Source organism: Halomonas sp. DP8Y7-3, assembly GCF_019801675.1.
GTDB classification, from domain to species: Bacteria; Pseudomonadota; Gammaproteobacteria; order Pseudomonadales; family Halomonadaceae; genus Halomonas; species Halomonas litopenaei_A.
This window is the reverse complement of record NZ_JAHVIO010000018.1, coordinates 168,311-224,978: the sequence shown is the minus strand read 5'-3', so window position 1 is coordinate 224,978 and position 56,668 is coordinate 168,311. Positions and strand designations below refer to the sequence as shown.

Genomic DNA, 56,668 nt, shown 5'->3' with positions numbered 1-56,668 from the left:
TGACGACCATAGCGAGTGGGAACCACCTGATCCCTTGCCGAACTCAGAAGTGAAACCGCTCAGCGCCGATGGTAGTGTGGGGTCTCCCCATGCGAGAGTAGGTCATCGTCAGGCATTTATTCAGAAGAACCCCGATTATCGAGAGATGGTCGGGGTTTTTCGTACGCATGGGTCGACCCCGCTTTTTATGTGTGGGGCCGCGCCGATAACCCCCTCGGCGCGGTCAGGCCTGGCTCTTCTCAAGGGCAAGCTCGCGTCGTTCGCCACCCCTTGCAGCTTCGCTGCAAAAGCTCGGGGTGGCTCACCCCCATGCGAGAGGCAAGCTGCCTGGTTGCGAGTACCACTGCGGCTATCGGGATTTTCCACAAGGTCAAGATCGTTTCCCATAGACGAGTGCGGGTCGATGGCTCCCTCGACGCGGTCCCGCCTGATCCTTCTCAAGGGCGGGCTCGTGGCGTTCGCCACCCCTTGCAAAAAGCTCCAGGGTGACTCATCTCCGTGCAAGGGCGCTGTTGTTTATGTGACGCCCGGAGTTCGTATCCCCCGCCAGTGGCATGCTGGCATGACCGGAGAAAGACTCAAGCGTTGAACCATCGCGCTTTTCAGAGGGTGGTCATGCGACGTCGACATTGTCATGCTTTTTACGACACGCTTGGAACCTCGTTACAGGTGTGTCGCCGGATGTGATCCGCGCATGAGGCGCGGTGAATCCTTTCCCTTCAGCCACAGAGCTGCCATGAAATCGCGGAATCCTCCGTGCTTCCTTCATGCCCATCAGGGCGCCATTCATCTTTCCCGAAAGGAGAGTCCGACAGCCCGACGCCTCGTCGTCTGTCGCTACCTACGACATGAGTCATTCCACCGCTAGCACCGATACGCGGAAGTCTTCAAGCGCCCGGCTGGGCGACCCCATCGTTCTCATCCTAAGTGTGGGATTTATCCTGGGCTTCGTTGCCTTGTCGCTGTACGACATTGAGATGGTCGCCAATGGCATCTCGACGGGCTTTGCCTGGACAGCCAAGACCCTGGGCAGTTACTTCCAGCTGCTCCTGCTGGCGACATTCTTCATTGCCATCGGCATTGCGGTCAGTCCGAGCGCAAAGGCGCGGATCGGCAACCTGGATGCACCTGAGATCAGCACCTTCAAGTGGCTGTCGATGATCATGTGCACGTTGCTGGCTGGGGGCGGTGTGTTTTTTGCTGCCGGCGAGCCGGTCTATCACTTTGTTGTGACACCGCCGGCCTTCGATACTGAAGCAGGAACTGTCGACGCTATTGCAGGGGCGCTCGCCCAGTCTTTCATGCACTGGGGGCTGCTGGCGTGGGCAGTGCTGGGCACGCTGGCATCCGTCGTGCTGGCCCATGCCCACTACGTCAAGGGACTACCCCTTCAGCCACGAACGCTGTTGACGCCAGTCCTGGGCGAACGAGCCATGCAGGGGCCCCTGGGTGGTCTGGTTGACGCACTCTGTGTGATTGCGGTGGTTGCCGGCACGGTAGGCCCCATCGGCTTCCTCGCGACTCAGGTCAGCTTCGGCCTGCACGAGCTGTTCGGCTTCAGTGAAGGTTATGGCCCCCAGCTGATGGTGCTGGCAGGCCTGGGGGCAGTCTATGTGACATCGGCGGTTACCGGGATTCACAAGGGTATCCAGGTGCTGAGCCGGTTCAACGTCTTCCTGGCGCTGGCGATAGCAGTGGCGATCTTCCTGTTCGGGCCGACGCTGTTCCTGACCGATGCTTTCACTCAGGGGTTGGGTCGCTATCTGGGATCCTTCTTCGAGATGGCCACCATGACCACCCAAACCGCTCCTGACTGGTGGATGCAGTGGTGGACGGTGTTCTTTTTTGCCTGGTTTATCGGCTACGGGCCCTTGATGGCGATCTTCGTCGCACGGATCTCCCGCGGTAGGACGATTCGGCAGATGATTCTGGCCGTGGCGGTCATGGCTCCGGTGGCTACCATGGTGTGGTTCACCCTGCTGGGCGGCTCCGGGATCTACTACCAGCTGTCTGGAGCGATTGACCTGACCGAGGCGCTGAACAACTTTCAGTTCGATGTCGCGACGCTGACCGTGGCTCAGGCACTGCCGGGTGGCACGCTAATGGCGCTGGCGATCCTGCTGTTGACCACTATCTTCGTTGCGACCACTGGTGACTCTATGAGTTACGCCATCTCGGTCGTGGGAGCCGGTCATGACGAGCCAAACCCCATGGTCCGTGCCTTCTGGGGTATCGCCATGGCGCTGATGGCAGCGATTCTTCTGCGCATGGGAGCCGGTCAGATCAGTGCCCTGCAGCAGTTTATCGTGATCACTGCCATTCCCGTCTCGCTGGTACTCCTGCCGACCCTGTGGACGGCGCCGCGTGCTGCGCTGGAAATGGCCCGAGAGCAAGGTATTCGGTAAGTCGCCTGACGCTACTTGTGGTATCCGGAAACGGCCCTCGACGTGAGTCGGGGGCCGTTTCGTTTGGCCATGTATCAGGGGGCGTGGAACGTGCAAGATGGCTCGTCGTTGGGCGTGCCGACTGCTACCATAATCGACTTTCGTCGACGCTCTGGAGCTCACCGTGAACCTGACCACGCCGGCCTTGTTGTTTCCTGCGATATCTCTCTTGCTGCTGGCGTATACCAACCGCTTTTTGACCCTGGCGGGATTGATACGCAAGCTGGCGGAACAGGTGAAGGACGGTGAAGATGATCACATCACGCAGATTCGCCTGTTGCGCCGGCGCATCTCGTTGACCAAGCGCATGCAGATAGCTGGTGTGTTCAGCTTTCTGCTGTGCACCCTGTCCATGTTTGCCTTGTTTCTCAGCTGGACACCGCTGGGAATGCTGCTGTTCGGCATTAGCCTTGTGTCGCTATCGATTTCGCTGGTGTTTTCCCTGTGGGAAGTCGTGATTTCCACCAATGCGCTGAATGTGCAGCTCAAGGATATCGAGCTGTCCGCCAAGGGGCGGGCGGATCTTGCCTGGAGAAAGAGAACCTTTACTCATGACGCCTGACCAAATACTGCTTTTCTGCCGTCCAGGCTTTGAACCTGACCTGTGTGCCGAACTGACTGACCGACTCGGGCGCGATGCCACGGTGGCAAGCGTCGAGCCATTGATGGAGGAGGGGCTTGTCAGGGTCGTCATGGCGGACGGATACCCGGCCAATGACCTGCATCGGTCGCTGCGGTTTGATGAGCTGGTGTTTGCCAGGCAGTCGCTGTTGGCGTTGCCGGAGCTGAGATTGTCCAGGGATGACCGGCTGACGGCCATCCTCGAGCAGTTGAAAGCCTGTGGTTGGAGTTTCGAGTCCATCTGGCAGGAGACGCCTGATACCAATGAAGCCAAGGCACTGAGTAGCCTGCTCAAGGCGCTTGAGCGGCCCCTGACGATGCGCTTGAAGAAGCGTGGTGCTCTGAGGCGCAAGGCGGGGGGGCGGCGCCTCCACCTGGTCTGGAGAGACGGTGACCGCGTGCAGCTGGCCATGAGTTTTCCGGGTAATCGAAGCGAGTTCCCTGGAGGCATTCGAAGGCTACGTTTTCCTCATGCTGCTCCGAGCCGCTCGACCTTGAAGCTCGAGGAAGCGTGGCACGAATTTGTCCCAAGAGATGAGTGGGATGAGCGTCTGGGGGAGGGGATGCAGGCTGCTGATCTCGGTGCGGCGCCCGGTGGCTGGACCTGGCAACTCGTACAGCGTGGGATGCAGGTGTATGCCATCGACAATGGCCCGATGGATAGCACACTGATGGCGTCTGGGATGGTCGAGCATCTACGAGAGGACGGCTTCGTGTGGCAGCCGCCGATGCGCCTGGATTGGCTGGTATGCGACATCGTCGACAAGCCGACCCGCGTCATTGCCATGGTGCAACGCTGGCTTGTAAACCGCTGGTGTCGAGAAGCTGTCTTCAACCTCAAGCTGCCAATGAAAAAACGTTGGGAGGAGGTATCGCTGTGCCTGGCGACCCTGGCCGATCAGCTTGACGAGACCGGTGTGAAGGCCGAGATACGTTGCCGCCACCTCTACCATGACAGGGAAGAAGTCACGGTCTACGTTCGTATCGCTTAGAACAGTACGGCTGAGATACCTGCGTAGACGTAGCTCTTGGTGGCGCGCCGCTTGAATGCCTCGTCGATACCGCGGCGACGCCGGTCGTCCATGCAGGCCAGTGCTGTGAAGGCTTGGAACAGGAAGGCCTGGTCTTTTCAGGCCTGGTCTGTGAAGGTCAACTCGATAAAGATTAGTAGGCAGGCTCGAAGATTCTGACGGTCTCGGCCTCGGTGAGCAGGGGGTGTACCTGTTGCATGACGCGTTCTCTGGCTTCGCTGGTGTACCATGCTTTCCAGGCGCGCAGGTCGCGCCACTTGGTAATCATCAGTCGGCGGTCCGAGCGTCCTTGTTCGACGAGGCTTTCGCCCCCAAAGAAACCATCGGCGCCAAGTGACTGGCGCATGGCTTCTCGGGCGGCTTGTTCGTACTCTTCTTCCAACCCCGGCATGACACGTCGCTCGATGATGATCTTGATCATGCTTTTACTCCAACCCAGAGGTAGTGATGGTGGATTCTGTAGATGCCCTGCCCGCCAGCGACAAGGAGCTGGACACTAGTGGTCTGTTTTGCCCCGAACCCATCATGATGATGCACAATGCGGTGCGTGACATGACGACCGGCGAGGTGCTCAAGGTGATTGCGACGGATCCTGCCACCACGCGTGATGTGCCCAAGTTTTGCCAGTTTCTCGGTCACGATCTGCAGCAGCATCACACGCTGGAAGATGGCACTCACTGGTACTTTATTCGCCTTGGGTGACAGCTCCGCCGGCCTGTGACATCGCGCTTGTTTGAAGGGGGCGTCGACGGTGACGCCCCGTGCTGGGCATGGGGCCTTTATTCGACGTCATCCTCGTCGTCCGGCATGACCATCATGGCCAGAGCCTCGAGCGTTGCCGGGTCTTCCTGACGGATGCGGTTGGCAATCTGGCGCTGGAAGAAGTAGACCACCTTGTGGCGGCTATGGCCGGGATACAGGCAGGCGTCGCCCGGCAGAACGGGTACGGATTCAATCAGTTCTTCGTCAGCCAGCAAGGCTTCAATGGTGCCGTCACTGTACAGGCGCCAGCCAAAGACCTGCTTGAGCTGCCAAGGCTCGCCCTCATCGTCCATGCACAGCGCATGGGTTCCCTGGTGGTCAGGTAGCGTTTGGATGAGCGTGGTGTCGCTGGTGTCTTCGTATTCGAAGTAGGCAGCCGCGTGAGCAAGCTCCATCTCCTTGTGTTCCGGTGGCTGATCGAACAGCTCTTCCGTTTCGGGATCCCGGTAACCGACGAAGTGTCCATGGTCTGGATCATCAAGCTGTTCGCAGGGAGTCAGTGACTCCATCCAGGGTACCAGGCCCACAATGTCGCCGTTCTCTCGCATTCCCCAAGCGAGGATAGGCATGCCATAGAGGGTGTCAGGATGTGCATCGAGCCGATACACCATTTCCAGACCGTCTAGCTCCGGCGCCAGCCTGACCAGGCGTCGACGCGCCTGTTGGCGTTGGCGCATGCTTTCCAGGTCGATGACCCGAGCGGGGCGGGGTGATAGTGGAATGCCCATGATCTCCCTCCAGCGGCTGCTTGCTAACGGCTGTGCATCTCGGCGAAGGCCGGACGCTGCGCTCTACGTCCCTGTTCTCATCAATAGCACAGACTGATCGACTAGCGTAAGTCCCTGTCGCCCACACAGCGTTGATCCCATTGCTGGCGCAGTAGCCTGTGGTGGTCCAAGACCTCGCGGAAACGCACCAGCGGAGTGTCAGCGCCGCTGGGCGAGAGCCACTGGCTGCGGTAGCGCTGGAGTTCGGCTGCGCCCTCTAGGTGGGCATCCAGGAGCTGGTCCATGGCGCTAAACCAGCGTCGCGATTGACGTAGCAGACGCTCCATCTGTCGAAGCAGGAGATCCGCCGAGGGCGTTTTCTCAGCCAGCGGACAGCTCGCCTGGGGCGGCAGACTGGTGTTGCCCAGCGCGCTTTCCAGCAGGCCGTTGGCCTCTTTCAGCCGCAGCGTGGCGAGCTGGAGTGTGCGCATGAGTTCGGCGCTGAGTGGACGATCACGGAGCACTTTCAGCGCCTGCTCGAGTTTGCCTGAGTCTGGCTGCCACTGATGGTCGAACTGTCGATCTACGGCCTGGGTCAGGTAGGTCAAGGCGGGTAGCTGAGCATCCACGGCGGTCAGTTCGTCAATGTCCAGTACAGCACTGGCGCGTGAAAAACTGCCTGCCCACTCTGAAGAGGCGACCAAGGCGTTGTAGCTGGCCAAGGGAAGCTGGCGGGTCTTGGTCTCGGTCAGCCTGGCCAGGCGCTCGCGATCTTCCGGGCTGAGCGAGTCGACGGCAGGGTTATTCATGCAATGGTCAAGCCGTCGCCACAGCTGCAATTCGTAGAGCCAGTGCTGGCTCGGTGCTGCGGTCTTGCCAAGCTGGTTGTTGCGCTGGGCCACCAGGTTGGCGATGTGACAGCTACGCAAGGCGAAAACGTCAAGCAGGCCTTCGCGGATCTCAGGAATCTCCAGCGTCAGTGACCGGCGCTCGGGGAAATCACCGATATTCGGCACATCGCTGGTTTCTGGCGGTGATAACCCAGTGGCGTCGGCAAGCTCGTGCTGATAGGCGATGAGCTCACGCTCCAGGGACGACGGCCCGCACCCACAGAGCAACACAGCGAGCCCCGCCAGCAGGGCGAACAGGCGGCATGCCTTCATGGGGCGATGTCGATATTGGCGCGGGCCACCTGTCTGGCCTTAACGCGAAAACGTTCCCCTAGCAGCAACGCCGCCACGGTCAATCCGGCAATCAATCCGATCCAGTAGCCATGGACGCCCAGGGGGGGCAGCCAGGTTCCTAGACCGTAGCGGCCGAGCAGGTGGCCACCGCCCAGCCCGACCAGCCAGTATGCCAGCAAGGTGATGAACATGATGACTCTGGTGTCCTTGTAGCCTCGCAAGGCACCGGCCAGGGCAACCTGCAGCGAGTCGGATACCTGGTACAGCATGGCCAGGCCCACCAGTGACAGCGTCAGGGCCTGTACTTGGGTGTTGTGGGTATACAGGCCGACCACCAGATCGGCGGACAGCCACAGGACGGCACTGTTGAACAGCGCCACCAGCAAGGCGATCAGGATGCCATTCCAGGCGACCAGTCGGGCCAGGCGGGCATCGCCGCTTCCCAGGGCATTGCCGACACGAACGGTCAGCGCCATTCCCAGCGAAAGCGGCAGCATGAACAGCAGTGAAGTGAAGTTGAGCGCCACCTGGTGGGCCGCCACCACGATTTCTCCAAGGCTTGCGACGAACAAGGCAATCAGCGTGAAAAGCGTCACCTCGACAAAGATCGCGACCCCAATGGGCACCCCAACATAAAGCAGCTCAGCCATCGACTTCAGGTCCGGCCGGCTTGGCTGGCGCCACAGCTCAACACTGCCATAGGCCCGGCTTTTCTGGGTATAGCGAACCATGGCCAGCGTCATGACCCACATGGCAATGGCAGTGGCAATGCCGCAACCATGAGCACCGAGAGCAGGCAAGGTCGCTAGCCAGTCCGGAGTTGCCGGACCCAACAGCTGCACCAGGCCTTCTCCGCCGTAGATCAACACATAGTTGCTGGGAATATTGACGGCCAATCCAATCAGACTGATCCACAGTGCGGGTCGGGTATGGTTCATTCCGTCTGAAAAGGCCCGGAGGGCCAGAAAGATGGCCACGGCGGGCATACCGTATGCCACGGCTCCGACGTAGTCAGCGGCGCGTTCGGCAACCGCAGGAGGCACTGCCATCCAATGGAACACGGGCGCCACTGCCAGGTTCAGCAGCAACGCCGAGATCAGTCCAAGGCCCAGCCCTACCCACATGGCCTGATGAACGTTGGCCCGGATACCGCCCTGACGTCCTCCTCCCATCAGCTGCGCGACGATCGGCGTCAGCCCCATCAGGGTGCCTGTCATGAACAGCATCAGTGGCATCCACAGGCTGGCGCCCACCGACACCGCCGCCAGGTCGGTAGCACTCTGGCGGCCGGTCATCATGATATCGACCACGCTCATTCCGGCCTGGGCCAGCTGAGCACCGCAGATGGGAAGGGCAAGACGAATAAGCGGCCAGCTTTCTCGCCGGCTCGTGGCGCCAAGGCCAGTGGGGAAAGGGCGCACGATCTAAGGCTCCATGCAAAAGGTAACGGGCGTCATGCCCTGGCTATCCGCATCCTGCGCTGTCGGCCGATGGGAGATGGTGTGAGTGTATCAGCGATGCACCAGTCTGGCGCCTGTCAGCGGCGTTGGCTGTGAACATCAATGGAAAAGACGGTATGCCTCTGCACCATTTCTCAGCGCAGCCTTACGTGGCAGGTGCTCGTTCATTTAGCAGGTATCAAATATCGGCCATTATCCGCTGGCCAAACCTCGGTGCGAGCCGAAGGCGGCGTACAGGCAGCCGCACGCCAGCCGTCCAGGTCCTCGACAGTGTCGACTAGATGACAGATAGCCGCACGGGTATCCGCCTCTAGCGGAGCCTCTCTGAACGGCCAGCTATCGCGGCGATTGAAGGCTGAGGTGGCAACGCAGCCTTCAATTGCCAGCGCTCCGGCTGGGGGCCACGCCCTGATGACGCTTTTCCGCGGGCTCGGTGTAGTGTGCCATCCGCAGACAGATAGAGCAGGATCTACCCAGCTGGCCGGTGCGAGGAGCTTTTCGCACTCCGTCCCTGTGATCGATAGGATGTTCCTGCTGAGACCTGCTCGAAAAAATGTGACAGCCATTCTCTGCCAAATGTGTCGTTCATGTGCCGATCATCGTGATCTGGATGTACCTGATCATCACGATTGTCCCCCACAGACAGCCTTTTACTTCCCTTCAAAAATTCTGACTTGGTAAAGATGCCGTTGACGATGGTCGCAGAGGGCTGAGCGATCAATGTCGCGCAGTACGAGGAAAGTACTCCATCATTCATTAATCGTACCCCGGAAAGATAGTCCTCTGAAGAATAAGTACAATCTTCATCGCTATTCATCGTGAGTAAAGGACTATGCCCTATATATATACTCTTGTCCGTTACGCTTCTTATCATTTTCAAGATGTTAAAGGAAAGAGTGCTGTCGACACTGTCAAGCAAAGACTGTCTGATCACGGCCGCCGAGAAAAAAGAATCCGGCTCAATGAAAAAAGCCTCCATTTGAAGTCCGTAGATTAAGAAGGTGTCATAGTCGGAAACGTTAATAGAGTCTAGCCCACCCGATGTAAATCTGATGGACTCCTTAAGCATCCTTGAACGAGGAGTAAGGGTATGCCCCTTAAGGTGAAGGTGCCTCATCCCGTTGGCTCGCGCAGCAAAAAAGGTGAGTTCGTTAGCGCTATGCCATTCAGGCATCAGGTCCCAAGCTCTTTTCAAGGCGCCGGCGTGGCTGTTACCTATAATGCAGACCTTCCTTTTCATCCTTCGCCTCCAAAGGCTTCGAGTATTTCTTCCTCACAAACCAGTTCACTGCGTTCCATGTCATCGCTTTGCTGGCTTCTGTCTGTCACGGACAGTTCACTACCAAATTTTTTCTGCTGGCATTGAAAGAATTGATTCATGACGAATTGCACCCCTGCCGGGTTTACACTTCGCTGGTTGGGTTCGAAAAAGACGCCTCTGAACACAGGGCTATTGATGATTTCATAAGAAGGGAAGTAATCGACATAGGGACGTTGTCGGGCCAGCTGTCCTGCCACGGCACGAAGTATCGATTTGGACTCCATCGTTGCAACCAGCACATTGTTACTCGAGTTTGTTGCTACCAGTGGAACAGGAGAAACGGTTAATATGAATTTTAGTGATGGATTGACCTGACGCATCATTTCCATCGACTTGGTCATGCTTTTGATTCCTTCATGGAATATTTGATTGCTAAAGGCGTGGACATCTTCTTGATACATTCCTGCAGAGGTACCTGGACACATCGGATACTCGTAGCCATGCTTTGAATTGAGCCATCTTTCGGTCAATCCCAGTGTAAAAACAAAAAAATCCGACGTCTTAATGCATTCCCTGAATGAACTTATGGTCTGATTCCGGGATTGCCTTAACTCTTCTTCACTACAGAATCCCTGCGGCTCGATGGCTGGTCGAAAGGGATCATAGAAGCGGCCGTCTTTCTCCCAGATTTCTTCTGGCACGCCTTTTTTTTCTAACGCCCACTCGACCCATTGCTTGAGTAGTGAGGTGGTGTAAATATTTCCGGTTCTCGCTGAAAAGATGTTGTAGTTGTACTTTCTTGCACTTTCATCCGAAAGACTTTTCGGTGGGGTCTCAGCCGAAACCCAATGGTAACCTCGGCTCTTCAGAGCTCTCCCGATATGTTGTGCAAAGCAGGAGCCAAAGGTCACTACCCTGTGTTGTCGAGAAACTTTGAATTTTGGTGACCATAAATCAGATAAGTCAAACATTGACCTCTCGGCTACCATTTTCTTCCAGAAGGCTTTGTCTGGTAAATTTTCGTATGGATTCATCACACTACTCCAGTAGCGATAGAGGATTTGTTATGGGACAGGATGGATGTTAAGGTGAATTTAAATTTCATATCCCTTCTCAATACGTTGTTAGGATGGTTTTTATTGTTGTCCTGTAACTATTAAAGCTATGACTCAAATATGAGTCTCCCACGCTATCATTCAGAGGTGTCAATACGTGTCTAGCGTGAGGACCTCCGCCATGTCACGAACTCATTTGGGTGTTTCTGTCAATATCCGTGTTAGATAAGCTATTAAAAACATCCATTCATGAAAATGAAAGCGACGGTGAAATCACTATCGTTGCCTTTATCAAGAACCCCAGGTGGCGAGGTATATCAGAGATCGATCTCAGTGATTGCGAGTTTAGTGACTGGGCGCTTTGAGATAGATGATACATGGACTATCTCTTAGATCATGCTAACAGAGTGTTTAGATGTGCGCTAAGTCAATCCGGAGAGAGTTGTAGGAGAAGAGACAGTATCATCAAGAACTGTAGTTAATAACGACATGGAGTTGTAAGATTCTTCCTGCTTACTGCGTCTCGAATGTTCGGTTGAGCAGATAGTGGCTGAGTTGAGCGTCTGATGAGTGTTACGCCGGTGTGTTCAGTGGTCTTGTTGCTGGTTTCAGACATGGTAATAAGGGGCAGCGTAGCCAGAAGTCCGTACTCAGATCCGGGCGGCTCCCGGCCATGGTGACAGAAACGGCGATGGCGGGGGGAGGGTGTCGGTGGCATGGCAATTTGACGTTGCTGTCAAAGTGAATGCGCGCCTCTTAGTTGCAATTTGTACAACCTAAATAGGCATACAACAGCTGGTACAACGTGAAGGTTTTCGTCGCCTTAGTGAACTCGATCATAGTGCTGGCCGAGAGGACGTCAGCATGGCGTGAAAGGTCTGCACCGCGCTCCACGGTTGAGCTGGGTGGAAGCGAGCTGCTGGAGTGGCACAGCATCGCCGTAGCCTGCGGGTTTGGCGTTCTCCCGGGTCTTGTTATTCTTGCACGCCTGGCGGCATTGCCGTCACCCGGTGCAGCGCCGGACGTTCATGACGAGCCTTCTATCACCGCCTTTGCAAGGAGCCCCAGTGGAGCACCGCCTTGAAGATGTCATCGCTCTGTTCGATGGCCTGTTTTCAGAGTCTTTCCAGACCCGCCTTGAACGCGGTGGAGATGAGCCCCTGTATCTGCCTGCCGATGAGCAGACCCCTTGGCACAGAGTGATCTTTGCCCGCGGCTTTTTTGCCAGCGTACTGCATGAAGTCAGCCACTGGTGCATCGCCGGGGCCCGGCGGCGACAGCTCGAGGATTATGGCTACTGGTATGAGCCAGATGGGCGCGACCAGCACCAGCAACAGGCCTTTGAACAGGTCGAGGTGGCGCCTCAGGCCCTTGAAAGCTTGTTCTGCCGTGCGGCAGGACTGAGCTTCCATGTCAGCGTCGACAACCTGGGAGAGGTCGAGGTTGATCGGGAAGCCTTTTCTCGGCGGGTGGCTGCCCGCGCCGAGGGCTATTGCCGTGACGGGTTGCCGCTCAGAGCCGCGGCATTTGAAGCGGCTCTGAAGGCGTTCTATCTCGAGGGCAGGGGGCTGGCAGAGGCGATTCGCTGTGGCCGCAAGCGGCTTGTACCTGAGCCAGTGATCAGCTGAGTCGCCTTATTCGTCGTCGACGCTGCCGCTGAGACGGCGATGCAGGTGCAGCATGACTTCGACCTCTTGCTCCGGGCGCATGGGCTCCAGGCCAAGTTCACCGAACAGCTCATTGCGCGCTCTCGCCCACTCACCGGGGTCCAGGTCAGGATACAGGGTCTCCGCCGGAGCCAGCTCCACGAAGGGGTCCAGCCCGTAGGTGTCGAACAGGCGAGAAATGGCCGCCTCGTCATCAAATACGCCCGCCGTAAGCAAGGTCGCGTTGAAGTGATCGGTCTCGAGTTCCCGGATGACGTCGAGGGGGCTGACGCCGATGCTGGCCAGCTCCTCACGACTGTAGTCGCCCAGCGAGACGGTCTCCGCATCCAGCCAGTCCTCGTCGGGCTGAATCAGGGTGTGCTTGATGCGTCCGTCATCCAGGCTCCAGGCGATCGCCAGGGGCAGGTCACCGTCGCCGCCGGTTTCTACGGCGATAAAGGCAGGCATGTCGCCCATGTCAGGACTCCTTGAGGTCAAAGAACGTTCTCGCCGTAGCGGTGCTGCTGGCTGCCAGGGTGGCCTCATCTTCGCCACGCCAATGAGCGATTTCACGGACGATCCATGGCAGCAGCGCCGGCTCATGGCGGCGTCCCTTGAGCTTGGCTGGCAGGTTACGGGGCAGCAGGTAGGGGCAGTCTGTCTCTACCATCAGCCGATTGGCGGGAATGTCGCCTACCATGTCGCGCAAGTGGTGGCCACGGCGCTCATCGCACAGCCATCCGGTCAGGCCGATATGCAGATCAAGATCGAGGTAGCCGTGCAGCGTGTCCCGATCGGCCGTAAAGCAGTGCACCACGGCCCGTGGAATATCATCTCGCCATGCCCGCAGGATGTCACGCATCCGCTCACCCGCGTCTCGCTCATGGATAAAGAGTGGGAGGCCTGATTCCACCGACAATGCTAGCTGCGCCTCGAAGGCAGCCTCCTGCTGTGCAGGCGTGGAGAAGTTGCGATGGAAGTCGAGCCCGCACTCACCTACGGCGACGACCTCGGGTAGGCGGTGAAGAGCGCGCATGGCGGCTTCCAACTCAGTAGACCACTCGCTCGCGTGGTGGGGGTGCACCCCTGCCGTCGCATATAGGCCCGGATGGTGCTTTGCCAGCTCCGCAGCCTGGTGTGCGTGAGCCAGGTCGGTACCTGTCAGCACCATCGTCTCGACGCCGGCACGGCGGGCTCTTGTCAGGGTCGCGTCGAGGTCCTTGGCGAAGCTCTCATGAGTGAGGTTGGCGCCAATGTCGACCAGTGGCGTTGGAGAACGAAAGCGCAGGGCTTCAGGTAGCAGATCATCCTGAGTGTCATCGCAGGCTGACAAGGCGGGCTCCTTGGCGGGGAATGAAGCAGGGGGCGCATTGTACCTGCCACGAGGCGTGACCACCATTGGCGCCCAGTGGCTCGGACCTCGGCCTGGTCGAGAGTGCTTGGCAGACGCTGCCCATGCCAGAGAGCCAGGGGCTTGAGGTACACTATGACGATGATCAAGCGATGAGGTGAAGCGTGACCCTGCTACGACTGGAGCAATTGCAACTGGCCTATGGCCACCATGTGTTGCTTGATGGTGCGGACCTGACCCTGGAGCGGGGTGAACGGCTGGCGCTGGTAGGCCGCAATGGTACTGGCAAGTCGACCTTGCTGCGCCTGGTGTCGGGGGAAAACCAGGCCGACGGCGGTGTGGTGTGGCGTGCGCCGGGCTTGAAGATTGGTGTCCTCGAGCAGGACCTTCCCGAGGCCAGCGGAGAGACGATTTTTGACGTTGTGGCACAAGGTCTGCCGGAGGCAGGCGGGCTGTTGTCGGAATACCACCACCTGGTGCAGTCGGAAGACCCGGACATGCGCCGCATGGCGCAGCTGCAGACCCGTCTGGAAGCCATCGATGGCTGGTCGTTTCACCAGCGCATCGACGTCGTGCTGACACGTCTTGGCCTGCCCGAAGATGCTGCCATGTCGTCGCTGTCTGGCGGTTGGCGGCGGCGGGTAGCGCTGGCGCGAGCCCTGGTGGCGGAGCCCGACCTGCTGCTGCTGGATGAGCCGACCAACCACCTGGATCTGGATACGATTGCCTGGCTGGAAGAGCAGCTGGCGGCGTTTGCCGGGGCGGTGCTGTTTATCACCCACGACCGGGCTTTCCTGTCGCGGCTTGCCACCGGCATTCTTGAGCTGGACCGTGGCAAGCTGGGCCGCTACCCCGGCGACTACGCTACCTACCAGGCACAGAAGCAGCACGAGCTCGAGATCGAGGCGCGCGAGAATGCCGAGTTCGACAAGAAGCTGGCCCAGGAAGAGGCCTGGATTCGTCAGGGTATCAAGGCTCGTCGTACCCGCAACGAAGGGCGCGTGCGGGCCCTTGAGCAGCTGCGCCGTGAACGTAGTCAGCGACGGGAGCGTCAAGGCAATGCCAACCTGACCGTCGACTCCGGTGAGCGCAGCGGAAAGCGCGTGGTCGAACTGGAGAACGTCACCCAGCACTTCGAGGAAGCGACGGTCATCCGTGATCTCAGCATCGAGATTCAACGGGGTGACCGCATCGGCTTGATCGGCCGTAATGGCGCGGGAAAGACCACGCTACTGAAGATCCTGCTGGGCGAGCTGACCCCCAGCGAGGGCAATGTGCGGGTTGGCACCAAGCTTCAAGTTGCCTATTTCGACCAACTGCGAGCCGGGCTCGAGCCGGAGCGTACCGTCTACGATAACGTGGCCCAGGGAAGTGATCGTGTCACGGTGGGTGGCCGCGATCGCCATGTGATGAGCTACCTTCAGGATTTCCTGTTTTCGCCTGAGCGCGCCCGCCAGCCGGTCAAGGCCTTGTCGGGTGGCGAGTCGAATCGACTGCTGTTAGCCAAGCTGTTCACTCAGCCAGCCAATGTGTTGGTACTGGACGAGCCGACCAACGACCTGGATGTCGAGACCCTGGAGCTGTTGGAAGAACTGCTGCTGGGCTTCGATGGGACCTTGTTGCTGGTGTCCCATGACCGCGCCTTCATGGACAATGTGGTGACCAGCGTACTGGCCTTCGAGGGGCGTGGTCAGGTGCGTGAATATGTGGGTGGCTACACCGACTGGGTGCGTCAGGGCGGTAAACTGCCGCCTGCACCTTGGGAGGGGGCCGCGCGTCAGCGGGTGGAGCCGTCAGCGGATACGGAGCCTTCAGCCGGTAAAGAGCCTTCAGCGGATAAAGAGCCTTCAGCTGATAAAGAGCCTTCAGCGGGGGGAACGCCCTCAGCGGGTAGCTCCAGGCCGACCGGGCAAGGCAAGGCCAAGCCGGTCAAGTTGTCCTACAAGCTGCAGCGTGAGCTGGATGGCCTGCCCGCCGAGATTGAGCGGCTGGAAGACCAGGTGGCCGAGTTGGAAAGCGAGGCAGGGCGCCCAGACTTCTACCAGCAGCCCTCCGGCGTGGTGGCCGAGCGACTGGCGTTGCTGCAGCAGACCCAGGATGCTTTGGACGCGACCATGGAACGCTGGATGGAACTCGAGGCCATGGCGTCCGGGGAGTAACCCAGCTGCGGCCAAGGCAGGCGCTGGCGCCGGCATGAAGCCGGCGCCAACGTTGGAGATGCATGACACCCGAGAGGGTGGTGTGCTTACTCTTCGCTTTCCTTGCCGACTCGCACGGCCAGCACATCGCACTGGGCTCCATGGAGTACCCCGGTAGAGGTGGAGCCGAGCAACAGAGCGAAACCATGGCGACCGTGTGAGCCAACCACGATAAGGTCTACGCCGTTTTCGTCGGCAAAACGGTGAATTTCGGTATCTGGCATGCCCACCACTACATGCTGATCTTCCCGGGCAACCGTGGCATCGGCGATCTCCGCCAGACGTTGCTTGGCATGGTCATCCAGCTGATCCTGAATGCTGGTGAGATCCATGGGAATGTCGCCGCCATAGGCAAAGCCCAGTGGCTCCAGAGTGTGCATGATCGATAGCTTGGCGTGGTTGCGGTCAGCGACCTGCAAGGCTCGTTCGAGGATCTTGTGAGAGTCCTTGGTGAGGTCCACTGCCACCAGCACATGACGATATTCATTGCTCACGGGACTACGCCTCCTCGGCGGTCAAGTAAAAGAGGTATCGTAATGTCACTCTAGGACGCCGTGGCAGTCAAAACAATGCCGACGATCAACGTTTTTGCAAAGGAAACCGTATGTTGTGGCTACTGATACTGGGTGTCGTAGGGATGGTCTTCGCACCAGCGATGTGGCTCAGGCCCACCGCCAGGGAGCGTCGGCAGGGCCAGCTGCGTCAGGTTGCCATTGAAGCAGGTGCCAGCGTCAAGCTGGATACACCCCCGTTGCATGGTGAGGTCGACAAGATGGCGGCCTATCGTTGGGCCTATCCTGCTCAGCGCCCGGGACCGCATTTTGTGCTGGTGCGCAAGGCTCGGGCCAGCGAGTCGTTGAAGCACTTTAAATACGATGAAGGCTGGCGCTGGAGGGTACAGCCGCTGGAGCCATTGCCCTCTGTCATCAGCGCACGCCTGTCGAGGCTGCTGTCACAACTGCCGGACGACGCCTGGGTGGTGGAATCCAGTGACAAGGCCTTGACGCTGTGGTGGGAGGAGTCTCTCGAGGCGCCGGAGTTTGGCGCTATCTCGGCGCCAGCAGCGGCACTCCGAGATGCGCTGCAGGGGCGTCCTGATCGTCCGGCCGGCAGCGTCCCGGGCTCGCCGCCTTAGGCTCCGCGGGACGGGAGAAAGTAGTACGCTCTGCTTTGGAGGGCGCGCTTTTGCGATACTGCGGATGCGCGCCGCCGATGCTGAGTCAGACTAGGCCAGACCAGACCAGACCAGACCAGATCAAGCCAAGCCAAGCCAAGCCAAGCCAAGCCAGCGCCACTTAGCCTTGGCAGTCTTCCGGGCTTAACAGTGCCTGGCCATTGGCTTCGATACGATTGAGCATGTCACTCAAGCGTTCCTGCTCATCATCATCCAGGCCCTTCAGCATTTCCTCCCTGGCTTCACGCACGATGGCGTCGATCTTCTCCAGCAGTGGGGTTGCCTGCTCCGTGAGATGGACGCGCTTGGTGCGGCGGTCCTGATCGCAGGGGCAGCGCTCCACCAGGCCCTGCTCGCAGAGTTGGTCAAGGGTTCGTACCAGTGAAGGCGCCTCGACACCGATAGCGCGAGCCAGGTCGCATTGTGGCTGGCCTTCTGGCATGCGCCAGAGATGATAGAGCGTCACCCAACGGGTCTGGGTGAGCCCCAGCGGAGCCAGACGTTGATCAAGCACCGCCCGCCATATGCGCGGTGCACGGGAGAGTTGGAATCCAATGTTCTCGTTCATATCGACCTAGAATCGCAAGGCTGCAAATGATTCGATTGTCCGAACGCTGGCGCGGGAATGCAAGCCACCACCCTGGTTTGCCCTCTGATGCACCTTCTCGATCGTCCGATTGAGGTATCCACCGATCCTGTTATTGCGCTGTTGACTGTGGCACGGCCTCGTTAGGGGCTTGCGCACTGGTTGCGGTGTTTTCACTATCCTCGCTGCTTTCGCTGCTTTCGCTGCTTTCGCTGCTTTCGCTGCTTTCGCTGCTTTCGCTGCTTTCGCTGCTTTCGCTGCTTTCGCTGCTTTCGCTGCTTTCGCTGCGGCCTGAGTGGTCTTCCGTCAATCCGGGAGCTGTACCAGCGTCTTCTTTTTCCTCTTCCCGGTCTGCCTCTTGGCCCTCAGGGCCGGCCGTCAGCCACCGCAAGCGCAGCCCTGGCATGCCGACCTGAGTGTCGATAGTAGCGTCTGCCCTGGTGGCCTGGTCAGGATCATCCGCGACCTCGAACCTGAGGACGCCGATGCGCTGTCCCCCGGCAGTCATGACGTCGATCCGCCAGCTGCCGGTCACGTTGTCAGGGAAGTTCTGCTTGCGGGTCCAGGCGCGATATCCCTCTGCACGGCCGCCGTATATTTCCAGCGCGATGCGGTCGACCAGCTGCCCCTCATGACGCCACTCGTGCACGACCTCTTCCTTGAGTCCTCGCGGCGCGTGAATCGCGGTATAGGCATACAGACCGCGAGACGTCAGTGCCTCCGGGGTCAGCGCCATGTTGCCCTGAGGTGTGCGGCTGGCCTCGTCGAAGGCGGGGGAAAGCGCGCTTCCAGACAGCCAAAGCGTGGCGGGCGGGACCCACACACGCCCGAGCCAGGCCGCCCCCGCCAACACCGGCAGCAAGGCGAACATGGCCAGCCACCGGCTTGGGCTGAGTGGCCGCAGGAGATGCAACAGACTTGGCAGGCTGAACAGCAGCATGGCGACCACTGCCGCCAGCATGCTTTGTCCGGTACTCAGGTGCAGCACCAGCGGCAGCGTGACCAGCACGACTAGAAACACGCACTGGGCATGGAAGACGAAATACAGCCAGCGCTTGCGGGAGGCCAGGCGGTAATACAGGGGATCGACAATCGACAGGATAGCCATGGCCAGCATGAACAAGGTGAACAGTGCCTGACCGCTGGCCCAGACGGTGGTGGCGACCAGGAAGGGAAGCGTGAAGAACAAGGTTTCCTGGTGAATCATCTGGGCAATAAAGGTGGTCACGCCGCGGGGCAGGGACGGGTAGCCCCGCCGCACCATGATTCTCCCGATCAGGCTCTCTGACAGCAGCAGAATCCAGGCCAGCAGCATGCCAGTGGCGAGCAGGACACCCAACCATTGCTGTCGCTCCACCAGAAAGAAACTGGCAACGCCCGCGGCAAAGGCCAGCGGTGGCCAGACCCAGTGCCAGGGACGCAGGCGGGCAACCCAGGTTTCGATGGTGCGCTGGAGGGCATTCAGCGTGGTGCGCTGGGCGGGCGGCGTAGACATAGGAGAATCCGTAACGATGAAAGACAGTCGGCACTGCGACAAAGCGCTGAACGCAGGGTCGTGGTCAAGGTCATGCGCAGCCGCTCAAGCGACAGCGGGTGTAGCGCAGGGCCGCCATTTAACCATAGGCAAGCTGCGCTCCCGACCTGGCCTTCGCAAGGGGATAGCGGCGGTGGCCCTGCCAGCTCCCACGACACCTCTCCAGCGCTCTGTTAACAGTATGCTTAAACGCTGCCAGGGTGCCTTTACCTGCTTCAACGTCGTGTAATCCCTCTAAGGTAATGGTAGGGGTTGACGGAAGTGAATCTTTGCACCAAGCTGGCAAAATCAAACGGCCGTATGAATACCGCTCACCTGGACAGGGACACAGGCCACTGTCCGGGTAACACGGGATGACTTCAGTGGAGATGCGTGGATGATCTATCAAGGCAACGCCATTTCGGTGGCTCGCAATGGCGACGATATCGCCATCCTTACCTTCGACTTGAAGGATGAATCGGTCAACAAGCTCTCCGGCGCCGTGATCAAGGAGCTCGGTGAAGCCCTCGAGGCGGTGCGCGGTGATCAGGGGCTCAAGGGGCTGCTGCTGAAGAGCGCCAAGGAAGCCTTCATTGTGGGCGCCGACATTACTGAGTTTCACGCCATGTTCGACAAGGACGAGGCGGAGATTCAAGCCATGCTCGAGCAGGTTCACGGCATCTTCAATGGCCTGGAGGACATGCCGTTCCCGACGGTCAGCGCGATCAACGGCCTGGCCCTGGGGGGCGGCTGTGAGGTGGTGCTCTCAACGGATTTCCGTGTGATGAGTCAGGAGGCCAAGATTGGCCTGCCGGAGACCAAGCTGGGCATTGTGCCGGGCTGGGGCGGCTGTGTTCGCCTGCCGCGGGTCATCGGCGCCGATAACGCCATCGAATGGATTGCCGGAGGCACCGAGAACCGCGCCGATGCATGCCTCAAGGTGGGAGCGGTTGACGCCGTGGTGCCCCGAGAAGACCTCGAGGCGGCGGCGCTGGATATCCTGGCCCGGGCCAACGCCGGAGAGCTTGACGTCAAGGCACGTCGAGAAGAGAAGAACAGCCCGCTCAACCTGAACCCCATCGAGCAGATGATGGTGTTTGAAACGTCGAAGGGCTATGTGGCTGGCAAGGCGGGTCCACATTATCCGGCGCCAGTGGAAGCCATCAAGGTGATCCAGAAGGGCGCCGGCGAGACGCGGGCACGCGCGCAGGCCATCGAGGCCAAGGCATTCTGCAAGATGGCCAAGACCGATGTCTGCTACAACCTGGTCGGCCTGTTCATGAACGATCAGGTCGTCAAGAAAAAGGGCGGACAGTATGCCAAGCAGGCTCAGCCCGTGCGTCAGGCTGCCGTCTTGGGGGCCGGGATCATGGGCGGTGGAATCGCCTATCAGAGCGCCTCGAAGGGCACTCCGATCTTGATGAAGGACATCAAGGAGGATGCCATCGAGCTGGGGCTGAAGGAGGCACGCAAGCTGTTTGGCAAGCAGGCGGCTCGGGGCAAGCTGTCACCTGAGGCAGCAGCGGAGAAGCTCACCAATATTCGTCCTACCTTGTCCTATGGTGACTTCGGCACGGTCGATCTGGTCGTCGAAGCCGTGGTCGAGAACCCGAAGGTCAAGGATGCGGTGCTGACCGAGGTCGAAGCACAGGTCAGCGAGAACACCGTCCTGGCATCGAACACCTCGACAATCTCCATCACCCGGTTGGCGCAGAACCTCAAGCGCCCGGAAAACTTCTGCGGCATGCACTTCTTCAACCCGGTGCACCGCATGCCCTTGGTCGAGGTCATTCGCGGCGAGAAGACCGGCGATGCCGCCGTGGCGGCGACGGTGGCCTATGCCAAGGCAATGGGCAAGACCCCGATCGTGGTCAACGACTGCCCCGGCTTCCTGGTCAACCGGGTGCTCTTCCCCTACTTCGGCGGCTTCAGCCTGCTGGTGGAGAAAGGCGCCGACTTCCAGCGAGTCGACAAGGTCATGGAGAAGTTCGGTTGGCCCATGGGACCTGCCTACCTGCTGGATGTGGTGGGAATGGATACGGCCGTCCATGCCAATGAGGTGATGGCGGAAGGCTTCCCTGATCGGATGGCCCGCGAAGGCAAGACGGCGATTCAGGTCATGTTCGACAACGATCGTCTCGGCCAGAAGAACGCCAAGGGCTTTTACGCCTATGAAGAGGATCGCAAGGGCAAGCCGAAGAAGGTGCGCGACGAAAGCGCGGTCGAGCTGGTGAGTCAGGTCGTGACCGAAAGCCGCGAATTCTCTGATGAGGACATTGTCGCGCGAATGATGGTGCCGCTGTGCATGGAAACCGTGCGCTGCCTTGAGGACAACATCGTTGGCACGCCCGCAGAGGCCGATATGGCGTTGATCTATGGCATTGGCTTCCCTCCCTTCCGTGGCGGTGCGCTGCGCTACATCGACGCCATGGGAGTGGCAGAGTTTGTCGCCCTGGCGGATAGCCTGGCGGCTGAGCTCGGCCCGCTGTATGCCCCCACGGATGGCCTGCGCGAGATGGCCAACGCGGGCAAGACCTTTTACACCAAGTGACCCCACGAGACAGGAGAAGACAGATGAGCTTGAACCCGAGAGACGTCGTGGTGGTCGATGGTGCCCGTACCGCCATGGCCAAGGCCAAGAACGGTGGCTTTCGCCACGTGCGTGCCGAGGATCTGTCGGCGGCAGTGATGAACGCTCTGCTGCAGCGAGTGCCGCAGCTTGATCCGGCCGAGGTGGATGATGTCATCTGGGGCTGCGTCAACCAGACCCTGGAGCAAGGCTTCAACGTCGCCCGTAACGCCCAGATCATGACCGCCATGCCGCGCAGTGTGCCGGCTCAGACGGTTAATCGGCTGTGCGGTTCCTCCATGAGCGCCCTGCATATCGCGACCGCCAATATCAAGGCCGGAATGGGCGACGTCTACCTGGTGGGTGGGGTAGAGCACATGGAGCATATCCCGCTGACCTACGGTGTCGACGTCAACCCCAGTGCCAGCAAGCATGCCGCCAAGGCGGCGATGATGATGGGCATGACCGCCGAACTGCTTGGCAAGCTGCATAGCATTTCCCGTGAGCAGCAGGACAACTTTGGCGTGCGCTCTCACCAGCGCGCCTATGAGGCGCAGCAGAGCGGCGCCTTTGATAGCGAGATCATCGGTGTCGAGGGGCATGACGCCGACGGGCGTCGGATCCTGGTCCAGCGCGACGAGGTCATTCGCCCGGAAGCCAACCTGGAGAGCATGGCAGGACTCAGGCCGGTGTTTGATCCTCGTGGCGGTACCGTCACGGCGGGCACATCCTCGGCGCTTTCCGTTGGGGCGAGTGGGATGGTCGTGATGAGCTACGAGCGCGCCCAGGCCCTCGGCCTCACGCCGATCGCTCGCGTGCTGTCTACCGGGGTGTCCGGCTGTGATGCCTCCATCATGGGCTATGGACCGGTTCCTGCCTCTCAGAAAGCCTTGAAGGCGGCGGGTCTTACGATCGATGACATTGAGACCGTGGAGCTCAACGAGGCTTTCGCTGCCCAGGCGCTGCCGGTGCTCAAGGATCTGGGGCTGCTCGACGTGATGGACGAGAAGGTCAACCTGCACGGAGGGGCCATCGCCCTGGGGCACCCGCTGGGCTGCTCCGGGACCCGAATCAGCAACAGCCTGCTCACGGTCATGCGGCGCCAGGACACGCGCCTTGGCCTTGCGACCATGTGCATCGGCATGGGCCAGGGCGTTGCTACCGTGTTCGAACGCCTGAATTGATCCCTTGAAGTAATTCGCCAAGTCGGCCTTGAGCCGTTGTTCTGATCTCGCCGGCGCTGCCTAGCAGCGCCGGCGTTTTTTGTGCACCCAACACCAGGCCGAACGATGTTGCTGCCGGGAGCTGTCGCGCTGTCGCCGAGTGCTCCTGGGCGAAGGCTGTGCTGTCCGTGCTGAGGTGCTATCGCTCCTGCCCACGCCGGTATTCGTCCGGTGTCTGTCCTGTCAGCCGCCGGAACATGGCAATAAAGGCAGACGCGCTGGCATAGCCAAGGTCCATGGCGATGGCTTCGACCTTGGCACCGGATTCGAGCATCGGCATGGCCTTGACGACCTTGAGGCGCTGGCGCCATTCGGTAAGCGTCATCCCCAGGTCGCGCTGAGCGCGGCGCAGCAGGGTACGCTCGGTGACGTGCACCGCCTTGGCCAGCTCTCCCACGCTGGCAGTGGCGGTCGGGTCGTCCTCAAGCCGTTGCAGGGCTCGGCGCAGTTGAGGGTCTGCGGAGGTAGGGAGGTAGCTTCCCGCGCATTCGGCGACCGCCAACTGGTCCACCAGCACGTCGAGCAGGCGCGTCAGGTCGTCGGGGTAGGGCGCTTCTGCGGGGTGGTGGCGTAGGTGTTCGAGCAAGGCCCGGGTCAAGGGCCCAACGGTCAATGCACAGGTGATATCAGGTAGTGCACTGGCCTGAGGCGTGGCGATGTACAGCGAACAATGACAGGCGGCCTGACGATTAAGGCCCTGGTGCTCTACCCCGGGGGGTAGCCACAACCCGTAGTGCGACGGTGTCAGATAGCGCCTTTGCCCCACATCGACTTGGACCACCCCGCTGTAGGAATAGACGAACTCTCCCCAGCTGTGGCGATGACGGGGATAGGCGGCATCTGCTGGCATATAGCCGGTACGAAAGACGACCGGCGCGGGCAGCGCATCGTGAAAGGGCGGAAACAGCAAATGCTTGGGTGTGTGGGGCATGATCGGCACCCTGTCCGAGGGAAGGCATGGCTTGTCTGATCTTAGCTATATGCGGTGAATGCGACAATCGCATACTTCATGGCCGACAGTAGCGATGGGAGAAGGTCATGGGGGATCGTAGGACGCTAGACGCACACGCCGTGGGCCTGATGCTGGTCTTTTGCCTGACGCTGGGTATGCAGCAGGTTGCCCTGAAGGCGACCGGCGACGATATTTCACCGGTTTTACAGATCGCCCTGCGCTCTGGCCTGGGGGCCGCGCTGATTGCCTGCTACATGCTGGCGCGGGGACAGCGGATGTCTCTGGGGGATGGGAGCTGGAAGCCAGGTCTGATCGTGGGCGGCTTGTTCTCACTGGAGTACGTGCTGCTGGGAGAAGCGCTGCGTTTTACCACCGCCTCCCATGCGGTGGTGTTTCTCTACACCGCTCCCATCTTCACTGCGCTATTGCTGCATTTTCTAGTCCGCGACGAGCGCATGGCAGCGATGCAGTGGCTGGGGATCAGCCTGGCGTTTGTGGGCATAGGAGTGGCCTTTCTGCTGCCTGCGGGGGGCGATGTGGAGGCCGCTGGGCAAGCATCGCTGTGGGGCGATCTGCTGGCATTGCTGGCCGGCGTGGCGTGGGGCGCCACGACGGTGCTGGTGCGTACCACGCGACTGTCCTCGCTGGCGCCAGAGCAGACCTTGATGTACCAGTTGGTGGCTGCGTTCGTGGTGCTGTTGGCCAGCGCCGCGGTGCTGGGACAGCTGGCGATTGATCCTACGCCTCTGGCGTTGACGAGCCTTGCCTTCCAGTCTGTGATCGTCTCCTTTGCCGGGTTTCTGGTCTGGTTTTGGCTGATCCGACACTACCAGGCGTCGAGGATTGGGGTGCTGTCATTTCTGACCCCGCTATTTGGGGTCGGGTTTGGCACCTGGCTGCTGGACGAACCCATAGAGCCTGGCTTTATGATCGGTGCGGTCATGGTGGTGGCGGGGATCACCCTGGTCAGCGGTGAAGGGTGGATCCGTCAGTGGCTCGCCTCCCGCCGTAGGCAAGCGGCGATGTTCGGCAAGTAGGCAGCAGGACAACCCTCACAGGCATAGGCGCGCTTTTCCTCCAGGGCGCGTCTTTCCCCCAGGGCGCGTCTTTCCCCCAGGGCGCGTCTTTCCCCTAGGGCGCGTCTTTCTCCAAGGACGCGTCTGTCTCATACGTCGTGCCCAGCAGACGAAGGTGTCAGAGAATACCCGCGTCCAGTCCAGCGGCCATGGCCTGGGATAGCGTTTCCACCTGGTCGACGAAGTCGTCCTGCCATGCGCCCTTCAATATCAGCGGGGGCTGAACCCAGCGCCAGCGCAGTCCGCTGACAATCGACTCGACCGCTCGCATGGTGCCGGTGCCGTCATGGCCGGCGCGGATATACAGGGCGCAGGGAAGGCCTTGAGTGTGATCCAGCAGTGGGTAATAGCTGCGATCAAAGAAATCCTTCAGGGCGCCACTCATGTATCCGAGGTTTTCGGTGGTGCCAAGCAGGATGGCATCTGCCTGACGCACGTCCTCGGGGCCTGCCTCCAGGGGGCCGAGCACCACGATGTCCACGTTCTCGATATCCGGGTGGCAGCTGGCGCGGCAAGTGGCCTCCCGCAGTCTCAGGGTATTGGGGGAGGGCGCGTGGGCGACGACCAATAGACGTTTCATGCGTGGCTCCGCAATGGGCATGTGGGCAATGGCGACAGTGAGGGGTTCTTCGTGTCAATAACATGCGCGTTTGACAGCGGGTGGCGGCTTGTCGACCCTAGGAAGGGTGATTAAGGTGCATGTGGCGCCTTGGGCTGGTTGTTGGCTTGTACCCAAGGGCTCACTTGATGCACCAAAGACCACCGTTCCAGGGAGGAAACCCCCATGCCTTTCGCGCTCTCTTCATTAAGCGTCACCAGCCCGGCTTTCGACAATGACGCTGGTATTCCCGCACGTCATACCCAGGAAGGCGAGGACATTTCACCGGCGCTGGCCTGGCAATACCTGCCAGAAGGCACTAAAGGGATTGCGGTCATCTGTCACGACCCGGATGCGCCGCTGGTGCAACATGGCAGCTACGGTTTTGTGCATTGGGTACTGTATAACCTGCCTGCGTCGCTGACGTCCCTTGAGGAAGGCACCCAGCAGGGGACTCAGGGGAGCAATGATGCGGGTAATCTCGGCTACAACGGACCCCTGCCGCCCGAGGGCCATGGGCTGCATCGGTACTATTTCTGGGTGCTGGCGCTGGATACCGCGACCCAGTTGCCCGAAGGTCTCAGCATGAGCGAGTTGCTCGAACAGGTCGAACCGCACCTGTTGGGTATCAATCGCCTGGTGGGCACTTATCAGCGCGAGGCCTGAGAACAGGCTGACAGCCCGCCTTCAGGGCGGGCTTTTTTACTCCCTCAACGCATGTGTGCCGTTTCGGCCGCATGGCGAGTGATCAAGGATGACGCTCATGTTCGATTGGATTTCAGCTCACAAGGACATTCTGCAGACGCTGGCAAGCGTGGGCTCCTTTCTCATCTGGCTGATCTATGCTCAGCTGCTGTACTTCGGCTTTCGCCGTCAGCGCCGTCCGCGCTTGATCATCAACCGCGGCAAGCGCAAGAACCTCGATGCTCTCTGTGTCATCAGCAACATGAGTGCCGAACCTATCTATCTTCAGCACATCATGATGACCCTGGAGACCTCCAAGGGCGACTGGACACTGGACGTCAGCGACCATGAGGCGGACCTGGAAGACGACCACAGTGACCAAGAGCGAACGCCAGACGGTCGCTGCACCCATCAGGGACCGCTGGACAGTGGTGGTTTCGTCCATATCGGCTCCTTCAACGCCTTGAAACAGCGGATCATTGATATCGCTGGTCTGGACGACAAAGAGGGAACGAAGGATGACCTGGTGCTCAAGGCGATGTGTGTTCGGGTGATTGGCACCTATTGCTCGGAAAACCTGCCGATTGGCGCCGAGCGCCGCTTTGTCTTTCACCAGGCCGACGATAGCTGCACGCTGGTGCCAGAGACCTGGGACACCCTGCAGTTCAGCACCCGCAGGCAGCGCAGGGAGCTCAAGCGCGATATCAAGCGGATTCACGAGCGTCAGGCCCAGGGCGAGGGTGAAGAGCCGGAAAGGGAGTAGGCGACTGATGACCTGGCCAGGCGGGTGACTGGCTTTTCGCGCGGTGGGGGAGTACCGTCAGCGCCTTCCTTCAATGAGAGAGAGCGTCATGAGCGATTTGCCCGCCTGTCCCGCCTGTCAGTCACCTTATACCTATCAGGACGGCCCTTCGCTGATCTGCCCCGAGTGCGGTCATGAGTGGTCCCTGGAGACCACAGAGAGAGACGCAGAACCTGGTATTCGCGATGCCCACGGAAACCCGCTCAACGATGGCGATACCGTCACCGTGATCAAGGATCTCAAAGTCAAGGGATCGTCGTCGGTGGTCAAGGTCGGTACCAAGGTGAAGAACATTCGCCTGGTCGACGGAGATCACGATATTGACTGCAAGATCGACGGGTTCGGTGCCATGAAGCTCAAGTCGATGTACGTCAAGAAGGCGTGAGTTGGCGGATGCTGGCAGGGTCTCGGCAACGCCGCCAGCGCTCGCAAGGAGCGCTGGGGCTGGATGAGTCAGATGAATGGACGGTGACGGTTATCGGCGCCTGAGTCGTGTGCGCGCGTCGCCGTGTTCAGACCAGACTGGCGCCGACGAACAGGGTCACCGCGCTGACGCCGAAGGTCAGCAGGATGAAGGGCATGGCCCACTTGACGAAGCGCTCGTAGGGAATCTTCGCCAGCGCTAGGCCCGCCACCAGGTGGGCCGCCGTCGGAGCAAACATGTTGATCCAACCGCTGGCGGATTGGAAAGCGGTGACGACCAGCTCGCGCTCGACGCCAGAGAAGTCTGCCAAAGGTGCCATCAGTGGCATCGACACGGTGGCAAGGCCCGACGTGGAAGGAATGAAGAAGCTGAGCACGATATGGACCACGTAGGAGACGACGACGAACATGCCGGTCGATAGTCCCTGCACCGCACCTTCCGCCCAGTTGAGGATGGTGTCGATGATCACGCCATTGTCCATCACGACATAGATCCCCCTCGCCACCGCCACGACCAGGGCAACCCCGATCAGGTCCCGAGCGCCATCCAGGAAGCTGGCAATGAAGCTGGATTCTGGCTGCCGATTGATGACCGCGATCAGGATCGCAGAGGTCAAGAACAGGGTAGACAGCTCGTCGAACCACCACCACAGGGTCGGGAACAGGGTGATCCCCATGTCTTCCCAGGGCACTACGCCGTACACCATGATGCCAAATGTCAGGAAGAAGACCGTCATGGTCAGCTTATGGCGCAGGGTGTAGGCACCGCTGGTGACGGGGGCGCTGGCGCTTGCTGGTGTTGCACTCAGGTCAGCCAGGACGGAGCGCTGCGGGTCGCGCTTGACGCGGGCGGCGTAGCGCATCACGAACCAGATGGCCAGTGATACCAGAATCACGAACTGGACCAATCGGAGGGTAATACCGGCGCCGATCGGCAGTCCCGCAAATCCCGAGGCGATACCGGTGGCGAAGGGATTGACGGTGGAGGCGAGTACCCCAGTGCCCGAGCCGAGCAGGACGATACCTGCCGCCACCATACGGTCGTAACCCGCGGCGGTGATGACCGGCAGGATAATGGCCCAGAAGGCGACGGTCTCTTCCGCCATGCCGTAGGTGGAGCCCCCCAGTGCAAACAGGATCATCAAGACCGGGATCAAAAAGTGTTCCCGTCCCTGGAAGCGGGCCACCACCGCGCCGATCCCTGCATCGAGGGCGCCCGAGTGCATGGTGACCGCCAGAAAACCTCCAATCACCAGGACAAACAAGGCAACATCAACGGCCTTGTGAAACCCCTTGATGGGGGCAATCAAGACGTCCATGGGCCCCTGGGGCGAGCTTTCCAGTACTTGATAGGTGCCAGGAATCGGCAGCAGGCGCTCATCGCCTTCGTAGTCGAGGACTTCGGTGGCGGGGATGACGGTATCGGTGCCTTCGACGCGATAGTCGTACTTGCCGGCGGGCATCACCCACGTCAGCAGGGCGACCATGATGGTGATCAGGAACAGCAGGGTGTACACCGTCGGCATACGTAGGCGGCTGCGTTTACGGGAAGAGATCGATTGCGTTTCCATCTCGTGTTCCTCGGTTCAGTAGTCGGTTCATGGGCCGGATCATCAGGTCATGGAGTGGGCTCTGTTGTGTTTGGTGTGCTCCAGCAGGCGCCGAGAGAGTGGCGCCCACCGTTCGAGTCTACGAGGGTCAAGCCGCCAGTTGGGCGGTCCTCGGTGCAAGTCTTGACCCGCTGCAAGGAGCGGGACGATCTGCGGTGATGGAGCGGGAATTATGCTGGCCTGGCTCAAGGAATGGGGCGAGCGCATTCTGCAGTAGCCGTCGCGCGACGACCTCGTCGCAGAACAGGGGGGAAGATCGATGCAGGGTTGATGGCCGTCTGTGGCGTGAAGCGGCGGGGCGGACATGAAAACGGCCAGGGTCTGGGGTCCTGGCCGTGCTGCCTTCAGCGAAGAATGCCCTCGGCGGTGGATACCTCGAGTCGCTTAGCCTTCGAAGTTCCACACCAGCCGAGCATTGATACGCCCGTCACGGCTGTCGGTGTCCGGGTCGCGGTCGCCGATGGGCTCTGCGTACTCCAGCGTCAGTCCGTACCATCGTCCTTTGGCTAGCCGAACGCCCGCTGCGGCAGATGCCAGATGGCTATCCACATCACGGTTCTGGAACTCGGTGCGTGCACCATCGACGACCAGGAAGGGCTCCACGTTACTGAGCCAGTCACTATCGAGCGTATGCAGGTAGCGCAGCTCGAGTGAGCCCGCGTAGCCATAGTCCCCTTCGGCTTGACCCGCATCGTAGCCACGCCCGAAACGCTGGCCACCGTAGTTGCCGCGCTCGGGTTCGGGCAGCTCGTCGTCGGAGTAGAAGCCGTTGGCAGCCGCGGTCAGCCGCCAGCGCTCTCCTAACAGGTGTCGGTACTGAGTCTCCAGCTGCCAGCGGGTGAAGTGAAGGTCGCTGGTGGTCTCCAGAGGAGTGCCATTCAAACGGCTCCGCTGTTCGTTGCCGCCCAGGTCGACACCCTGACGTACGGCGGCCGAGGCCTGCCACAGTGACCGGTTGGCTTGGGTGCGATAGCTCAGGTCCAGGTCCGCTGCGGAATATTCATAGTCATCGACCAGCTGGTTGAGCGTGCGATCCTCGAAGCGTAGGGTCGTGGTCTTGGTTTCGTCGTGATGGCGCAGGGCGCCCCCCAGCGTCAGGCTTGAAGAACGTGTCAGCAGCACCGGATAGGACAGACCCAGGCGATAGCGCTGGCGATCGGTGTCCTGATCCTGGCTGAGGTCGAAGCGCTGTCCGTTGAGCAGGTAGATAAGATCTTCATCATCGCTGCCGCGGTAGGTGTCGGCAGACGCCGAGAGTGTCAGGCCATCGCTGCCAATGCCGGTGCGGAAGTCCAGCGCGTACAGTTCATTGTCATTGTCGATGGGCCATAGCCAGGAAAAGCCCAGGCTCTCCCCCCAGGAGGTGAGGCTTTGTGTCGACACCCGGTTGATGAACACGGCGTCTTCCTCATCCCCCCCGCTAACACTGCCGGCATAGTCGAAATGGTCGATGCGGCGTTCTTCCACTCGCAGGGTGGTGGCGCCATTGGGGGTGCGCGGGACAGGGGCCTTGAGGGTCAAGCTGGCGCCGGGGATTTGCTCGATCAGGCCGCTGACGCGCTCGAAGGTTGCCCGTGTCAGGGGGCGCTCATCCAGCAACGGCATGACCAGTCGCTCGACGCGGCGGGCCACGGGGTCGTCGTCTACGACGATTTCGGTACGTGCGATGTGACCCTCCACCAGCACGATACGCACATTGCCGTCGATAAAGTTGTTGGTCGGCAGGTAGGCGAATGACAAGGGGTAACCCGAGGACTGGTAGGCGTCGGTGATGGTCTTGACCTCGGCCTCCACGGCCTCGCGGGATACCGTCTGCCCGACCATGGCCTGTAGTCCGCTGGATAGCGCACTCAGGTCGAGCACGCTGTCACCGATAAAGCGCACATGGCGTACTGTGACACTGTCAGGGACGCCTGGGTTGACGTCATCGGGCAGATCCACTTCGGTCTGCACATCACGCTCGGGGGGAAGGAGTCGCTGGTTCTCGATGATATCATCGACGGTGTCCAGAGTTTCCTGGGCCATGGCCGCAGACGCCAGGAGAAGACAGCCAGTGGCTGCCAGAGGAGAAAAAGTCCTGCGCATTCGTTGATATCCTTGTCGTTCCCAGTGGGGTATGGCGCTCAAGGCGCGTCGCAGCAGGCGAGGCCTCGTTTATCGTTATGGGTCTTGTTAAAAGGAGCCTTGTCACTTGGCTCTCGTGTCGAGAATGATCAAGAGCGCTGAGGGTCATGAGCGCGCTGAGCGTAACTGTTGAGGCTGAGCATAGAGGCCGTACACAAAGGCCGTACACAAAGGCCGAGCACAAAGAGAAGGCAGAGAGAACAAAGGCCCGACACCCGTCAGGGTGCCGGGCCTTCAGATCATCTCAGCCGCAGCTTATTTGTTGCCGCCAAGCAGACCTCCCACGATGCCGGTCAGGCCACCTGTCTTGGCCCCCCCTTCAGAGCCGGAGCCCTCGCTGCCGGTAAGCCCTCCCGTCAGCTTATCGGTGACGCCGCCGACGGTATCCAGGGTGCCGCCGACCAGGCCACCATCACCCTCTGAACCCACCAGGGCGTTGCTGATACCTGACGTGACGCCTGTGCCACCGCCACCGCTGCTATCGCCTCCCAGGGTGTTGGTCAGGGTGTCATTGACGCCGGAGACCAGGCCGCCACCGCTGCTATCGCCTCCCAGGGTGTTGGTCAGGGTGTCGTTGACGCCGGAGACCAGGCCGCCACCGCTGCTATCGCCTCCCAGAGTGTTGGTCAGGGTGTCGTTGACGCCGGAGACCAGGCCGCCACCGCTGTCGCCGCCACCCAGGGTCGAGCCCAGCCCGGAGGTGAGGCCGCCTGAGCTATCGCCTCCCAGAGCTCCGTTCAAGCCTTGGGTCAGATTGCCGCCAAGGCTGTCGTTGAGGCCAGCGATCAGGTTACTGTCTCCTCCCAGCTGACTGTCCAGGCCGCCGGTGAGGCTATTGCCGTCCTGGCTACCGCCAAGTCCCGAGAGCAGTGCGCCGTCACCCAGCAGTCCAGCAGATTCGAGCTTGCTGAGGCCTTGCCCATCAAGGCTTGCGATAAGGCGCGCTTCGTCACCTCCCAGCAGTCGGCCGGTGTTGGCGACAACGCCACCGACACCGCTGACCGTGCTGCCAAGACCTGAGGCGAGTGCCCCATTGCCGCCGATGCGTCCACCCAGTCCATCCACGGCCACTCCCGCACGAATCAGCAAGTTGCCGGCTTCAGGCCCGACCACCAGCGCCTGACTGAGCTGCGTCACTCCGCTGTCGGTATGGATCACCACAGGGCGAACAACGGCGGTGATTTCACTGGTCAGCCCACCAAGGTGGGATGTCTGATCATTGAAACTCAGGGCCAGGGTGTTGCCGGCCTGGGTCACGCCGCCTCCCAGTTGCGCCAGGCTGCTGCCGAGTTGAGAAATGGCGCCGGTGCGGGTATCCAGCTGCATGACCAGCGGGAGCTGGCGCAGATCGCCCACGGTGGCACCGAGACTTGAGACCACTTCACCGGTCTCAGATACCGCGACGCCACCTCCCGCCAGGCTGGTACCCAAGGCATTGGGGTTGTTGGAGATATTACCGACACCGTTGCTGAGGCCACCAGTGACCCCCGATACGGCCTCGCCCGAGTTGATCACGACATTGCCCAGGCCATCGGTAATGAATTCACCCTGACCAGCGAGGCTCTGCTGAGAGATGCCGTTACCCAGGGACGTCACGGCGTTGCCGACGCCAGTACCGGCCTGGCCCGCACTGGCCACTGTGCGCTCAAGGTCAGTTCGACCATCGTTGGGTGCCGTGGTATCGCCAGTAAGCAGGTCGCCCAGGCCGTTACCATCGTTGGCACTGCCTCCACCGAGCAGCTCACCTGTGGCGATGACGATCCCACCGGTGCCGGTGACGCTGTTACCTGCCCCGCCCAGCAAGGTGTAACGCTGCCCGATTCGCTGACCGAGTTCGCCCAAGGTTTCGCCGCTGCGCAGCAAAAGGTTGCCAGCCTGGGCGGGCAGTACCAGCGCCTGGGCCACGCGGGTCACCTTGCCATCGGTTCCCAGCAGCACTGGGCGCAGACTCGTGCTGAGCTTGGTCGTGAGCCCACCCAGCACCTGGTCCGAGTCCTCCAGGTTGACGCTGAGGGCATCTCCGACCCGTTCTACCTTACCGCCGAGTCCCTGGACAGTGGTGCCAAGCTTGGTGACGAGACCTGTTCTAGCGTTCAATTCCATGACGACCGGGAGGGTGGCGAGGGCTTCCACCGTGGCTCCGGTGGCCGACACCATCTGGCCCGCTTCGCCGGCACCATTGGTGATGCCTGCAGCGGTGGTGCCGAGATAGTTGTCATTGTTACTGATATCGCCAAGTCCGCTACGAACGCCGGTCGAGACATCCCCGACCACGTCCCCGCCCTCGCTGATGATGGTGCCAGCCGGCTGTGTGACGCTTGAAAGCTGAGGAACGGCCTGCTGTTGGGAGATACCTGTGCCGATATCGGTCAGGGTCTGATCGATACCGCCGGCCGTGTCGGCTGTCGCAATGCTGAGGTTTTCCAGCGAGCTGCGGGCAATACCATCGCCACCGTCTCCATCGCCGCCGCCGTCTCCATCGCCGCCGCCGTCTCCATCGCCGCCGCCGTCTCCATCGCCGCCGCCGTCTCCATCGCCGCCGCCGTCTCCATCGCCGCCGCCGTCTCCATCGCCGCCGCCGTCTCCATCGCCGCCGCCGTCTCCATCGCCGCCGCCGTCTCCATCGCCGCCGCCGTCTCCATCGCCGCCGCCGTTTCCGTCGCCGCCGCCGCTTCCATTGCCGCCACCGCTTCCGTCGCCGCCGCCTCCGGTAGAATCATCATCACTGGTGATCGGGTCCTGGCTATTGCTTGCCAGCGTGCGAGAGTTGCTAGAGTCGCCAGAGCAGGCGGTCAGGGTCGCCATTGCACTGGCCAGTGCGATCACAAGAAGTTTCTTTTGTAGAGTCATCGGTCGGTACCTCGCCTATGCCGCAGTAGTGCTTATTGGGGTCATCGGGTTGGCGCTTTTTACAAGCGTCACATCCTGTTGTTGTTATGGTTTAGATTAGATGCTTCTTACGGCATAGTTCCTTTTTACTAAGCTTTTGTGGGTTTTAATTGGTATTAATGCATTAAGAAATGTAAGTAATTGGTGAGCTAGTGTTTTGGTTAAAGTTGCGCTGACGCTTAACAGGTACACCCCTGCACTCGCGTGTTAGTCTTTTGGAGTAGACAAGGGGGAAGGCTATGTCCGCATGGCGAATTGGATGGTTACTGATATCCGTGGCACTTGTTGCCTGTGACGACGACGGCAAGTCGTCTGGCGTCAATGTGGCCTCCGAGCAGGAGCGCGCCACTGAGGCACGCCAGCCCATGGCGGCAAGGGAATTGCCACAAGAGTCTCCTCCCCAGGAGGCTGAGGACGCATCTCCCATCGATGAGCGTCTTGCCGAGCCGGTGGCCGTTGCCTTGGACAGTCAGCTAGGGCCTGACCGGCGCATGTACGTCACGGCCACAACGAATCTGCCGGCGGGTACGCGGGTTCAGCTTCGGGTGGTGCGGGAGGCCAGCAACGTTCGTTGGCAGTCACGCACCCAGGTGACCGATGGCGCTGTCAGCGCCGGGCCGTATGGGCCTGGCAGCGGTCTGCCGGACGGGTACTATCGAATTGAATTCGCGACGGCGCCTGCGGACGTTCAGCCAGCGGCGGTAAAGGCCAGCATTGGCGAGCGAGGCAGATATCTGTCGGGGCCGCTGGTGGTTGAATCCGAGCATGGCCTGGGCAAGCTGGTGGAGACCAGCGAGCGGTTCCTGGTGGGGCAGGAGGTGCGGCGCACCTTGGATGATGTCGAGGTCCAGCAGCAACGCTAGCCGCGAGGGCCAGTCAGTGCCTGTGTGCCGAGAGCCGCTAGAAGGCCGTGGCAAATGATGGGGAATGAGAAGATCTGGCGCAGAAGAGTGTTGAAGGCGGAATACGCACAATAGGCGTTGAGCGTTGTCGTGTGGGCGGCGGCAAGGGCAGCTCCGTTGCCGCTCGCTCTTTGGTTGATCACGCCGAGCTGTCGTTTCTCCACACGGCGACGAGCTTCGCCTTGAGGCGCATGCCGCTGTGGTAGGGGGTGGTCGCTGTTTGTCCTTGGCGCTGGAAGGTCAGTTGACCATTGGCGTCCTGCGCCACACGGCGTATATAGAGCTGCTGTTCTTCCGCGATCAAGTAAAGGCCGGGCTGGCGAAAGATATCCGTCGGGGCGACGGCTGCCAGGTCCAGGGGGCCTAGAAAGTCGAAGTGTTCCTGTGGGGCCGGCGTCACGAGATGGCAGTCTCCGTCCCAGCGCTGGTCGGGAATCAGCTCCAGCGGAAGGTCGATACCCTTGTGTGCCACTTCCTGCCAAGGCAGTGGTAGTGATGACCGCAGGTAGAGAGGAGAGGGGCGGCTTGGCTCACCCTCCAGCAGGTGGCTGAGCGGGCAGTTGAGCGCCTGGGACAATGCCACGAGGCGCTCATGTCCAATTTGCTTGATCGTGCCGGACTCCCAATAGGAAATGGTAACGTCCGAGACCCCCACCTGGCGTGCCAGTGCTGCCTTGTTCAGACCGGCTGCCATTCGTAAAGACTTGATGCGCGGACCCAGCGCGTCCATGGAACCACCCTGTCGACACAATAAGAGAACTTAGAATACTCATTCATAAGGTCTCCATATGCAATATCAGGAGTCAACGATATACCTAGGGTGCTGGGATAACTACCAGTCAATAGAGGTATTTGCCCAGTCGTAGAAGCCTCCACTGTCATCGGGGCCATGCTGTTCCACTACCTGAAGGATGGCGTCGGCAACGAACTCGGGACTGAACAGCTTGCCTTCAGGTACTCGTGCCTGGAACGGGCGAGAGAGCTCGGTGTCGGTCGTGCCTGGATGAAAGCTCAGCACGCAAGACTGTGGATTTAAACGCTTGAGTTCGATGGCTGCCGTCTTCATCAGCATATTGTGGGCGGCCTTGCTGGCCCGGTATCCGTACCAGCCGCCCAGGCCGTTGTCGCCGATCGACCCGACGCGAGCGGAAAGGCTGAGAAAGGTCGCAGGGTGCTGGCCTTTGAAATGCGGGAGCAGCGTCTTTAAAAGCAGGGCGGGCGTAATGGCGTTGATCTGGTAGAGAGCGAGCAGGGCGGCTTCGTCAAGCTCCTCAAGGCGTTTCTCGGGCTGGACGCCGCGAGCATCATCGTGCAGCAGGCCGACGGCATTGACCACCAGATGAACCGCGCCTGCCTGCTCATGCAGTGCCTGGGACAGCGCCTCTCGGCCATCTGCCGCGGTGATATCGGCGGCGATGGGCTCGTGCCGGGGATCCAGCTGATCCGTGGGTCGACGACTGACACTGATAAGCCGACCGAGACGCTGATCGGTCAGCAACCGCTCCAGCACCGCACGACCAATGCCACCGCCACTGCCCACGACGATGGCACAGTAGTCCTCGGGTAACCTGGGGGATGACTGCGACATGATCTCACTCCTCTGTTGTTGCGTTTGTATGTGGCGGCCGTTCGTGACGTTCGTTATGTCGTTCCGTTGGTTTCGCTGTTCCGTCGCTCCGTTGTGCGAGCCACCGCGCGTGCTCTGGGTTGACTCGACGTCAGGCTGAGCCTGCCATGCGCTCTGCATAGAGTGGGGCGATGGTCAGCGGCGCTGGCCCCTGCGCAATTGCGTCCACGGTGCGTATAATGCGCCCACGCTACCAGCTTGGCTTCAACCTATTCAGGATGCAGGACGTTATGACTGTTCGCACGCGTATCGCCCCGTCGCCCACGGGGGACCCTCACGTAGGTACTGCCTACATTGCCTTGTTCAACCTGTGCTTTGCTCGCCAGCACGGCGGAGAGTTCATCCTGCGTATCGAAGATACGGATCGAGTCCGCTCTACCGCGGAGTCGGAGCAGATGATTCTCGACTCGCTGCGCTGGCTCGGCCTCGACTGGGATGAAGGTCCTGATGTGGGCGGTCCCCATGGACCCTACCGCCAGAGCGAACGTGGTGAGATCTATGCCCAGCACGCGCAGACGTTGCTGGATGCCGGACATGCTTTCAAGTGCTATCGCACCAGCGAAGAGCTGGATGAACTGCGTGAAGCGCGCAAGGCCGAGGGGCTGCATCTTGCCCTGAAGCCTGCTGATCTGGCGTTGGAGCCGGAAGAGCAGGCACGCCGTGAGCGTGAGGGCATGCCTTACGTGGTGCGCATGAACGTACCCGCCAGTGGCCCCTGTGTGGTGCAGGACATGTTGCGCGGTGAGATCGAAGTGGACTGGGCGCAGGTCGATGCGCAGATCCTGCTCAAGTCGGACGGTATGCCGACGTACCACCTGGCCAACGTGGTCGACGATCACCTGATGGGCATCACGCATGTGCTGCGCGGTGAGGAGTGGATCAACTCGGCACCCAAGCACCAGCTCCTGTATGAGTACTTTGGTTGGGAGATGCCGTCTCTCTGTCATATGCCGCTGCTGCGTAACCCTGATAAGTCCAAGCTGTCGAAGCGCAAGAATCCGACGTCCATCAATTACTACCGTCGCATGGGCTTCCTGCCTCAGGCAGTGACCAACTACCTTGGTCGCATGGGTTGGTCCATGCCTGACGACCGGGAGAAGTTCTCGCTGTCCGAGATGATGGAGCACTTCGATATTCAGCGTGTGTCGCTTGGCGGGCCGGTATTCGACCTTGAAAAGCTGACCTGGCTCAACGGTGTCTACCTGCGTGAAGACCTGGATGATCGTGGCTTTCTCGAAGCGCTGATGAAATGGGCCTTCAACGAAGAGTACGTTTCCGAGATTCTCCCTCAGGTGCGCACACGCGTGGATACCCTGTCGGATGTCGCGCCCTTGGCGGGCCATTTTTTCTCCGGACTGCCGAATATCAGTGAAGCAAGCTTCAGCGATATCAAGCTCGAGCGGGAAGACCTGCTCAAGCTGCTGCAGTTCCTGGTGTGGCGTTTCGAGAATGTGACCCGTTGGGACAAGGCGTCGCTGCTGGAGGAGGTCAAGCTCCTGGGGGCTCACTTTGATCTCAAGATGAAGGCACTGTTGGCTCCCGTGTTCATCGCGATCACCGGCTCTTCGTCCAGCACCTCCGTCATGGATGCGATGGCGATCATTGGCTCCGACATGACCCGAGCCCGCTTGCGCCATGCCATTGGTGTGCTGGGCGGCGTGTCGAAGAAGCAGGCCAAGCGTTTCGAGAAAGAGTACCGCGAGCTGCCGGCGGAATAGCCGTGAGCTGCCGATAAGCTAGCACCGCCATCTGCAAGGGGCGGTGGCAACAGGCTGAAGAGCGCTAGCAAGAGAGGGCGCCAGCGCAACGTCGCTGGCGCCCTCTTGACGTTAAGTCCTTGAGTCGGCGGTGGCCGAGTCTCCGTGAGCAGCCAACGGCGTCGACAGGACGGCCACAGGCGCTCGGGCCTTCAAATTTCTGCCAGGATGGCTTGACCGAAACAAGTGGAATCAGTACTATACGCATCGTCTTAACGAGACGGGGCCTTAGCTCAGCTGGGAGAGCGCGACACTGGCAGTGTCGAGGTCAGCGGTTCGATCCCGCTAGGCTCCACCATCCTCGTTTCAGGCTGCGTCCCATTCGTCTAGTGGTCTAGGACACCGCCCTTTCACGGCGGGAACAGGGGTTCGAACCCCCTATGGGACGCCACTCTTCTTTTGATGCCGCTTATCTATATGCCTTGTCACTTGGCTTAATGCAAAAGCATTAGGCTGAGGGTTTCTTGGTCTGCGTAGCATTCTGCCTAGCTACATCTGTCAACAGATGTTGATGCCAAATTGGCCTGTGGATTATTGCCATTTGTTGTCATTGTCGGCTTGACAGCAAAGGGTATTTGTCCACCACCACTGCTCAACCTGCCCCGGTCAGCTCTCGCTTCGGGGATAGCGCCCGTGGTTACGCGTTTTTTATTTTTTTCCTTGTATTTCAACAGCTTACTTAAGGTCAAAAATTGACCAATTTAAGGTCGAGGCCCATTTCATGGCGATTGAGGGGCGGTTTCGATAGGTTGTGAACAGGGTTATCCACAGAAAGTGTGGAAAACGAGAGCCTGGGGGTATCAGGGGGAGGAGGTTGGCTTTCCAGATGGAGTCGCGAGAGGGCAGGCTGGGGGCAGCGTGATGTTGCTGCCCCTGCTGGTATGTGAAAAGTCAGTCTTTGCGATCCGTGGCCTTAAGGCGTCTCAGTAGGGACGACGTGTCCCAGCGTCCACCGCCCAGGGCCTGGACCTCTGCGTAGAATTGATCGACAAGAGCAGTGACGGGCAGTCGTGCATCGAGTTGGCGCGCCTGGCTCAGGCAGATGTCGAGATCCTTGCGCATCCAGTCCACCGCGAAGCCGTGATCGTATTCATCCTTGATCATCGTGTCGTGCCGGTTTTCCATTTGCCAGGAGCCGGCGGCCCCCTGGCTGATGACCTCGATCACCCGGTGTTGGTCGAGGCCAGCCTTTTCTGCAAAGTGCATGCCCTCGGCGAGGCCCTGGACAAGGCCGGCAATGCAGATCTGGTTGACCATCTTGGTCAACTGGCCGGCGCCAATGTCGCCCATGCGCGTCACGGCTCTTCCATAGTGAAGCAGGGTGGGGCGGGCACGTTCGAAGCTGTCTTCCTGTGCGCCGCACATGATGGTCAATGCACCCTTCTCGGCCCCTTGCTGGCCGCCGGAGACGGGGGCGTCAATGAAGCCCACCTCACGCTCTGCGCAGGCCTTGCCGAGCTCTTCGGCGAGGCTGGACGAGGCGGTGGTGTGGTCGACCAGCAGTGCTCCTGCTGCCAGTCCTTGCAGGGCGCCATCGGCGCCGGTGACCACGTCGCGGACATCGTTGTCATTGCCGACACAGACCAGTACCAGATCCGCCCCCTTGGCGGCTTCTGCCGGGGTCGGGTGGTGACTGCCGCCGAACTGCTCGGTCCATTGCTGGGCCTTTGCCGAGGTGCGGTTGTAGACGCGCACATCCAGCCCTGCCTGGGCAAGGTGTCCGGCCATGGGGTATCCCATGACGCCAAGGCCGATAAAAGCGACCGTGGAAATCTGCTGGCTCATCAAGAGGCTCCTTCGTCATTTTGTGGCTGTTGGATAAGGCGTGAAGGGTCAGCATAGCGCTTGTGGTGCCGCTGATTCATCCTTGAACCCTATTAACGACAAGGGCCGCCCTGGTGGGCGGCCCTTGCTGATGCTCAGTGTCGAAGCGATGACGCTTACTTCGTCGGGTAGTCGCGCTGGGTGTGGCCAGTGTAGAGCTGGCGAGGACGGCTGATCTTGTAGCTGTCGCTGAGCATCTCGTGCCAGTGGGAAATCCAGCCAATGGTACGAGACACGGCGAAGATGACCGTGAACATGTTGGTCGGGATGCCCATCGCCTTGAGGATGATGCCAGAGTAGAAGTCGACGTTCGGGTAGAGCTGGCGCTCCACGAAGTATTCGTCTTCCAGGGCAATCTGCTCCAGGCGCTTGGCGATCTTGAGCTGGGGATCGTCTGCCTTGCCGAGTTCCGCCAGGACTTCGTCGCAGGTCTCTTTCATGACCTTGGCGCGGGGGTCGAAGTTGCGGTAGACGCGGTGGCCAAAGCCCATCAGCTTGAACGGATCTTCCTTGTCCTTGGCCTTGTCGATGAAGCGCTGAATGTTCTCTTCGGAATCGTCACCGATTTCGTCGAGCATGTTCAGGACCGCTTCGTTGGCGCCGCCATGGGCGGGGCCCCACAGGGCGGCGATGCCGGCGCTGATGCAGGCGAACGGGTTGGCGCCGGTGGAGCCTGCCAGGCGCACCGTCGACGTCGAGGCGTTCTGCTCGTGGTCGGCGTGCAGCATGAAGATACGATCCATCGCCTTGGCGTAGACCGGGTTGATTTCGTAGGGCTCGCACGGATTGCTGAACATCATGTAGAGGAAGTTCTCTGCGTAGTTCAGATCGTTGCGCGGATAGTTGAACGGTTGACCGATGTTGTACTTGTAGGACATGGCCGCGATGGTGGGCATCTTGGCGATCAGGCGGATGGCGCTGATCTCGCGGTCCTGGGTCTGAGTGATGTCCAGGTGGTCGTGGTAGAAGGCCGCCAGGCCGCCGACTACACCACACAGAATCGACATCGGGTGGGCGTCGCGGCGGAAGCCCTTGAAGAAGTTCGCGATCTGCTCGTGCACCATGGTGTGGTTGCGCACACGATGCTCGAAATCCTTGTACTGCTCGTCGTTGGGCAGTTCACCGAACAGCAGGGTGTAGCAGAGCTCGACGAAGTTGGAGTTCTTGGCCAGCTGCTCGATCGGGTAGCCGCGATGCAGCAAAACGCCTTTCTCGCCATCGATGTAAGTGATGCCGGATTCGCAGGAGGCGGTGGCCAGGAAGCCAGGGTCGAAGGTAAAGAGGCCTTCTGCACCGAGGCCACGGACGTCGATGACGTCTGGGCCCAGAGTGCCCGAGTGAATGGGAAGTTCGACAGGGTTCTCCAGACCATCCACCGTCAGGGTCGCTTTTCTGTCAGCCATGTCTGGCCTCCTTCGTGTTCGATATGGAGCGATACGTAGTTATTTCTCACTAACGTGCCGACGAATAGGGGGTCGCCCGGCAAAAAAGGTTCGCCCACTATAGAAGCGTTCAGGATATTGTCAATTCTCCCATCGAAACCTTGCTGTTGTACTATGCTCAATTAGCAGTACAGTGTTTGTATAGTTTTTGATGCTTTGCATCAAAAATGGGCGTTTTGCGGCGCAGCATCTTGACGAGGTGGCGTTTCTATGCAGCTTTGCTGCATTTTGCTTCGAAGCAGCGAGCAAATTGTGACGCGATGCCATTTGTCATGGTGGGGGCATGTCCCTATAATTCAGGCCGCGACTGGCAGGAACAGGAGGTCGTGTCCAACTTGTCGAGGGTTGGTTCACGACAGCGCCCTTCCCAAAACCACCGCCCGCTCGGGCCTCTGGCCCGTCTGTCGTAGAGTGGGCCAAGAGAGTGTGTAGAGAGCCGTGAATAGCAAACGACCCGTAAATCTGGATCTGTCCACGATCCACTTCCCCCTTCCCGCCTTGACGTCGATTACCCACCGGATCACCGGCGTCATCCTCTTTGTCGGATTGATCTTCGGCTTCTGGGCGCTGGACGCTTCGTTGTCTTCCCCCGCCGGTTTCGAAGCCGTGCGTGACGCGCTGGCGCACAACTTCTTCGCCAAGCTGGTGGCATGGGGTCTGTTGTCCGCCCTGGCGTTCCACTTCGTCGCTGGCTGCAAGCACTTCATCATGGACGCCAACATCGGCGTATCTCTTGAAGGCGCAGTGAAGAAGGCTCAGATCACTATCGTGGCGAGCGTTGTTCTGATCATTCTGGCAGGAGTCTGGGTATGGTAACCAACATCACGAGCTTCAGCCGCAGCGGTCTGTCAGACTGGATCATCCAGCGTGCCAGTGCGGTGGTCATGGCCCTTTATACGGTGTTCCTGGTGGTCTACCTGCTGGCTCACCCGCAGCTCGACTACGCCACCTGGAGCGGTCTGTTCGAACAGACCTGGATGCGTATCTTTTCGCTGTTGGCCTTTGTGTCTCTCGCCGCCCATGCCTGGGTGGGTCTGTGGACCGTGACCACCGACTACATCAAGCCGACCGGCATTCGTGTCGGCGCCCAGTCCGTCATCATCATTGCCATCTTCGTGTTCCTGGTCTGGGGCATCCAAGTGCTGTGGGGAGCCTGATTACATGTCAACCATGCGTAGTTTGACCTTTGACGCCATCATCATCGGTGGCGGTGGTGCTGGCCTGCGTGCCGCACTGGAGCTGGCCAAGTCCGGCAAGAAGACCGCGGTGCTGTCCAAGGTCTTTCCGACCCGTTCGCACACCGTGTCCGCCCAGGGGGGTATCACCTGTGCCATCGCTTCTGCCGATCCCAATGACGATTGGCGCTGGCACATGTATGACACCGTCAAGGGGGGTGACTACATCACCGACCAGGACGCCGCGGAGTACATGTGTTCCGAAGGGCCGAAGGCGGTGTTCGAGCTTGAGCACATGGGCCTGCCGTTCTCCCGTTTTGACAACGGTCGTATCTACCAGCGCCCGTTTGGCGGTCAGTCCAAGAACTTCGGCGAGGGTGGCCAGGCAGCACGTACCTGTGCCGCTGCCGACCGTACTGGACACGCTCTGCTGCACACGCTGTATCAGAACAATCTGAAAAACAACACCACCTTCCTCAACGAGTGGTACGCCGTCGATCTGGTGAAGAACGCCAACGGCGACGTGGTGGGTTGTATCGCCATGGACATCGAGACGGGCGAAGTGGTGCACGTCAAGTCCAAGGCGACCGTTCTGGCCACCGGTGGTTCCGGCCGTATCTATGCCTCCACTACCAATGCCCTGATCAATACCGGCGACGGTATCGGCATGGCCCTGCGTGCCGGCGTGCCGATGCAGGACATGGAAATGTGGCAGTTCCACCCGACCGGCATCCACGGCGCAGGCGTGCTGGTGACCGAAGGGTGTCGCGGTGAGGGTGGCTACCTGGTGAACAAGGACGGCGAGCGCTTCATGGAGCGTTACGCCCCGAACGCCAAGGACCTGGCCGGCCGTGACGTGGTCGCTCGCTCCATGGTCATGGAGATTCTGGAAGGACGTGGCTGTGGCGAAAACGGCGATCACGTCTTCCTCAAGCTGGACCATCTGGGCGAAGAAGTGCTGTCCAAGCGCCTTCCCGGGATCGTCGAGCTGGCCAAGACCTTCGCCCATGTGGACCCGGCCAAGGAGCCGATTCCGGTGGTGCCGACGTGTCACTACATGATGGGCGGCATCGCGACCAACGTGCACGGTCAGGCGATTGCTCAGGATGCTGATGGCAATGACCAGATCATCAACGGTCTGTATGCCTGTGGCGAAGCTGCCTGCGTTTCTGTCCACGGCGCCAACCGTCTGGGCGGCAACTCGCTGCTGGACCTGGTGGTCTTCGGGCGTGCCGCGGGTATGTACATCGAGAGTGCTCTGAACGAAGGTATCGAATACCTGGATGCCCGTGACTCCGACATCGAGACGGCGATGAAGCGCATCACTCGCTGGAACGAGTCCGAGGGCGGTGAGAGCGTGCCTGAGCTCAAGCGCGAGTTGCAGAGCATCATGCAGAACTCCTTCGGCGTCTTCCGCGAAGAGAAGAACATGGTCGAGGGTGTGGAGAAACTGGCGGAGCTGCGCGGCCGTATTGCCAACGCTCACCTGGCGGACAAGTCGCACGCGTTCAATACCGCACGTGTCGAGGCGCTGGAGCTGGACAACTTGATGGAAGTGGCTGAAGCCACCGCCATCGCTGCCCTGGAGCGTAAGGAAAGCCGCGGCGCACACTCGCGTTACGACTATCCGGATCGCGACGACGCCAATTGGCTCAAGCATTCCATGTTCTTCCCCGGCGACAAGCGCGTCGGTCAGCGCGACGTCAACTTTGCGCCGAAGACCATGGATAAGTTCGAGCCGAAAATCCGCACCTACTAAGGGGGAGTCAGCATGTCAAAGCTTCAGGTATCCCTGTACCGCTACAATCCGGAAACCGACTCCGCACCCTACATGCAGGAGTTCGAGGTCGACACCCAGGGTCGTGACCTGATGGTGTTGAACCTGCTTGAGCTGATCAAGGAAGACGACAGCTCTGTCGCCTTCCGTCGCAGCTGCCGTGAAGGCGTCTGCGGCAGCGACGGCATGAACATGAACGGCAAGAACGGCCTGGCCTGCATCACGCCGCTGTCTGAAGTGGTCAAGAACAACAAGCTGGTACTGCGCCCGCTGCCTGGGCTGCCGGTCATTCGTGACCTGGTGGTCGATATGGCGCTGTTCTACAAGCAGTACGAGAAGATTCAGCCGTACCTTCAGAACGATACGCCGGCGCCGGCGATCGAGCGTCTGCAGGCCCCCGAAGAGCGCGACAAGCTCGACGGTCTCTACGAGTGCATCCTGTGCGCCTGCTGCTCGACCTCCTGCCCGTCGTTCTGGTGGAACCCGGAGAAGTTCGTTGGTCCTGCGGGTCTGCTGCAGTCCTACCGCTTCCTGGCTGACTCGCGCGATACGGCCACCCAGCAGCGGCTGTCCGAGCTCGAGGATCCGTTCTCCGTGTTCCGCTGCCGCGGCATCATGAACTGTGTGGCGGTGTGCCCTAAAGGGCTTAACCCCACTCGGGCGATCGGCAAGATCCGCGAGATGTTGCTCGCGAATGCCACTTAAAACGTGGCGCCGGGCTTGTTATCATGTCCCGGTTCGCGGGCGCGACACGATGTCGCGCCCGCGGATGACAGCGTCAAGAGCCGGTGCCATGGGCACCGGCTTTTGAGCATGAAGCAAGACCGCAAGGCAGAGAGACCGACGGCCGACAGGTCGCGGCAGAACCACCAGGGCGCTCGCTGATAGTCAGTGCCATGGGTGATGAAGGGCAGGGCATCGCGCTAGATGTCCTGTGACAGCACGCCCGCGGTACGGATTAGCATCGAGCCCACTACCACCCCATCAGTGCAGGGTGACCGAGAGATGCAACAAGGCATAATGGAGTTGATGTGGCGCTCCTCTCACGTGACGGGCAGCAACGTCCACTACGTGGAAGCGCTCTACGAGCAGTACCTCGACGACCCCAGCGCCGTCCCCGATGAATGGCGCGACTACTTCGACGAGTTGTCCCGCCAGGAAGGCGCCCCGTCCGACGAGACCCCCCTCTCACCGATCCGTGATCAGTTCTATCAGCTGGGCCGCGAGCGCCGCACCGCGGTAGCCAGCGCAGCGACTGCCGACAGCGAAGAAAGCCGCAAGCAGGTCAAGGTCCTGCAGCTGATCAACGCCTACCGATTCCGTGGTCACCAGAAGGCCGACATCGACCCCTTGGGGCTGCGCGATGCCAAGCCGGTGCCGGATCTGGATCTTGCGTTCCACCAGCTGTCGAAGGCCGACCTCGACACCGAGTTCCAGACCGGGTCCTTCTTCCTGGGCAAGGAGCAGGCAACGCTCAAGGAAATCGTCGATGCCTTGGATCGCACCTATTGCCGCGCGATCGGCTGCGAGTTCATGCACATCGTCGATACGGAAGAGAAGCGCTGGCTGCAGCAGCGTTTCGAGTCCGTGCGCTCTGCGCCCGACTTTGGTGATGACCGCCGCAAGCAGCTCTTTGAGCGTCTGACAGCCGCCGAAGGTCTGGAGAGCTACCTGGCCTCCAAGTACCCCGGCACCAAGCGCTTCGGCCTCGAGGGTGGCGAGACCTTCATCCCGATGATGGACGAACTGATCCAGCGCGCCGGAAGCTACGGCACCAAGGAAGTCGTCATCGGCATGGCCCACCGTGGCCGCCTGAACGTGCTGGTCAATATTCTCGGCAAGAACCCGGGTGAGCTGATCGACGAGTTCGACGGCAAGAAGCTGATCGAACGCGGCTCCGGCGACGTCAAGTACCACCAGGGCTTCAGCTCCAACGTGATGACGCCTGGTGGCGAAGTTCACCTGGCGATGTCCTTCAACCCCTCGCACCTCGAGATCGTGGCGCCAGTGGTGGAAGGCTCCGTGCGTGCTCGCCAGGATCGTCGTGATGACCTGGACGGTGGCAAGGTGCTGCCGATCAACGTTCACGGTGACGCGGCCTTCGCTGGCCAGGGTGTGGTGATGGAGACATTCCAGATGTCCCAGACCCGCGCCTACAAGACTGGCGGCACGGTGCATATCGTCATCAACAACCAGGTGGGCTTCACCACGTCCCACCCGGAAGATGCACGCTCCACCGAGTACTGCACCGATATCGCCAAGATGGTGCAGGCCCCGATCCTGCACGTGAACGGTGACGATCCCGACGCGGTGCTCCACGTGACCCAGGTGGCACTGGACTATCGTCAGCAGTTCAAGAAGGACGTGGTCATCGACCTGGTCTGCTACCGTCGTCGCGGGCACAACGAAGCGGATGAGCCCTCCGGCACTCAGCCGATGATGTACCAGAAGATCAAGGATCATCCCTCTTCTCGTGCCCTCTACGCCGACCGTCTGGTGAAGCAGGGCGTGCTGACCGAAGACGACGCCAAGGCCGTGGTCGAGAAGTACCGTGATGACCTGGTCGCCGGCAATCACGTGGCCAATGCGCTGGTGCAGGAACCCAACACCTCGCTGTTCGTCGACTGGAAGCCGTACCTGGGTCATGAGTGGACCGGGCACGCCGATACCAGCTTCGACATGAAGCGACTGAAGCAGCTCGCCGCCAAGATGTGCGAGATTCCGGACGGTGTGAAGGTGCAGCGTCAGGTCGCCAAGATCTACGAAGATCGCCGCAAGATGCAGGGCGGTGGCATGGCCATGAACTGGGGCTTTGCCGAGACTCTGGCCTACGCGACGCTGCTGGATCAGGGCCATCCGATCCGTCTGACCGGTCAGGACGTGGGGCGTGGCACCTTCTCTCACCGTCACGCGGTGATTCACAACCAGAAGGATGGCTCCACCCATGTGCCGCTTCAGCACATGGCAGACGGTCAGCCGCGCTTCACCATTCACGACTCCTTCCTCTCCGAGGAAGCGGTGCTGGCCTTCGAGTATGGCTACTCGACGACCATGCCGAATGCGCTGGTCATCTGGGAAGCTCAGTTCGGTGACTTCTTCAACGGTGCCCAGGTCGTGGTCGACCAGTTCATCTCCTCTGGCGAGACCAAGTGGGGACGTCTGTGTGGCCTGACCATGCTGCTGCCTCACGGCTTTGAAGGGCAGGGGCCTGAGCACTCGTCAGCACGTCTCGAGCGCTTCTTGCAGCTGTGTGCCGAGCACAACATGCAGGTCTGTGTCCCGACCACGCCGGCCCAGATCTTCCACCTGCTGCGTCGCCAGGTGATTCGCCCGCTGCGCAAGCCGCTGGTGGTGATGTCGCCGAAGAGCCTGCTGCGCCACAAGGAAGCGACCTCGAGCCTGGAAGAACTGGCCGAAGGCAGCTTCAACATGGTGCTGCCGGATCAGGGGCAGCGTGATGCCGACAAGGTCGAGCGGATCATCATGTGTGCCGGCAAGGTCTACTACGACCTGGCCAACTGGCGCGAGGAGAACCTGCGCGACGACGTGGCGATTGTTCGCGTCGAGCAGCTCTACCCCTTCCCCAAGGAAGAGCTGATCGAAACGCTCAAGGAGTACTCCAACGTCACCGATATCGTCTGGTGTCAGGAAGAGCCCCTCAACCAGGGTGCCTGGTACTCCATGCAGCACAACCTGCGTGTCGTTGCCGACTCGCTCAAGGACGGTCTGGGCTCCCAGCTGAAGTTTGCTGGACGGCCGGCGTCAGCGGCACCCGCGGCGGGCTACATGTCCGTACATACCGAACAGCAGCGCCAACTGGTGGAAGACGCCTTCAATCTCTAAGGCGACCATCGGGAAGAGAGAGAACATTAAGGATACGACATGGCTACCGAGATCAAGGCACCATCCTTTCCGGAATCCGTTGCCGAGGGCACCGTGGGCACCTGGCACAAGAAGCCCGGTGACAGCGTCGAGCGTGACGAGCTGATCGTCGAGATCGAGACCGACAAGGTCGTGCTCGAGGTTGTGGCGGTGGAAGCTGGCACCCTGTCCGAAGTGCTGGTGGAAGAAGGCGACACGGTAGAGTCCGAGCAAGTGCTGGGCCGCATCGGTGAAGGCGGCGGCAGCGCCGAGCAGAAGTCAGAGGCCAAGCCGGCTGAAAAGGGCGACGCGCAAGAAGCTCCCAAGGGCGGTGGTGAGAAGCGTGACGTCAAGGCGCCGAGCTTCCCTGAATCTGTTCAGGAAGGCACCGTAGCGAGCTGGACCAAGAAGGTCGGTGAAGCGGTCAAGCGCGATGAAGTGCTGGCCGAGATCGAGACTGACAAGGTCGTGCTGGAAGTGGTCGCACCGGAAGATGGCGCGCTCGCCGAGATCAAGGTCGAGGAAGGCGGCACCGTCGAGTCGGAAGCCGTGCTGGCGATCTTCGAAGTCGGCGCTGGTGGTGCCGCTCCGACCGCTGACAAGCAGGCTCCGAAGGCCAGTGCCGATGACGGTGGCAGCGACGAGCAGGTGGGCGACAAGATCGTGGCACCGGCGGCGCGCAAGCTGATCGCCGAGCACGACCTTGATGTCAGCGCGATCACGGGTACCGGCAAGGACGGTCGCGTGCTCAAGGAAGACGTGCTCAAGGCGGTCAAGGAAGGCAGTGCCAAGAAGGCAGCGCCGGCCAAGAAGGCCGCCGCCAGTGCGGCAGCACCTGCCGTCGAGGGCGAGCGCCCCGAGAAGCGCGTGCCGATGACGCGCCTGCGCAAGACCATTGCCAAGCGTCTGGTCCAGGCCCAGCAGACCGCTGCCATGCTGACCACCTACAACGAGGTGGACATGGGTGCGGTGATGGAGCTGCGCTCGCAGTACAAGGACACCTTCCTGAAGGCCCACGACGTCAAGCTTGGCTTCATGGGCTTCTTCGTCAAGGCGGCCTCCGAGGCGCTCAAGCGCTTCCCGGACGTCAATGCGTCCATCGACGGCGATGACATCGTCTACCACGGCTACCAGGATATCGGCGTGGCCGTATCCACCGATCGTGGCCTGGTGGTGCCGGTGCTGCGTGACACCGACAGCATGAAGATCGCCGACGTCGAGAAAGGCATTGTCGACTTCGGCAAGCGTGGTCGCGAAGGCAAGCTGGGCATTGAAGACATGCAGGGCGGCACCTTCACCATCACCAACGGCGGCATCTTCGGCTCGCTCATGTCCACGCCGATCCTGAATCCCCCGCAGACCGCGATCCTCGGTATGCACAAGATTCAGGAGCGCCCGATGGCGGTCAACGGCAAGGTTGAGATTCGCCCGATGATGTACCTCGCGCTGTCTTATGACCACCGTATGATCGATGGCAAGGACGCGGTGCAGTTCCTGGTCACCATCAAGGAGCTGCTCGAGGATCCGGCGCGTCTGCTGCTGGAAATCTGACCTGATTGGCAGTGACAGGGATTTATTGCAGAGCCTCTGCACACAGAACGAACAGGAGCCAACATGGCCGACAAGTATGATGTGATCGTCATTGGCGCGGGCCCGGGGGGCTACGTGGCCGCCATCCGTGCTGCCCAGCTGGGTCTGAAGACTGCCTGCGTCGAGAAGTGGATCGGCAAGGAAGGCAAGGTAGTGCACGGCGGTACCTGCCTGAACGTGGGCTGTATTCCGTCCAAGGCGCTGCTCGAGGCGTCCCACAAGTACGTCGAAGCCAAGCACGACTTCGACGACATGGGTATTCAGGCGGGCGACGTCAGCATGGACGTGTCCAAGATGATGGCCCGCAAGGACAAGATCGTTAAGCAGCTGACCGGCGGTATCTCCGGACTGTTCAAGGCCAATGGCGTGACTGCCATCGAAGGGACCGGCAAGGTCGTGGCCAAGAACAAGGTCGAGGTCACTGACAAGGACGGCGGCACCAGCACCGTCGAAGCGGATAACATCGTGATCGCCGCTGGCTCCGTGCCGGTAGAGATTCCGCCGACACCGCTGACCGAAGGCCTGATCGTCGACTCCACCGGCGCGCTCGAATTCCAGGACGTGCCCAAGCGTCTTGGCGTGATCGGTGCCGGCGTCATTGGCCTCGAGCTCGGTAGCGTATGGAGCCGTCTGGGTTCCGACGTGACCGTGCTGGAAGCGCTCGACAGCTTCCTGCCCATGGTCGACTCCGCCATCGGCAAGGAAACCCAGAAACTGCTCAAGAAGCAGGGCCTGGATATCAAGCTGAATGCTCGCGTGACCGGCTCCGAGGTCAAGGGCGAGGAAGTGGTCGTCAAGTACGAAGACAATGAAGGCGAGAAGGAACTGACCTTCGACAAGCTGATTGTCTGCGTCGGCCGTCGTCCTTACACCAAGGGCGTGGTCGCTGATGGCCTGGGCGTCGAGCTGGATCAGCGTGGTTTCATTCACGTCGACGATCAGTGCCGCACCAGCGTGCCGGGCGTTTTCGCCATCGGCGACTGCGTGCGTGGCCCGATGCTGGCCCACAAGGCCTCTGAAGAGGGCGTGATGGTGGCTGACGTCATCGCTGGCCATAAGGCCCAGATGAACTATGACGCCATCCCCAGCGTGATCTACACCCACCCCGAGGTGGCGTGGGTCGGCATGAACGAGCAGGACGCCAAGGCGGCTGGCATCAAGGTCAAGACCGGCAGCTTCCCGTTTGCGGCAAGCGGTCGTGCCATGGCCAACAACGCCACCGACGGTCAGGCCAAGATCATCGCCGATGCGGAAACCGATCGCGTGCTGGGCATGCATATCGTCGGCCAGCATGCCGGTGAGCTGATCGCCCAGGGTGTGATCGCCATGGAATTCGGCTCCAGTGCCGAGGACCTGGCGTTGACCTGCTACGCGCACCCGAGTCTGTCCGAGGCGGTTCACGAAGCCGCACTGGCAGTGGAAGGCCATGCCATCCACGTCGCCAACCGCAAGAAGCGCTAGCAAGACAACAAGCGTCCGGCGCACTCCGGCAAGCCTGTGCAGCTCTGGCAGGCTTGCCGGCGCTTGTTGCCGACGCATCGCCGCCGACCATGTATCGGTGGCGGTCGGTGGCGTCCCACACGACTGATCCTGCGGGGCAGGGTGGGGCGCCGTTCGAGTCACATGCAACCAATGGCATGAATCGATGAACCTTCACGAGTATCAAGGCAAGCAGCTGTTTGCCGACTATGGTCTGCCTGTTTCCAAGGGCTTTGCCTGCGACACCCCGGAAGAAGCCTATGAGGCGTGCAAGAAGATCGGTGGCGAGCAGTGGGTCGTCAAGGCCCAGGTGCACGCTGGCGGCCGCGGCAAGGCCGGTGGCGTCAAGCTGATCAAGAGCCCGGACGAGGCCAAGGCCTTCGCCGAGCAGTGGCTGGGCAAGAACCTGGTGACCTTCCAGACCGATGAACACGGTCAGCCGGTCGCCAAGATTCTGGTCGAGAACTGCACCGACATCGCCAACGAGCTCTACCTGGGCGCGGTGGTGGATCGTGGCACCCGCCGCGTGGTGTTCATGGCATCCACCGAAGGTGGTGTCGAGATCGAGAAGGTCGCCGAAGAGACGCCTGAGAAGATTCTCAAGGCCGAGATCGATCCGCTGGTCGGCGCGCAGCCGTACCAGGCGCGTGAGCTGGCCTTCGCCCTGGGCCTCGAGGGTGCCCAGGTCAAGCAGTTCACCAAGATCTTCCTGGGCCTGTCCAAGATGTTCCACGACAAGGACCTGGCGCTGCTCGAGATCAACCCGCTGGTTATCACCGACGAAGGCAACCTGCACTGCCTCGACGCCAAGATCAACCTGGATGGCAACGCGCTGTATCGCCACCCGGACCTGCAGGAAATGCGTGACCCGTCTCAGGAAGACGAGCGCGAAGCCAACGCCGCCCAGTGGGACCTGAACTACGTGGCCCTGGAAGGCAACATTGGCTGCATGGTCAACGGCGCTGGTCTGGCCATGGGCACCATGGACATCATCAAGCTCCACGGTGGCCAACCGGCCAACTTCCTTGACGTGGGCGGCGGTGCCACCAAGGAACGTGTGGCGGAAGCCTTCAAGATCATCCTGTCCGACGACAGCGTCCAGGCGGTACTGGTCAACATCTTCGGTGGCATCGTGCGTTGCGACATGATCGCCGAAGGTATCATCGGTGCTGTCGAGCAGGTCGGCGTGAACGTGCCGGTCGTCGTGCGTCTGGAAGGTAACAACGCCGAGCTGGGTGCCGAGAAACTGGCCTCCAGCGGTCTGAACATCATCGCTGCCAAGAGCCTCACCGATGCGGCTCAGCAGGTTGTCAAGGCAGCGGAGGGCAAGTAATGAGCATCCTGATCGACAAGAACACCAAGGTCATCTGCCAGGGCTTCACTGGCGGCCAGGGGACCTTCCACTCCGAACAGGCCATCGCCTACGGCACCAAGATGGTCGGCGGTGTGACCCCGGGCAAGGGCGGCCAGGAACACCTGGGCCTGCCGGTGTTCAACACCGTCAAGGAAGCCGTCGAGCAGACCGGCGCTGAAGCCAGCGTGATCTACGTGCCCGCTCCCTTCTGCAAGGATTCCATCCTGGAAGCGGCCAACGCCGGCATCAAGCTGATCGTGTGCATCACCGAAGGCATCCCGACCCTCGACATGCTGGACGTCAAGGTCAAGTGCGATGAGCTGGGCGTGCGTCTGATCGGTCCGAACTGCCCGGGTGTCATCACTCCTGGCGAGACCAAGATCGGCATCATGCCGGGCCACATCCACAAGCCTGGCAAGGTCGGTATCGTGTCTCGTTCCGGCACCCTGACCTATGAAGCGGTCAAGCAGACGACTGACCATGGTTTCGGCCAGTCCACCTGTGTGGGTATCGGCGGCGACCCGATCCCGGGCTCCAACTTCATCGACATCCTCGAGATGTTCGAGAAGGATCCGGCCACCGAAGCGATCGTCATGATCGGTGAAATCGGCGGTACCGCAGAGGAAGAAGCCGCTGCCTACATCAAGGAGCACGTCACCAAGCCGGTGGTCTCCTACATTGCAGGTGTGACTGCGCCTCCTGGCAAGCGCATGGGCCACGCTGGTGCCATCATCGCTGGCGGCAAGGGCACTGCGGATGAGAAGTTCGCGGCTCTTGAAGCGGCGGGCGTCAAGACCGTGCGTTCCCTCGCCCAGATCGGCGATGCCCTGAAGGAAGCGACCGGCTGGTAAGCGGTCCTGGCGTCACAATAGGCGTCAGCACAAAGGCCACCTTCGGGTGGCCTTTTTTGTGGGCGTTTCCACGGATATGTCGCCTGAATCTCTGGTCTCTAATGTGCGGGGCTAGATCGCGGGGCTAGATCGCGGGGCTAGATCGCGGGTCTATCGTCCGGGGCTAACGTTTGGGTCTGACGTGCGGGGCTAACGTTCGAGTCTACCGTGCGGGGCTAACGTGCGGGTCTAACGTGCAGGTCTATCGCGAGGTCTAAAGGCCTCTGAGCTGGCGGGCGAGAGCCTTGACGCTCTGACGCCCGCCCTGACGCCCGCCCTGACGCCTTAGCAGCGACGCTTCCACACGCTTGATAGCTGCACTGCAAAGACCGGGGCCCCGGCCACCAGGTAAAGGTGATAGCTGACCAGACGCCAGATGATCACTGCGGCGGCCGCTTGCTCCCGCGCCATGACGGGCAGCAGCAGCGCGCCGACGCTGACTTCAGCAGCCCCGGCGCCGCCGGGTAGCACGCTGAGCTGGCTGGCGGCCATGGCCAGCATCTGGACCAGAAAGGTCCAGGCCCAGTCGGCCTGACCACCGACACCGAGCACCGCCAGATAAAGAAGGCTGTAGCGTGCCAGCCAGTGCAGGCTGCAAAGCAGGAAGATGCCTGCGAGTATCGGTGGCGGCAGTTGAAGTGTGTTCATGAGGGTGTGGCGACAGCGCAGCAAGCGCCTGACGCCCCAGCGTCTTGCTCGCGGTTTGAGAGACAGGCGTGCAGGCCACCAGGCCGTGATGACGGACAACCGCGGCGGATAGCGAAGCCATCTCGGTAGCCAGACGATGATGGCGGTGAAAGCGGCCAGTGCGACCATGAGCCCGATCAGTGCCGCCTCGACCAGCGACTGGTGGGGCCAGCTTGCCACTCCTCCCAGCGACAGCGCCACCAGCAGCCCCAGCATCAGGCTGAAGAACAGCATGTCGGCCAGTTGGTCGACCAGAAAGATCGCCGAGCCCTGAGCCGCGGGATAACCCCGGCGCGACAGCAGCCACAGTAGCGTGGCGACGCCGCCACCGCCGGCCGGAGTGGCGCATAGGGCGAATTTTGACGACATCTCGATGGCCAGGGCACCCGTCTGGCCAAGCCGTCCCGCGCGGCCATTCAGCATTAGCCTCAGGCGCGCCGCGTTCAGGTTCCAGCAGAGGATCGCCAACGCCACCATCAGGCACAGCGTTTCAGGGGGAAAGGTCATGACCGCGCCCAGGGTGCCAGTGCCTCCCAGCCACCAGGGCACCACCAGCGAGAGCACGATGGTCAGGGCCAGCAGGCCGGCCTTCACCAGCAGTCCTGTGCGATGTCGGGGAGACTGACGCGCGCCGTCTTGGGCAGGCCTGAGTCCGCTATCGGTGGATGGCCCTTCAGCCATGGCGTCGCTTGGCAGGAACGATAGGGTCGACGACGGCTTCATAGTGGTGCAGCAGTGACAGCATGACCTTGTCCCAATTGAACTGACGTTCGACGAAGCGCCGGGCATGGCGTCCCGAGGCCTTGGGATCGTTGGCGAACAGGGCTTCGGTGGCCTCGGCCATGGCCGAGGCAGAATGCGGCTGACACAGAATGCCACCGCCCAGCGGAACGTTCTCGATCAAGGCCCCGGCGCGCGCCCCGACCACCGGGATTCCGCTGGCCATCGCTTCCTGGGCGATCAGCCCGAAGGTTTCGCGGGTGCCCGCATGCAGCAGTGCATCGCTTGAGGCCAGGGCCCTGGCGACTTCATGGATGCCAACGCAGCGATTGATCACGCTGACGTTGGACGGTACCTGGGTTGGCATGCCAGGACCCATCAGCAGCAGGTGATAGGGGTGGCCCAGGCGCTTGGCAGTGTCCAGTAGAATGTCGATGTTCTTCTCCTGGGAGAACCTGCCCACAAAGACCAGCAAGCGGCTATCGGCCTCCAGGCCCAGCTTGAGTCTCAATGCTGGGTCCCGTTTGTCAGGATGGAAGGTGGCCAGATCCACCCCAAGGGGTTGCACGCGTACGCGATCGACGCCCCAGGAGGCAAGTCGGTCTGCCATGGCCTGGCAGGGCGCCAGCACGCTGTCGAAACGCTGGTAGAGGTTGACCACATAGCGCTCCAGACGCCGTCGCACTGGGGCGCCGAAACGATCGCCCATCAGGCGTGGAAGATCCGAGTGATAGAAGCCGACCACGGGTATCCCAAGCTGCTGGCCGGCGTCCAGGGCGGCCCAGGCCGTCACGTAGGGATCGCCGGCCTCGATCAGGTCGGGGGACAGGTCCACGAGCGCGTCTTTCCAGGGGCGACGGCGAAGCGGAAAGCGATAGCTTTGTCCCAGGGGAATACGCAAGGAGGGCAGCTGATGGTGGTCCCCTAGACTGTCTCGCTCTGCGCCAGGCACCACCAGGCTTGTGCGCCACTCGGGAAAGCGTGAAAAGACCCGGTGCTTGGCCTGCAGATAAGTACGAACACCGCCGCTAGACGGCGCGTGGAACATGGTGACGTCGGCGAGATGCAAGGAAGCCTCCGTGGCAGTGACATCGTAGCCACGAGCCTACGAGGGAAATACGACAGTTCTGCGACAGGGGGAGGCGGTGCGCATTGAGGCCCAACAAAAAAACGGCGACCCACAGGTCGCCGTTTTTTTGTTCTATCACGATACGCACTGCTAGATAGCCCTGCCCGCTAGCGGCGCGGTCTGGCCGCTAGCGGGTAGCGCAACCGCTCAGACGCTGGGCTGGGCCACCAGCGAGCGGGTTTCTTCCTTGGCTTCGGTCAGGGCGACACGCACGCTGTCGCCGAGCTTGAAGCGCTCTTCACCTTCGATCTGAATGCGGCCTTCCTTGTCGTCCACCACCACCTTGTCGCGGTCAGCGTGCATCAGCGGAGCCGGGACGAAGGCGGTCGCGCCATTGGCGGTCAGGCGCACGCGCATGCCGCCGCGGTTGATCGCGATGATCTCGGCCTCGAACACATCTTGCTGCTTGGCCGCCGGGGTCAGGTAGCGCACGTACAGCCAATCCTTGACGTCACGTTCCGCGAGGCGGTTGAGACGACGACGCTCGGTCAGCTGTTCGGTCAGCTCGATG

At 60.7% G+C, this 56,668-nt stretch carries 46 protein-coding genes, 2 tRNA genes and 1 rRNA gene (1 of these 49 only partly in view); 27 read left to right on the top strand and 22 right to left on the bottom strand.

Annotation, left to right across the window (positions count from 1 at the left end; translation table 11 throughout):
- The 4 genes from rrf to rlmM all read left to right on the top strand — a co-directional run.
- A 5S ribosomal RNA gene (rrf, locus tag KUV86_RS17630) occupies positions 1–114 on the top strand; the annotation flags it as partial.
- A gap of 734 nt (positions 115–848) precedes the next feature.
- A complete protein-coding gene (locus KUV86_RS17625; RefSeq protein WP_222485949.1) occupies positions 849–2,405 on the top strand; it encodes a BCCT family transporter in 1,557 nt (518 codons plus the stop codon).
- A 163-nt stretch (positions 2,406–2,568) separates the two neighbouring features.
- Positions 2,569–3,006, top strand: a complete 438-nt coding sequence (locus KUV86_RS17620) for a DUF2721 domain-containing protein (protein ID WP_206944502.1) — start codon at positions 2,569–2,571, stop codon at positions 3,004–3,006.
- Positions 2,996–4,057 carry a 23S rRNA (cytidine(2498)-2'-O)-methyltransferase RlmM gene (gene rlmM, locus KUV86_RS17615; RefSeq protein ID WP_222485947.1) on the top strand — a complete coding sequence of 354 codons (1,062 nt, stop codon included), beginning with the start codon at positions 2,996–2,998 and terminating at the stop codon, positions 4,055–4,057. Before KUV86_RS17620 ends, rlmM begins: the two co-directional genes overlap by 11 nt.
- Positions 4,058–4,229: 172 nt before the next feature.
- Here rlmM and KUV86_RS17610 read toward each other — a convergent pair whose 3' ends face one another.
- Entirely contained in the window at positions 4,230–4,517 is a 288-nt protein-coding gene (locus KUV86_RS17610) for an antibiotic biosynthesis monooxygenase family protein (protein WP_206944499.1), read from the bottom strand.
- A gap of 26 nt (positions 4,518–4,543) precedes the next feature.
- Between KUV86_RS17610 and tusA the strand changes: the two genes are divergently transcribed.
- Positions 4,544–4,798 carry a sulfurtransferase TusA gene (gene tusA / locus KUV86_RS17605; RefSeq protein WP_206944497.1) on the top strand — a complete coding sequence of 85 codons (255 nt, stop codon included), beginning with the start codon at positions 4,544–4,546 and terminating at the stop codon, positions 4,796–4,798.
- A gap of 77 nt (positions 4,799–4,875) precedes the next feature.
- On the opposite strand, the gene KUV86_RS17600 is transcribed toward tusA, so the two are convergent.
- From KUV86_RS17600 to KUV86_RS17585, 4 genes are all read right to left on the bottom strand, one after another.
- Complete coding sequence (locus KUV86_RS17600) at positions 4,876–5,586, bottom strand: hypothetical protein (RefSeq protein WP_206944495.1); 711 nt, start codon at positions 5,584–5,586, stop codon at positions 4,876–4,878.
- A 101-nt stretch (positions 5,587–5,687) separates the two neighbouring features.
- Positions 5,688–6,728, bottom strand: coding sequence for a DUF3080 family protein (locus KUV86_RS17595; RefSeq protein WP_222485945.1), 1,041 nt, complete (start codon positions 6,726–6,728; stop codon positions 5,688–5,690).
- Positions 6,725–8,170, bottom strand: a complete 1,446-nt coding sequence (locus KUV86_RS17590) for an MATE family efflux transporter (protein WP_315900689.1) — start codon at positions 8,168–8,170, stop codon at positions 6,725–6,727. The genes KUV86_RS17595 and KUV86_RS17590 overlap by 4 nt, the downstream gene beginning before the upstream one ends.
- 1,275 nt (positions 8,171–9,445) lie before the next feature.
- Complete coding sequence (locus KUV86_RS17585) at positions 9,446–10,504, bottom strand: GSCFA domain-containing protein (RefSeq protein WP_222483579.1); 1,059 nt, start codon at positions 10,502–10,504, stop codon at positions 9,446–9,448.
- A 1,088-nt stretch (positions 10,505–11,592) separates the two neighbouring features.
- Here KUV86_RS17585 and KUV86_RS17580 point away from each other — a divergent pair.
- A complete protein-coding gene (locus KUV86_RS17580) occupies positions 11,593–12,153 on the top strand; it encodes an elongation factor P hydroxylase (protein ID WP_315900519.1) in 561 nt (186 codons plus the stop codon).
- 6 nt (positions 12,154–12,159) lie between these two features.
- Here the strand turns inward: KUV86_RS17580 and KUV86_RS17575 are convergent, their stop codons facing one another.
- Entirely contained in the window at positions 12,160–12,648 is a 489-nt protein-coding gene (locus KUV86_RS17575; protein WP_206944485.1) for a hypothetical protein, read from the bottom strand.
- Between the two features lies 1 nt (position 12,649).
- Positions 12,650–13,504, bottom strand: a complete 855-nt coding sequence (locus tag KUV86_RS17570; RefSeq protein WP_224907389.1) for a TatD family hydrolase — start codon at positions 13,502–13,504, stop codon at positions 12,650–12,652.
- Positions 13,505–13,686: 182 nt separating this feature from the next.
- Between KUV86_RS17570 and KUV86_RS17565 the strand changes: the two genes are divergently transcribed.
- Entirely contained in the window at positions 13,687–15,681 is a 1,995-nt protein-coding gene (locus KUV86_RS17565; RefSeq protein WP_222485942.1) for an ATP-binding cassette domain-containing protein, read from the top strand.
- 86 nt (positions 15,682–15,767) lie between these two features.
- Here the strand turns inward: KUV86_RS17565 and KUV86_RS17560 are convergent, their stop codons facing one another.
- A complete protein-coding gene (locus KUV86_RS17560) occupies positions 15,768–16,214 on the bottom strand; it encodes a universal stress protein (RefSeq protein WP_206944481.1) in 447 nt (148 codons plus the stop codon).
- 110 nt (positions 16,215–16,324) lie between these two features.
- On the opposite strand from KUV86_RS17560, the gene KUV86_RS17555 reads away from it, so the two are divergent.
- Positions 16,325–16,855, top strand: coding sequence for a preprotein translocase subunit YajC (locus tag KUV86_RS17555; protein ID WP_222239259.1), 531 nt, complete (start codon positions 16,325–16,327; stop codon positions 16,853–16,855).
- A gap of 160 nt (positions 16,856–17,015) precedes the next feature.
- Here the strand turns inward: KUV86_RS17555 and slyA are convergent, their stop codons facing one another.
- The gene (gene slyA, locus KUV86_RS17550; RefSeq protein WP_222164271.1) at positions 17,016–17,462 is read right to left on the bottom strand and encodes a transcriptional regulator SlyA; all 447 of its coding nucleotides are present in this window, start codon (positions 17,460–17,462) and stop codon (positions 17,016–17,018) included.
- A 130-nt stretch (positions 17,463–17,592) separates the two neighbouring features.
- Complete coding sequence (locus KUV86_RS17545) at positions 17,593–18,975, bottom strand: DUF5924 family protein (RefSeq protein WP_222485940.1); 1,383 nt, start codon at positions 18,973–18,975, stop codon at positions 17,593–17,595.
- 415 nt (positions 18,976–19,390) lie between these two features.
- On the opposite strand from KUV86_RS17545, the gene fadB reads away from it, so the two are divergent.
- Both fadB and fadA read left to right on the top strand, forming a co-directional pair.
- Positions 19,391–21,544 carry a fatty acid oxidation complex subunit alpha FadB gene (fadB, locus tag KUV86_RS17540; RefSeq protein WP_222485938.1) on the top strand — a complete coding sequence of 718 codons (2,154 nt, stop codon included), beginning with the start codon at positions 19,391–19,393 and terminating at the stop codon, positions 21,542–21,544.
- A 23-nt stretch (positions 21,545–21,567) separates the two neighbouring features.
- On the top strand, positions 21,568–22,746 hold the full coding sequence (gene fadA, locus KUV86_RS17535; RefSeq protein WP_206944471.1) for an acetyl-CoA C-acyltransferase FadA: 1,179 nt from the start codon (positions 21,568–21,570) through the stop codon (positions 22,744–22,746).
- Between the two features lie 178 nt (positions 22,747–22,924).
- Here fadA and KUV86_RS17530 read toward each other — a convergent pair whose 3' ends face one another.
- The gene (locus tag KUV86_RS17530) at positions 22,925–23,716 is read right to left on the bottom strand and encodes an AraC family transcriptional regulator (RefSeq protein ID WP_222483589.1); all 792 of its coding nucleotides are present in this window, start codon (positions 23,714–23,716) and stop codon (positions 22,925–22,927) included.
- A gap of 107 nt (positions 23,717–23,823) precedes the next feature.
- On the opposite strand from KUV86_RS17530, the gene KUV86_RS17525 reads away from it, so the two are divergent.
- On the top strand, positions 23,824–24,774 hold the full coding sequence (locus tag KUV86_RS17525) for a DMT family transporter (RefSeq protein WP_222485936.1): 951 nt from the start codon (positions 23,824–23,826) through the stop codon (positions 24,772–24,774).
- 157 nt (positions 24,775–24,931) lie between these two features.
- Here the strand turns inward: KUV86_RS17525 and KUV86_RS17520 are convergent, their stop codons facing one another.
- Positions 24,932–25,393 carry a flavodoxin family protein gene (locus KUV86_RS17520; RefSeq protein ID WP_222164266.1) on the bottom strand — a complete coding sequence of 154 codons (462 nt, stop codon included), beginning with the start codon at positions 25,391–25,393 and terminating at the stop codon, positions 24,932–24,934.
- A 204-nt stretch (positions 25,394–25,597) separates the two neighbouring features.
- On the opposite strand from KUV86_RS17520, the gene KUV86_RS17515 reads away from it, so the two are divergent.
- The 3 genes from KUV86_RS17515 to KUV86_RS17505 all read left to right on the top strand — a co-directional run bounded on the left by KUV86_RS17515 (position 25,598) and on the right by KUV86_RS17505 (position 27,282).
- Positions 25,598–26,077 carry a YbhB/YbcL family Raf kinase inhibitor-like protein gene (locus tag KUV86_RS17515; protein ID WP_206944463.1) on the top strand — a complete coding sequence of 160 codons (480 nt, stop codon included), beginning with the start codon at positions 25,598–25,600 and terminating at the stop codon, positions 26,075–26,077.
- Positions 26,078–26,174: 97 nt separating this feature from the next.
- Complete coding sequence (locus KUV86_RS17510; protein WP_222485934.1) at positions 26,175–26,858, top strand: hypothetical protein; 684 nt, start codon at positions 26,175–26,177, stop codon at positions 26,856–26,858.
- Positions 26,859–26,946: 88 nt separating this feature from the next.
- Positions 26,947–27,282 carry a zinc ribbon domain-containing protein YjdM gene (locus KUV86_RS17505; RefSeq protein WP_222485932.1) on the top strand — a complete coding sequence of 112 codons (336 nt, stop codon included), beginning with the start codon at positions 26,947–26,949 and terminating at the stop codon, positions 27,280–27,282.
- A gap of 127 nt (positions 27,283–27,409) precedes the next feature.
- Here the strand turns inward: KUV86_RS17505 and KUV86_RS17500 are convergent, their stop codons facing one another.
- The 3 genes from KUV86_RS17500 to KUV86_RS17490 all read right to left on the bottom strand — a co-directional run bounded on the left by KUV86_RS17500 (position 27,410) and on the right by KUV86_RS17490 (position 33,904).
- Positions 27,410–28,891 (bottom strand): YfcC family protein, encoded by a 1,482-nt coding sequence (locus KUV86_RS17500; RefSeq protein ID WP_222483594.1) that lies wholly within the window; start codon positions 28,889–28,891, stop codon positions 27,410–27,412.
- A 423-nt stretch (positions 28,892–29,314) separates the two neighbouring features.
- Entirely contained in the window at positions 29,315–31,015 is a 1,701-nt protein-coding gene (locus KUV86_RS17495; RefSeq protein ID WP_222485930.1) for a ShlB/FhaC/HecB family hemolysin secretion/activation protein, read from the bottom strand.
- Positions 31,016–31,309: 294 nt separating this feature from the next.
- A complete protein-coding gene (locus KUV86_RS17490) occupies positions 31,310–33,904 on the bottom strand; it encodes a collagen-like triple helix repeat-containing protein (RefSeq protein ID WP_222485928.1) in 2,595 nt (864 codons plus the stop codon).
- Between the two features lie 278 nt (positions 33,905–34,182).
- On the opposite strand from KUV86_RS17490, the gene KUV86_RS17485 reads away from it, so the two are divergent.
- A complete protein-coding gene (locus KUV86_RS17485; RefSeq protein WP_222485926.1) occupies positions 34,183–34,806 on the top strand; it encodes a hypothetical protein in 624 nt (207 codons plus the stop codon).
- Between the two features lie 178 nt (positions 34,807–34,984).
- Here the strand turns inward: KUV86_RS17485 and KUV86_RS17480 are convergent, their stop codons facing one another.
- Both KUV86_RS17480 and KUV86_RS17475 read right to left on the bottom strand, forming a co-directional pair.
- On the bottom strand, positions 34,985–35,575 hold the full coding sequence (locus KUV86_RS17480; protein WP_206944449.1) for a helix-turn-helix domain-containing protein: 591 nt from the start codon (positions 35,573–35,575) through the stop codon (positions 34,985–34,987).
- 102 nt (positions 35,576–35,677) lie between these two features.
- Positions 35,678–36,433, bottom strand: a complete 756-nt coding sequence (locus KUV86_RS17475; protein WP_222485924.1) for an SDR family NAD(P)-dependent oxidoreductase — start codon at positions 36,431–36,433, stop codon at positions 35,678–35,680.
- A 269-nt stretch (positions 36,434–36,702) separates the two neighbouring features.
- Here KUV86_RS17475 and gltX point away from each other — a divergent pair, with 269 nt between their 5' ends.
- From gltX to KUV86_RS17460, 3 genes are all read left to right on the top strand, one after another.
- Positions 36,703–38,190 (top strand): glutamate--tRNA ligase, encoded by a 1,488-nt coding sequence (gene gltX / locus KUV86_RS17470; protein ID WP_222164259.1) that lies wholly within the window; start codon positions 36,703–36,705, stop codon positions 38,188–38,190.
- Positions 38,191–38,451: 261 nt separating this feature from the next.
- Positions 38,452–38,527: transfer RNA gene (locus KUV86_RS17465), tRNA-Ala, on the top strand.
- Positions 38,528–38,544: 17 nt separating this feature from the next.
- Positions 38,545–38,620: transfer RNA gene (locus KUV86_RS17460), tRNA-Glu, on the top strand.
- A 500-nt stretch (positions 38,621–39,120) separates the two neighbouring features.
- On the opposite strand, the gene KUV86_RS17455 is transcribed toward KUV86_RS17460, so the two are convergent.
- A complete protein-coding gene (locus KUV86_RS17455; RefSeq protein ID WP_222164258.1) occupies positions 39,121–40,014 on the bottom strand; it encodes an NAD(P)-dependent oxidoreductase in 894 nt (297 codons plus the stop codon).
- Positions 40,015–40,169: 155 nt separating this feature from the next.
- Positions 40,170–41,456, bottom strand: a complete 1,287-nt coding sequence (gene gltA, locus KUV86_RS17450) for a citrate synthase (protein ID WP_206944441.1) — start codon at positions 41,454–41,456, stop codon at positions 40,170–40,172.
- A gap of 477 nt (positions 41,457–41,933) precedes the next feature.
- Here gltA and sdhC point away from each other — a divergent pair, with 477 nt between their 5' ends.
- The 9 genes from sdhC (at position 41,934) to sucD (ending at position 53,582) form a co-directional block, all read left to right on the top strand.
- Positions 41,934–42,311, top strand: coding sequence for a succinate dehydrogenase, cytochrome b556 subunit (gene sdhC / locus KUV86_RS17445; RefSeq protein ID WP_206944439.1), 378 nt, complete (start codon positions 41,934–41,936; stop codon positions 42,309–42,311).
- Complete coding sequence (gene sdhD, locus KUV86_RS17440) at positions 42,305–42,652, top strand: succinate dehydrogenase, hydrophobic membrane anchor protein (protein WP_206944437.1); 348 nt, start codon at positions 42,305–42,307, stop codon at positions 42,650–42,652. The genes sdhC and sdhD overlap by 7 nt, the downstream gene beginning before the upstream one ends.
- A 4-nt stretch (positions 42,653–42,656) precedes the next feature.
- Entirely contained in the window at positions 42,657–44,429 is a 1,773-nt protein-coding gene (gene sdhA, locus KUV86_RS17435) for a succinate dehydrogenase flavoprotein subunit (protein ID WP_222483599.1), read from the top strand.
- Positions 44,430–44,441: 12 nt separating this feature from the next.
- Positions 44,442–45,152 carry a succinate dehydrogenase iron-sulfur subunit gene (locus tag KUV86_RS17430; protein ID WP_206944431.1) on the top strand — a complete coding sequence of 237 codons (711 nt, stop codon included), beginning with the start codon at positions 44,442–44,444 and terminating at the stop codon, positions 45,150–45,152.
- A gap of 300 nt (positions 45,153–45,452) precedes the next feature.
- Positions 45,453–48,290, top strand: a complete 2,838-nt coding sequence (locus tag KUV86_RS17425) for a 2-oxoglutarate dehydrogenase E1 component (RefSeq protein ID WP_222485922.1) — start codon at positions 45,453–45,455, stop codon at positions 48,288–48,290.
- Positions 48,291–48,329: 39 nt separating this feature from the next.
- Positions 48,330–49,859: a 2-oxoglutarate dehydrogenase complex dihydrolipoyllysine-residue succinyltransferase gene (gene odhB / locus KUV86_RS17420; protein WP_222483601.1), complete on the top strand. Its 1,530-nt coding sequence runs from the start codon at positions 48,330–48,332 to the stop codon at positions 49,857–49,859.
- Positions 49,860–49,922: 63 nt separating this feature from the next.
- Positions 49,923–51,359: a dihydrolipoyl dehydrogenase gene (lpdA, locus tag KUV86_RS17415; protein WP_222164255.1), complete on the top strand. Its 1,437-nt coding sequence runs from the start codon at positions 49,923–49,925 to the stop codon at positions 51,357–51,359.
- Positions 51,360–51,543: 184 nt separating this feature from the next.
- Positions 51,544–52,710, top strand: coding sequence for an ADP-forming succinate--CoA ligase subunit beta (gene sucC / locus KUV86_RS17410; RefSeq protein ID WP_206944423.1), 1,167 nt, complete (start codon positions 51,544–51,546; stop codon positions 52,708–52,710).
- On the top strand, positions 52,710–53,582 hold the full coding sequence (gene sucD, locus KUV86_RS17405) for a succinate--CoA ligase subunit alpha (RefSeq protein ID WP_206944421.1): 873 nt from the start codon (positions 52,710–52,712) through the stop codon (positions 53,580–53,582). Before sucC ends, sucD begins: the two co-directional genes overlap by 1 nt.
- A gap of 324 nt (positions 53,583–53,906) precedes the next feature.
- On the opposite strand, the gene KUV86_RS17400 is transcribed toward sucD, so the two are convergent.
- The 3 genes from KUV86_RS17400 to KUV86_RS17390 form a co-directional block, all read right to left on the bottom strand.
- Positions 53,907–54,989 (bottom strand): YbhN family protein, encoded by a 1,083-nt coding sequence (locus tag KUV86_RS17400; RefSeq protein WP_222485920.1) that lies wholly within the window; start codon positions 54,987–54,989, stop codon positions 53,907–53,909.
- Positions 54,982–56,097 (bottom strand): glycosyltransferase, encoded by a 1,116-nt coding sequence (locus tag KUV86_RS17395; RefSeq protein WP_222485919.1) that lies wholly within the window; start codon positions 56,095–56,097, stop codon positions 54,982–54,984. The genes KUV86_RS17400 and KUV86_RS17395 overlap by 8 nt, the downstream gene beginning before the upstream one ends.
- 207 nt (positions 56,098–56,304) lie before the next feature.
- Positions 56,305–56,668, bottom strand: the final stretch of a protein-coding gene (locus KUV86_RS17390; RefSeq protein ID WP_222485916.1) for an exoribonuclease II. It continues 1,577 nt past the right edge of the window; 364 of the gene's 1,941 nt are visible here — the last part of the coding sequence; the start codon falls outside the window, past its right edge; the stop codon is at positions 56,305–56,307.

What these genes read in the sequence shown, in the direction of transcription:
- slyA (WP_222164271.1), bottom strand. Translation starts at nt 17,462, where the DNA reads ATGAACGAGAACATTGGATTCCAACTCTCCCGTGCACCGCGCATATGG.
- sucD (WP_206944421.1), top strand. Translation starts at nt 52,710, where the DNA reads ATGAGCATCCTGATCGACAAGAACACCAAGGTCATCTGCCAGGGCTTC.
- tusA (WP_206944497.1), top strand. Translation starts at nt 4,544, where the DNA reads ATGGTGGATTCTGTAGATGCCCTGCCCGCCAGCGACAAGGAGCTGGAC.
- KUV86_RS17545 (WP_222485940.1), bottom strand. Translation starts at nt 18,975, where the DNA reads ATGTCTACGCCGCCCGCCCAGCGCACCACGCTGAATGCCCTCCAGCGC.
- KUV86_RS17455 (WP_222164258.1), bottom strand. Translation starts at nt 40,014, where the DNA reads ATGAGCCAGCAGATTTCCACGGTCGCTTTTATCGGCCTTGGCGTCATG.
- KUV86_RS17585 (WP_222483579.1), bottom strand. Translation starts at nt 10,504, where the DNA reads ATGAATCCATACGAAAATTTACCAGACAAAGCCTTCTGGAAGAAAATG.
- KUV86_RS17515 (WP_206944463.1), top strand. Translation starts at nt 25,598, where the DNA reads ATGCCTTTCGCGCTCTCTTCATTAAGCGTCACCAGCCCGGCTTTCGAC.
- KUV86_RS17480 (WP_206944449.1), bottom strand. Translation starts at nt 35,575, where the DNA reads ATGGACGCGCTGGGTCCGCGCATCAAGTCTTTACGAATGGCAGCCGGT.
- KUV86_RS17520 (WP_222164266.1), bottom strand. Translation starts at nt 25,393, where the DNA reads ATGAAACGTCTATTGGTCGTCGCCCACGCGCCCTCCCCCAATACCCTG.
- KUV86_RS17595 (WP_222485945.1), bottom strand. Translation starts at nt 6,728, where the DNA reads ATGAAGGCATGCCGCCTGTTCGCCCTGCTGGCGGGGCTCGCTGTGTTG.
- rlmM (WP_222485947.1), top strand. Translation starts at nt 2,996, where the DNA reads ATGACGCCTGACCAAATACTGCTTTTCTGCCGTCCAGGCTTTGAACCT.
- odhB (WP_222483601.1), top strand. Translation starts at nt 48,330, where the DNA reads ATGGCTACCGAGATCAAGGCACCATCCTTTCCGGAATCCGTTGCCGAG.
- lpdA (WP_222164255.1), top strand. Translation starts at nt 49,923, where the DNA reads ATGGCCGACAAGTATGATGTGATCGTCATTGGCGCGGGCCCGGGGGGC.
- KUV86_RS17575 (WP_206944485.1), bottom strand. Translation starts at nt 12,648, where the DNA reads ATGGGCGACATGCCTGCCTTTATCGCCGTAGAAACCGGCGGCGACGGT.
- gltA (WP_206944441.1), bottom strand. Translation starts at nt 41,456, where the DNA reads ATGGCTGACAGAAAAGCGACCCTGACGGTGGATGGTCTGGAGAACCCT.
- KUV86_RS17400 (WP_222485920.1), bottom strand. Translation starts at nt 54,989, where the DNA reads ATGGCTGAAGGGCCATCCACCGATAGCGGACTCAGGCCTGCCCAAGAC.
- KUV86_RS17490 (WP_222485928.1), bottom strand. Translation starts at nt 33,904, where the DNA reads ATGACTCTACAAAAGAAACTTCTTGTGATCGCACTGGCCAGTGCAATG.
- fadA (WP_206944471.1), top strand. Translation starts at nt 21,568, where the DNA reads ATGAGCTTGAACCCGAGAGACGTCGTGGTGGTCGATGGTGCCCGTACC.
- gltX (WP_222164259.1), top strand. Translation starts at nt 36,703, where the DNA reads ATGACTGTTCGCACGCGTATCGCCCCGTCGCCCACGGGGGACCCTCAC.
- KUV86_RS17425 (WP_222485922.1), top strand. Translation starts at nt 45,453, where the DNA reads ATGCAACAAGGCATAATGGAGTTGATGTGGCGCTCCTCTCACGTGACG.
- KUV86_RS17510 (WP_222485934.1), top strand. Translation starts at nt 26,175, where the DNA reads ATGTTCGATTGGATTTCAGCTCACAAGGACATTCTGCAGACGCTGGCA.
- KUV86_RS17610 (WP_206944499.1), bottom strand. Translation starts at nt 4,517, where the DNA reads ATGATCAAGATCATCATCGAGCGACGTGTCATGCCGGGGTTGGAAGAA.
- KUV86_RS17600 (WP_206944495.1), bottom strand. Translation starts at nt 5,586, where the DNA reads ATGGGCATTCCACTATCACCCCGCCCCGCTCGGGTCATCGACCTGGAA.
- KUV86_RS17495 (WP_222485930.1), bottom strand. Translation starts at nt 31,015, where the DNA reads ATGCGCAGGACTTTTTCTCCTCTGGCAGCCACTGGCTGTCTTCTCCTG.
- KUV86_RS17485 (WP_222485926.1), top strand. Translation starts at nt 34,183, where the DNA reads ATGTCCGCATGGCGAATTGGATGGTTACTGATATCCGTGGCACTTGTT.
- sdhA (WP_222483599.1), top strand. Translation starts at nt 42,657, where the DNA reads ATGTCAACCATGCGTAGTTTGACCTTTGACGCCATCATCATCGGTGGC.
- KUV86_RS17505 (WP_222485932.1), top strand. Translation starts at nt 26,947, where the DNA reads ATGAGCGATTTGCCCGCCTGTCCCGCCTGTCAGTCACCTTATACCTAT.
- KUV86_RS17625 (WP_222485949.1), top strand. Translation starts at nt 849, where the DNA reads ATGAGTCATTCCACCGCTAGCACCGATACGCGGAAGTCTTCAAGCGCC.
- fadB (WP_222485938.1), top strand. Translation starts at nt 19,391, where the DNA reads ATGATCTATCAAGGCAACGCCATTTCGGTGGCTCGCAATGGCGACGAT.
- KUV86_RS17530 (WP_222483589.1), bottom strand. Translation starts at nt 23,716, where the DNA reads ATGCCCCACACACCCAAGCATTTGCTGTTTCCGCCCTTTCACGATGCG.
- sucC (WP_206944423.1), top strand. Translation starts at nt 51,544, where the DNA reads ATGAACCTTCACGAGTATCAAGGCAAGCAGCTGTTTGCCGACTATGGT.
- KUV86_RS17500 (WP_222483594.1), bottom strand. Translation starts at nt 28,891, where the DNA reads ATGGAAACGCAATCGATCTCTTCCCGTAAACGCAGCCGCCTACGTATG.
- KUV86_RS17475 (WP_222485924.1), bottom strand. Translation starts at nt 36,433, where the DNA reads ATGTCGCAGTCATCCCCCAGGTTACCCGAGGACTACTGTGCCATCGTC.
- KUV86_RS17525 (WP_222485936.1), top strand. Translation starts at nt 23,824, where the DNA reads ATGGGGGATCGTAGGACGCTAGACGCACACGCCGTGGGCCTGATGCTG.
- KUV86_RS17555 (WP_222239259.1), top strand. Translation starts at nt 16,325, where the DNA reads ATGTTGTGGCTACTGATACTGGGTGTCGTAGGGATGGTCTTCGCACCA.
- KUV86_RS17430 (WP_206944431.1), top strand. Translation starts at nt 44,442, where the DNA reads ATGTCAAAGCTTCAGGTATCCCTGTACCGCTACAATCCGGAAACCGAC.
- sdhD (WP_206944437.1), top strand. Translation starts at nt 42,305, where the DNA reads ATGGTAACCAACATCACGAGCTTCAGCCGCAGCGGTCTGTCAGACTGG.